Source organism: Hyphomicrobium sp. 2TAF46, assembly GCF_052114865.1.
Taxonomy (GTDB): Bacteria; Pseudomonadota; Alphaproteobacteria; order Rhizobiales; family Hyphomicrobiaceae; genus Hyphomicrobium_B.
The window spans coordinates 665,687-722,220 of sequence record NZ_JBFRFO010000001.1; the positions used below are offsets into that span (position 1 = coordinate 665,687).

General features: G+C 61.0%; 58 protein-coding genes and 1 tRNA gene (2 of these 59 running past the window's edge). 22 read left to right on the plus strand and 37 right to left on the minus strand.

Annotation, left to right across the window (positions count from 1 at the left end; translation table 11 throughout):
- From AB4Z24_RS03055 to pnp, 13 genes are all read left to right on the plus strand, one after another.
- Nucleotides 1–325, plus strand: the final stretch of a protein-coding gene (locus AB4Z24_RS03055; protein ID WP_441705886.1) for a hemolysin family protein. 674 nt of this gene lie to the left of the window's left edge; the window shows 325 of its 999 coding nt (coding positions 675–999); its start codon lies beyond the left edge, outside the window; the stop codon is at nt 323–325.
- On the plus strand, nt 325–1,950 hold the full coding sequence (lnt, locus tag AB4Z24_RS03060) for an apolipoprotein N-acyltransferase (RefSeq protein ID WP_441705888.1): 1,626 nt from the start codon (nt 325–327) through the stop codon (nt 1,948–1,950). Before AB4Z24_RS03055 ends, lnt begins: the two co-directional genes overlap by 1 nt.
- A gap of 112 nt (nt 1,951–2,062) precedes the next feature.
- The gene (locus AB4Z24_RS03065) at nt 2,063–2,530 is read left to right on the plus strand and encodes a helix-turn-helix domain-containing protein (protein ID WP_441706060.1); all 468 of its coding nucleotides are present in this window, start codon (nt 2,063–2,065) and stop codon (nt 2,528–2,530) included.
- Between the two features lie 211 nt (nt 2,531–2,741).
- A complete protein-coding gene (metK, locus tag AB4Z24_RS03070; RefSeq protein ID WP_441706061.1) occupies nt 2,742–3,947 on the plus strand; it encodes a methionine adenosyltransferase in 1,206 nt (401 codons plus the stop codon).
- Between the two features lie 88 nt (nt 3,948–4,035).
- Nucleotides 4,036–4,698 (plus strand): tRNA (guanosine(46)-N7)-methyltransferase TrmB, encoded by a 663-nt coding sequence (gene trmB, locus AB4Z24_RS03075; RefSeq protein WP_441705890.1) that lies wholly within the window; start codon nt 4,036–4,038, stop codon nt 4,696–4,698.
- A gap of 125 nt (nt 4,699–4,823) precedes the next feature.
- On the plus strand, nt 4,824–5,462 hold the full coding sequence (gene rimP, locus AB4Z24_RS03080; RefSeq protein WP_441705892.1) for a ribosome maturation factor RimP: 639 nt from the start codon (nt 4,824–4,826) through the stop codon (nt 5,460–5,462).
- A gap of 4 nt (nt 5,463–5,466) precedes the next feature.
- Nucleotides 5,467–7,107 (plus strand): transcription termination factor NusA, encoded by a 1,641-nt coding sequence (gene nusA / locus AB4Z24_RS03085; RefSeq protein ID WP_441705894.1) that lies wholly within the window; start codon nt 5,467–5,469, stop codon nt 7,105–7,107.
- Between the two features lie 33 nt (nt 7,108–7,140).
- On the plus strand, nt 7,141–7,833 hold the full coding sequence (locus tag AB4Z24_RS03090) for an RNA-binding protein (RefSeq protein WP_441705896.1): 693 nt from the start codon (nt 7,141–7,143) through the stop codon (nt 7,831–7,833).
- Nucleotides 7,834–7,851: 18 nt separating this feature from the next.
- Nucleotides 7,852–10,641, plus strand: coding sequence for a translation initiation factor IF-2 (gene infB, locus AB4Z24_RS03095; protein ID WP_441705898.1), 2,790 nt, complete (start codon nt 7,852–7,854; stop codon nt 10,639–10,641).
- A 145-nt stretch (nt 10,642–10,786) separates the two neighbouring features.
- Nucleotides 10,787–11,188 carry a 30S ribosome-binding factor RbfA gene (gene rbfA / locus AB4Z24_RS03100; protein ID WP_441705900.1) on the plus strand — a complete coding sequence of 134 codons (402 nt, stop codon included), beginning with the start codon at nt 10,787–10,789 and terminating at the stop codon, nt 11,186–11,188.
- Nucleotide 11,189: 1 nt separating this feature from the next.
- A complete protein-coding gene (gene truB, locus AB4Z24_RS03105; RefSeq protein ID WP_441705902.1) occupies nt 11,190–12,110 on the plus strand; it encodes a tRNA pseudouridine(55) synthase TruB in 921 nt (306 codons plus the stop codon).
- A gap of 198 nt (nt 12,111–12,308) precedes the next feature.
- Nucleotides 12,309–12,590: a 30S ribosomal protein S15 gene (gene rpsO, locus AB4Z24_RS03110; protein WP_290993213.1), complete on the plus strand. Its 282-nt coding sequence runs from the start codon at nt 12,309–12,311 to the stop codon at nt 12,588–12,590.
- A gap of 171 nt (nt 12,591–12,761) precedes the next feature.
- Nucleotides 12,762–14,969, plus strand: coding sequence for a polyribonucleotide nucleotidyltransferase (gene pnp / locus AB4Z24_RS03115; RefSeq protein ID WP_441705904.1), 2,208 nt, complete (start codon nt 12,762–12,764; stop codon nt 14,967–14,969).
- A gap of 97 nt (nt 14,970–15,066) precedes the next feature.
- Here the strand turns inward: pnp and AB4Z24_RS03120 are convergent, their stop codons facing one another.
- From AB4Z24_RS03120 to fabA, 5 genes are all read right to left on the minus strand, one after another.
- Nucleotides 15,067–15,342: a hypothetical protein gene (locus AB4Z24_RS03120; RefSeq protein ID WP_441705906.1), complete on the minus strand. Its 276-nt coding sequence runs from the start codon at nt 15,340–15,342 to the stop codon at nt 15,067–15,069.
- 138 nt (nt 15,343–15,480) lie between these two features.
- Nucleotides 15,481–16,326 (minus strand): glutamate racemase, encoded by an 846-nt coding sequence (locus AB4Z24_RS03125; protein WP_441705907.1) that lies wholly within the window; start codon nt 16,324–16,326, stop codon nt 15,481–15,483.
- A 50-nt stretch (nt 16,327–16,376) separates the two neighbouring features.
- Nucleotides 16,377–17,246 (minus strand): enoyl-ACP reductase FabI, encoded by an 870-nt coding sequence (gene fabI / locus AB4Z24_RS03130; RefSeq protein WP_441705909.1) that lies wholly within the window; start codon nt 17,244–17,246, stop codon nt 16,377–16,379.
- 133 nt (nt 17,247–17,379) lie between these two features.
- Nucleotides 17,380–18,612 carry a beta-ketoacyl-ACP synthase I gene (gene fabB / locus AB4Z24_RS03135; protein WP_441705911.1) on the minus strand — a complete coding sequence of 411 codons (1,233 nt, stop codon included), beginning with the start codon at nt 18,610–18,612 and terminating at the stop codon, nt 17,380–17,382.
- A 67-nt stretch (nt 18,613–18,679) separates the two neighbouring features.
- The gene (fabA, locus tag AB4Z24_RS03140; RefSeq protein WP_441706063.1) at nt 18,680–19,204 is read right to left on the minus strand and encodes a 3-hydroxyacyl-[acyl-carrier-protein] dehydratase FabA; all 525 of its coding nucleotides are present in this window, start codon (nt 19,202–19,204) and stop codon (nt 18,680–18,682) included.
- Between the two features lie 296 nt (nt 19,205–19,500).
- On the opposite strand from fabA, the gene irrA reads away from it, so the two are divergent.
- Nucleotides 19,501–19,917: an iron response transcriptional regulator IrrA gene (irrA, locus tag AB4Z24_RS03145; protein ID WP_441706065.1), complete on the plus strand. Its 417-nt coding sequence runs from the start codon at nt 19,501–19,503 to the stop codon at nt 19,915–19,917.
- A gap of 48 nt (nt 19,918–19,965) precedes the next feature.
- Here irrA and AB4Z24_RS03150 read toward each other — a convergent pair whose 3' ends face one another.
- Complete coding sequence (locus AB4Z24_RS03150) at nt 19,966–20,490, minus strand: SH3 domain-containing protein (RefSeq protein WP_441705913.1); 525 nt, start codon at nt 20,488–20,490, stop codon at nt 19,966–19,968.
- A gap of 263 nt (nt 20,491–20,753) precedes the next feature.
- Between AB4Z24_RS03150 and AB4Z24_RS03155 the strand changes: the two genes are divergently transcribed.
- The gene (locus AB4Z24_RS03155; protein ID WP_441705914.1) at nt 20,754–21,752 is read left to right on the plus strand and encodes a 2-hydroxyacid dehydrogenase; all 999 of its coding nucleotides are present in this window, start codon (nt 20,754–20,756) and stop codon (nt 21,750–21,752) included.
- A 15-nt stretch (nt 21,753–21,767) separates the two neighbouring features.
- Here AB4Z24_RS03155 and AB4Z24_RS03160 read toward each other — a convergent pair whose 3' ends face one another.
- From AB4Z24_RS03160 to coaBC, 4 genes are all read right to left on the minus strand, one after another.
- A complete protein-coding gene (locus AB4Z24_RS03160) occupies nt 21,768–22,604 on the minus strand; it encodes a HesA/MoeB/ThiF family protein (protein WP_441705916.1) in 837 nt (278 codons plus the stop codon).
- Nucleotides 22,605–22,635: 31 nt separating this feature from the next.
- Nucleotides 22,636–23,637, minus strand: coding sequence for a cysteine synthase A (gene cysK / locus AB4Z24_RS03165; protein WP_441705918.1), 1,002 nt, complete (start codon nt 23,635–23,637; stop codon nt 22,636–22,638).
- A 153-nt stretch (nt 23,638–23,790) separates the two neighbouring features.
- Nucleotides 23,791–24,321, minus strand: a complete 531-nt coding sequence (gene dut, locus AB4Z24_RS03170; protein ID WP_441705919.1) for a dUTP diphosphatase — start codon at nt 24,319–24,321, stop codon at nt 23,791–23,793.
- Nucleotides 24,322–24,331: 10 nt separating this feature from the next.
- Nucleotides 24,332–25,570: a bifunctional phosphopantothenoylcysteine decarboxylase/phosphopantothenate--cysteine ligase CoaBC gene (coaBC, locus tag AB4Z24_RS03175; RefSeq protein WP_441705921.1), complete on the minus strand. Its 1,239-nt coding sequence runs from the start codon at nt 25,568–25,570 to the stop codon at nt 24,332–24,334.
- A gap of 170 nt (nt 25,571–25,740) precedes the next feature.
- On the opposite strand from coaBC, the gene AB4Z24_RS03180 reads away from it, so the two are divergent.
- The 3 genes from AB4Z24_RS03180 to glpD all read left to right on the plus strand — a co-directional run bounded on the left by AB4Z24_RS03180 (nt 25,741) and on the right by glpD (nt 30,324).
- Entirely contained in the window at nt 25,741–26,262 is a 522-nt protein-coding gene (locus tag AB4Z24_RS03180) for a copper chaperone PCu(A)C (protein WP_441705923.1), read from the plus strand.
- A 443-nt stretch (nt 26,263–26,705) separates the two neighbouring features.
- Nucleotides 26,706–28,637, plus strand: a complete 1,932-nt coding sequence (locus AB4Z24_RS03185) for a sodium:solute symporter family transporter (RefSeq protein ID WP_441705925.1) — start codon at nt 26,706–26,708, stop codon at nt 28,635–28,637.
- A 187-nt stretch (nt 28,638–28,824) separates the two neighbouring features.
- Complete coding sequence (glpD, locus tag AB4Z24_RS03190) at nt 28,825–30,324, plus strand: glycerol-3-phosphate dehydrogenase (protein ID WP_441705927.1); 1,500 nt, start codon at nt 28,825–28,827, stop codon at nt 30,322–30,324.
- 18 nt (nt 30,325–30,342) lie between these two features.
- On the opposite strand, the gene AB4Z24_RS03195 is transcribed toward glpD, so the two are convergent.
- The 3 genes from AB4Z24_RS03195 to AB4Z24_RS03205 form a co-directional block, all read right to left on the minus strand.
- Complete coding sequence (locus AB4Z24_RS03195) at nt 30,343–30,864, minus strand: hypothetical protein (protein WP_441705928.1); 522 nt, start codon at nt 30,862–30,864, stop codon at nt 30,343–30,345.
- Between the two features lie 302 nt (nt 30,865–31,166).
- Complete coding sequence (locus AB4Z24_RS03200; protein WP_441705930.1) at nt 31,167–32,375, minus strand: sensor histidine kinase; 1,209 nt, start codon at nt 32,373–32,375, stop codon at nt 31,167–31,169.
- Nucleotides 32,376–32,564: 189 nt separating this feature from the next.
- The gene (locus AB4Z24_RS03205; RefSeq protein WP_290993251.1) at nt 32,565–32,759 is read right to left on the minus strand and encodes a hypothetical protein; all 195 of its coding nucleotides are present in this window, start codon (nt 32,757–32,759) and stop codon (nt 32,565–32,567) included.
- 305 nt (nt 32,760–33,064) lie between these two features.
- On the opposite strand from AB4Z24_RS03205, the gene AB4Z24_RS03210 reads away from it, so the two are divergent.
- Nucleotides 33,065–33,141 (plus strand) — tRNA-His (locus AB4Z24_RS03210).
- A 510-nt stretch (nt 33,142–33,651) separates the two neighbouring features.
- Nucleotides 33,652–35,010, plus strand: coding sequence for a GTP pyrophosphokinase (locus tag AB4Z24_RS03215; RefSeq protein WP_441705933.1), 1,359 nt, complete (start codon nt 33,652–33,654; stop codon nt 35,008–35,010).
- A gap of 95 nt (nt 35,011–35,105) precedes the next feature.
- Here AB4Z24_RS03215 and AB4Z24_RS03220 read toward each other — a convergent pair whose 3' ends face one another.
- From AB4Z24_RS03220 to AB4Z24_RS03320, 21 genes are all read right to left on the minus strand, one after another.
- Nucleotides 35,106–35,288, minus strand: a complete 183-nt coding sequence (locus tag AB4Z24_RS03220; protein WP_441705934.1) for a hypothetical protein — start codon at nt 35,286–35,288, stop codon at nt 35,106–35,108.
- Between the two features lie 113 nt (nt 35,289–35,401).
- Entirely contained in the window at nt 35,402–35,935 is a 534-nt protein-coding gene (locus tag AB4Z24_RS03225; RefSeq protein WP_441705936.1) for a response regulator transcription factor, read from the minus strand.
- Nucleotides 35,925–37,271, minus strand: coding sequence for an ATP-binding protein (locus tag AB4Z24_RS03230; protein ID WP_441705937.1), 1,347 nt, complete (start codon nt 37,269–37,271; stop codon nt 35,925–35,927). The genes AB4Z24_RS03225 and AB4Z24_RS03230 overlap by 11 nt, the downstream gene beginning before the upstream one ends.
- Nucleotides 37,272–37,318: 47 nt before the next feature.
- Nucleotides 37,319–38,047 carry an SURF1 family protein gene (locus AB4Z24_RS03235; protein WP_441706067.1) on the minus strand — a complete coding sequence of 243 codons (729 nt, stop codon included), beginning with the start codon at nt 38,045–38,047 and terminating at the stop codon, nt 37,319–37,321.
- Between the two features lie 89 nt (nt 38,048–38,136).
- On the minus strand, nt 38,137–38,526 hold the full coding sequence (cyoD, locus tag AB4Z24_RS03240; protein ID WP_441705939.1) for a cytochrome o ubiquinol oxidase subunit IV: 390 nt from the start codon (nt 38,524–38,526) through the stop codon (nt 38,137–38,139).
- Nucleotides 38,523–39,167: a cytochrome o ubiquinol oxidase subunit III gene (cyoC, locus tag AB4Z24_RS03245; protein ID WP_441705941.1), complete on the minus strand. Its 645-nt coding sequence runs from the start codon at nt 39,165–39,167 to the stop codon at nt 38,523–38,525. Before cyoC ends, cyoD begins: the two co-directional genes overlap by 4 nt.
- Nucleotides 39,168–39,170: 3 nt before the next feature.
- Entirely contained in the window at nt 39,171–41,177 is a 2,007-nt protein-coding gene (gene cyoB, locus AB4Z24_RS03250) for a cytochrome o ubiquinol oxidase subunit I (RefSeq protein WP_441705943.1), read from the minus strand.
- 18 nt (nt 41,178–41,195) lie between these two features.
- Entirely contained in the window at nt 41,196–42,344 is a 1,149-nt protein-coding gene (gene cyoA, locus AB4Z24_RS03255) for a ubiquinol oxidase subunit II (RefSeq protein WP_441705944.1), read from the minus strand.
- A 311-nt stretch (nt 42,345–42,655) separates the two neighbouring features.
- Complete coding sequence (locus tag AB4Z24_RS03260) at nt 42,656–42,904, minus strand: hypothetical protein (RefSeq protein WP_441705946.1); 249 nt, start codon at nt 42,902–42,904, stop codon at nt 42,656–42,658.
- A 241-nt stretch (nt 42,905–43,145) separates the two neighbouring features.
- A complete protein-coding gene (locus AB4Z24_RS03265) occupies nt 43,146–43,544 on the minus strand; it encodes a F0F1 ATP synthase subunit epsilon (protein ID WP_441705948.1) in 399 nt (132 codons plus the stop codon).
- Nucleotides 43,545–43,579: 35 nt separating this feature from the next.
- Entirely contained in the window at nt 43,580–43,852 is a 273-nt protein-coding gene (locus AB4Z24_RS03270) for a hypothetical protein (protein ID WP_290993275.1), read from the minus strand.
- A 62-nt stretch (nt 43,853–43,914) separates the two neighbouring features.
- Nucleotides 43,915–45,348 carry a F0F1 ATP synthase subunit beta gene (atpD, locus tag AB4Z24_RS03275; RefSeq protein ID WP_441705950.1) on the minus strand — a complete coding sequence of 478 codons (1,434 nt, stop codon included), beginning with the start codon at nt 45,346–45,348 and terminating at the stop codon, nt 43,915–43,917.
- Nucleotides 45,349–45,370: 22 nt separating this feature from the next.
- Complete coding sequence (locus tag AB4Z24_RS03280; protein WP_290993279.1) at nt 45,371–45,775, minus strand: organic hydroperoxide resistance protein; 405 nt, start codon at nt 45,773–45,775, stop codon at nt 45,371–45,373.
- Nucleotides 45,776–45,790: 15 nt separating this feature from the next.
- Nucleotides 45,791–46,672, minus strand: a complete 882-nt coding sequence (locus AB4Z24_RS03285; RefSeq protein ID WP_441705952.1) for a F0F1 ATP synthase subunit gamma — start codon at nt 46,670–46,672, stop codon at nt 45,791–45,793.
- 25 nt (nt 46,673–46,697) lie between these two features.
- On the minus strand, nt 46,698–48,227 hold the full coding sequence (atpA, locus tag AB4Z24_RS03290) for a F0F1 ATP synthase subunit alpha (protein ID WP_441705953.1): 1,530 nt from the start codon (nt 48,225–48,227) through the stop codon (nt 46,698–46,700).
- 108 nt (nt 48,228–48,335) lie between these two features.
- Nucleotides 48,336–48,893: a F0F1 ATP synthase subunit delta gene (locus tag AB4Z24_RS03295; RefSeq protein ID WP_441705955.1), complete on the minus strand. Its 558-nt coding sequence runs from the start codon at nt 48,891–48,893 to the stop codon at nt 48,336–48,338.
- A gap of 419 nt (nt 48,894–49,312) precedes the next feature.
- Nucleotides 49,313–49,696 (minus strand): YraN family protein, encoded by a 384-nt coding sequence (locus tag AB4Z24_RS03300; protein WP_441705957.1) that lies wholly within the window; start codon nt 49,694–49,696, stop codon nt 49,313–49,315.
- Complete coding sequence (gene rsmI, locus AB4Z24_RS03305) at nt 49,693–50,631, minus strand: 16S rRNA (cytidine(1402)-2'-O)-methyltransferase (protein ID WP_441706068.1); 939 nt, start codon at nt 50,629–50,631, stop codon at nt 49,693–49,695. The genes AB4Z24_RS03300 and rsmI overlap by 4 nt, the downstream gene beginning before the upstream one ends.
- 169 nt (nt 50,632–50,800) lie before the next feature.
- The gene (locus AB4Z24_RS03310; protein ID WP_441705959.1) at nt 50,801–51,202 is read right to left on the minus strand and encodes a hypothetical protein; all 402 of its coding nucleotides are present in this window, start codon (nt 51,200–51,202) and stop codon (nt 50,801–50,803) included.
- A 243-nt stretch (nt 51,203–51,445) separates the two neighbouring features.
- Nucleotides 51,446–52,306 carry a tRNA glutamyl-Q(34) synthetase GluQRS gene (gene gluQRS, locus AB4Z24_RS03315; RefSeq protein WP_441705961.1) on the minus strand — a complete coding sequence of 287 codons (861 nt, stop codon included), beginning with the start codon at nt 52,304–52,306 and terminating at the stop codon, nt 51,446–51,448.
- Nucleotides 52,306–52,830, minus strand: coding sequence for a hypothetical protein (locus AB4Z24_RS03320; protein ID WP_441705963.1), 525 nt, complete (start codon nt 52,828–52,830; stop codon nt 52,306–52,308). Before AB4Z24_RS03320 ends, gluQRS begins: the two co-directional genes overlap by 1 nt.
- A 75-nt stretch (nt 52,831–52,905) precedes the next feature.
- Between AB4Z24_RS03320 and AB4Z24_RS03325 the strand changes: the two genes are divergently transcribed.
- A complete protein-coding gene (locus AB4Z24_RS03325; protein ID WP_441705965.1) occupies nt 52,906–53,613 on the plus strand; it encodes a DNA-3-methyladenine glycosylase family protein in 708 nt (235 codons plus the stop codon).
- A gap of 132 nt (nt 53,614–53,745) precedes the next feature.
- On the plus strand, nt 53,746–54,306 hold the full coding sequence (locus AB4Z24_RS03330; RefSeq protein WP_441705966.1) for an HNH endonuclease: 561 nt from the start codon (nt 53,746–53,748) through the stop codon (nt 54,304–54,306).
- 105 nt (nt 54,307–54,411) lie between these two features.
- Here the strand turns inward: AB4Z24_RS03330 and AB4Z24_RS03335 are convergent, their stop codons facing one another.
- The 3 genes from AB4Z24_RS03335 to AB4Z24_RS03345 form a co-directional block, all read right to left on the minus strand.
- A complete protein-coding gene (locus AB4Z24_RS03335) occupies nt 54,412–54,630 on the minus strand; it encodes a hypothetical protein (RefSeq protein ID WP_441705968.1) in 219 nt (72 codons plus the stop codon).
- 847 nt (nt 54,631–55,477) lie between these two features.
- The gene (locus AB4Z24_RS03340) at nt 55,478–56,020 is read right to left on the minus strand and encodes a disulfide bond formation protein B (protein WP_441705970.1); all 543 of its coding nucleotides are present in this window, start codon (nt 56,018–56,020) and stop codon (nt 55,478–55,480) included.
- A 14-nt stretch (nt 56,021–56,034) separates the two neighbouring features.
- A protein-coding gene (locus AB4Z24_RS03345; RefSeq protein WP_441705972.1) for a YqaA family protein crosses the window boundary here: on the minus strand, nt 56,035–56,534 show its 3' portion. Its footprint extends 82 nt past the window's final position; only the last 500 of its 582 coding nucleotides appear in the window; its start codon lies off the right edge, out of view — the gene reads right to left on this strand; the stop codon is at nt 56,035–56,037.

Genomic DNA, 56,534 nt, shown 5'->3' on the forward strand with positions numbered 1-56,534 from the left:
CGACGATGACGAGGAAACCAATATCGTCGTCGATCCGAAGCTCGGCATCGTCGCCGTCGCCCGCACTCCGATTGAAGAACTCGAGAAGCATCTGGGCATGAAGCTCGTACCCGAGGACGAAGAAACCGAAGTCGATACCATCGGCGGTTTGATCTTCTCGATGCTCGGTCGCGTACCGGCGCGCGGCGAACTCATCCGGCATCCCTCTGGCGTCGAGTTCGAGGTTCTCGATGCCGATCCGCGGCGCGTGAAGAAACTCAAAATTCACCCCCCACGCCCGCCCGTCACCAACGCGAAATCACTGCCTGATACGCCGAAGGCGTGATGGACGCGAGAACCGAACATCCGCCGCTGATTTCGAGCGCGCGCGCTTGGATCATGGGCCTTCGTGGCTGGAAGCGAGCGCTGATCGCCATGGCCGCGGGTGGGCTTTCGGCACTGGCATTCGCTCCGTTCTTCGCCTTTCCGATCTTCTTTCTGACGCTCCCCGTTTTCGTCTGGCTGATCGACGGCAGCGCCGACTGGCGCCGTGCCTTCAGCGCCGGCTGGTTCTTCGGCTTCGGCTATTTCTTCTCCAACCTTTTCTGGATCGGCGAAGCCTTTCTCGTCGAAGCCGACAAGTTCGCCTGGCTTCTCCCCTTTGCCGTGACGCTGCTGCCCGCGGGATTGGCGCTGTTCTGGGGAATAGCCGCCGCCGTCGCGCGTCTTTTCTGGAGCGAAAACTTCGCCCGACTTTTCGTCTTTGCCATCGCGCTCAGTCTCACCGAATGGCTGCGCGGCCATATCCTGACAGGCTTTCCTTGGAATCTCGTCGGTTATGCTCTCACCTATCCTCTGCCGTTGATGCAGAGCGCGGCGCTGTTCGGCGCCTATGGCCTGACCGCGATCGCGCTTTTTGTCTTTCCCGCGCCGCTCATAGTGCTCGGCGACCGTCGCGAACCGCTCTCGATCAGAAAGATCATTGATGCAATCGCCCTCGGTGCCGTTCCAATCGCTCTGCTGTTGGCCTACGGCGCATGGCGATTGAGCACGCCCGAAACCTTCGTCCCGAACGTAAAGCTCAGGATCGTTCAGCCGAGCGTTCCCCAGCGCGAGAAATGGATGGCGGAATACCAGCGCCGCATCTTCGACGATCACGTCGCGCTCTCGCTCGCGAACCCGGCGGGCGAAAAGGACTCGCTTGCTGGCATCACGCACCTCGTCTGGCCCGAAGCGGCAATGCCCTTCTTCCCCCTCGAGTCCCCCGTGGCCCTCGACATCCTCGCCAATATCCTGCCGCCGGGAACGACACTGATCACCGGCGCCTTGCGCCACGACTCGTCCCCCGCTGCAGGCGCGGTTGCCTCGGCCGATGCGCGCGCGCTCAACAGCATCCTGGTCTTGAACGAGCGGGCTGAGCCGATTGCGACCTATGACAAGATCAATCTCGTCCCGTTCGGCGAATTTGTGCCCTGGGAAGCGACGCTCGCCACAATCGGCATCCAGAAGCTGACGCATGGACGGGGCTCGTTCGGGGTCGGCCAGCAGCCACGACCACTGATGGCGATCCCAGGCCTTCCCCCTGCCCTCGGCCTCGTCTGCTACGAGGCCCTGTTCCCCGGAAATATCGTGCAGGGAACCGCGCGGCCCGGGGTCCTGATAAACGTCACGAACGACGGCTGGTTTGGTGAATCGACCGGGCCTTACCAGCATTTCCATCAAGCGCGAATCCGCGCCGTTGAAGAAGGCGCGCCGCTGCTAAGGGCCGCAAATAACGGCATTTCTGCCGTCGTGGATCCCTACGGTCGCGCGCTGCAGGTGCTGGGACTGAATGTGCGCGGCGTGATCGACAGCGCCCTGCCCGAGGCGGTCACCCCGCCGCTCTACGCGCGCCTCGGCGACTGGATCTTGGCGATCATTCTCTCGGTCTACGTGGGGTTTGCCGTCAGCCTCCGGAAAAATGGTCGTTAATCAAAGTGTTGAAGTCAACTTGTCGCGGCGGCGGTCAAACATTGACGCCCGTCGCCTACGCACCTAGGAAGTGCATACCCTTTCTCGATGAGAACTAGTGGCTGTACGCGTGATGGTGAACGAAATATCGATCGAAGACGACACAAGCGACGGATCGCCGAAAGGTTCTCGCCGCGCCAATCCCATGGATGTCCATGTCGGCTCGCGCGTGCGGCTCCGGCGCATGCTTCTGGGAATGAGCCAGGAAAAGCTCGGCGAGCATCTCGGTCTTACTTTCCAGCAAGTGCAAAAATACGAGAAAGGCGTTAACCGCATCGGCGCGAGCCGGCTGTTCGATCTTGCTCGTGTTCTTGGCGTGCCTGTGCAGTTCTTCTACGACGAAGCCCCGTCCGGAGCGCAGGCGGCAAGCGTGGCGATGCCGGGCTTTGCCGAGACGCAGCCCGACGAAAGCTACGTCGTCGATTTCCTTGGCACGCGCGAAGGGCTGGAGTTGAATAAGGCCTTCGCTCGCATAACCGAGCCCAAGGTGCGCCGCTCGATCGTCGACCTTGTTCGCGCACTCGCGGGCGAAGACGGCTGAAGCCGGGCGCTTCGCAATATTCGCAATTGCCTCTGGTTTGGCAGAAGGGTCGCTAGGTCGCGGCCCGTTTCGCGAAGATCGGCACGCTCCGGCTTGACCGAATCCACCAACATTGCGACAAACCGGCGCTTTTCATCGGGCCGGGATCGCCGACATCAACAGTCCGTTGGTGACGATCCCGGAGATCCAATCTCTCAACACGGGGGCCACAGTGGCGCGCAAGTCCTTCCTTTTCACGAGTGAGTCCGTCTCTGAAGGTCACCCGGACAAAGTCTGCGATCGCATCTCCGACGAAGTCGTCGACGCGTTCTATCGCGAAGGCGCCAAGGAAGGCCTCGATCCGTGGGGTATTCGCGCCGCATGCGAAACGATGGCGACGACAAATCGCGTCATCATCGCCGGTGAATCGCGCGGACCCAAGGACGTTACAGTCGCCACCATCCAGGATCTGACTCGCGCCGCCATCAAGGACATCGGCTACGAGCAGGAAGGCTTCCACTGGGCGAACTGCAACATCGAAGTCCTGTTGCACTCGCAGTCTGCCGACATTGCGCAAGGCGTCGACGCCAAGCAGCCGACGAACCAGGAAGAGGGCGCCGGCGACCAGGGCATCATGTTCGGTTATGCCTGCAACGAGACGCCGGAACTGATGCCGGCACCGATCTACTACGCTCATAAAATTCTGCGCGACCTCGCCGTCGCTCGCAAAGCCAAGCAGGGCGAAGCCGCCAAGCTCGGACCCGATGCCAAGAGCCAGGTGACCGTCCGCTACGAGAACGGCAAGCCCGTCGGCGTTACGCAGATCGTCGTCTCGCATCAGCACATCGTCGAAGATCTGAGTTCGCGCCAGGTTCGCGAGATCGTCGAACCTTACGTCCGCGCCGCGCTGCCCGAAGGCTGGATCGGCAAGGACACCGCCTGGCACATCAACCCGACCGGAAAGTTCTTCATCGGTGGTCCCGATGGCGACACCGGGCTGACCGGCCGCAAGATCATCGTCGACACCTACGGCGGCGCGGCTCCCCACGGCGGCGGCGCATTCTCGGGCAAGGACCCGACGAAGGTCGACCGCTCCGCAGCCTACGCCGCCCGCTACCTCGCGAAGAACGTCGTTGCGGCAAATCTCGCTGACCGCTGCACGATCCAGCTTTCGTACGCGATCGGCGTCGCCAAGCCGTTGTCGATCTACGTCGATACCTATGGCACCAGCAAAGTCGACGAGGCCGCAATCGAAAAGGCCTTGGGCGAAGTCATGGATCTGACGCCGCGCGGCATCCGCAGCCATCTCGATCTCAACAAGCCGATCTATTCCCGGACGTCCGCTTATGGACATTTCGGCCGCCCGGCCGAAAAGGACGGCGGCTTCTCCTGGGAGAAAACCGATCTCGCCGCCAAGATCGCCAAGGCTGTTGCCTAGCGATAACCGGCCGAACCTGTGAGATACAAAGGCGGCTGCTCAAACGGCCGCCTTTCCCTTTTTTGCGATTGAGTGATTTAGCGCGCGAATGCCGGACGACGACCACGAACTCAGATCATTCGGGCGGAGACGCGGGCGAAAGCCGAGCACGCGCCAGTCCGCACTGCTGCGCGAAGATCTGCCCCGCCTCGCCTTCGATCCGGCAAATCCTCCTAAAGGGTTCAGGGAAACCTGGCTCGAAATCGGCTTTGGCGGCGGCGAGCATCTTCTGTGGCAGGCACGACAGAATCCTGACGTTGCCCTGATCGGCTGCGAACCGTTCGAGGACGGCGTCATCAAGGTGCTGACCGCCGCGACCGGCGAGAAACTGCAGAACATCCGCGTTCACATGGATGACGTGCGCGGCATTCTAAAAGCGATGGCGCCAAACTCCGTCGATCGCGCCTTCATCCTCTTTCCCGACCCCTGGCCGAAGCGAAAGCATCGAAAGCGCCGCCTGGTTAATTCTTCCTTGCTGAAGCTCCTGGCGCGCGTCATGCGGCCGGGCGCGGAACTTCGCATCGGCACGGACATCGGCGATTATGCTCGCACGATGCTTGAAGCTTTTGCCGGAGAACCGGCCTTTTCCTGGCAGGCATCGAGCCCAGCCGACTGGCGCGAGCGCCCGAACGACTGGCCGGAAACGCGCTACGAGGCGAAGGCCGTCCGCGAGGGCCGCCAGCGCTATTATTTCCGGTTTCTGCGGCAATAGCCGCGACCGAGCCTTGCGCGGAAGGCAAATCTCGCCTATTTAGCGTCTATTCCAATAAAACGACGATCCGATAGAGAGTGGACCGCAAGGCCCGCTCCGAACGAACTTTAAGCACAGGAACGCCCTTGCAGGACACCATCGCCAACGACACGGCTTCGCCGTCGGAACAGGGTTCCGGCACGAGCCGCTTTTTGCGCGAGACCGGTCTTGCTGCCGACGTCGCAGCCGTCGTCGAGCCGACGCTTGAAGATCTGGGTTTCCGGCTGGTACGCGTGAAGATCCAGGGCGACGGCCGCGACCGCATCGTCCAGCTGATGGCGGAACGTCCTGACGGTTCGATCACGGTCGATGATTGCGAAGCGATTTCGAAAGCCGTCTCGCCCGTGCTCGATGTCGCCGATCCGGTCTCGGGCGCCTATCGCCTCGAAGTTTCGTCCCCCGGCATCGACCGTCCGCTCGTTCGCCCGAGCGATTTCGAGGATTGGTCGGGACACGAAGCGAAGATCGAATTGAATGAGCCGATCGACGGCCGCAAGCGTTTCAAAGGCGTGCTCGAAGGTTTCGAGGACGGCGAAGTGCGCATCAAGGCCGATACCGGCGAGCATGGCGTTCAGCACCTCGGCCTGCCCGTGCACCTGATCGCGGACGCCAAGCTCGTGCTGACCGACGAACTCATTCGCGAAGCACTACAACGCGCCAAAGAGCGCCATTCCACGCGGCCCGGTGACGGTGCCGAACTCGACGAAGACGACCTGGAGGATTGACCCTATGGCCATGGCAGGCATCAGTGCCAACCGGCTCGAGCTTCTGCAAATTGCAGACGCCGTCGCGCGCGAAAAGACGATCGACAAGAAGATTGTCATCGAGGCGATGGAAGACGCCATCCAGAAGGCTGCGAAGTCGCGCTATGGAGCGGAGAACGACATCCGCTGCGAGATCGATCCGAAGACGGGCGAAGCAAAGCTGACGCGCGTCCTCGCCGTCGTCGAGGAAGTCGAGAACGACGCGACGCAAATCACGGTCGAAGACGCCAAGAAGCGCAATCCGGACGCCAAGGCCGGCGACATGATCGCCGAAACGCTGCCCCCCTTGGAATTCGGCCGCGTCGCCGCACAGAACGCCAAGCAGGTCATCGTCCAGAAGGTTCGCGAAGCCGAACGCGACCGCCAGTTCTCCGAATTCAAGGATCGCACCGGCGACGTCATTAACGGCACCGTGAAGCGCGTCGAATACGGCAACGTCATCGTCGATCTTGGCCGCGCCGAAGGCATCATCCGCCGTGATGAGATGATCCCGCGCGAGAACGTCCGCCTCGGCGACCGCATCCGCGCCTACATCTACGAGGTTCGCCGCGAGCAGCGCGGCCCGCAAATCTTCCTGACGCGCGCCCGGCCCGAGTTCATGTCGATGCTGTTCCGCGCCGAAGTTCCCGAAATCTACGACGGTGTCGTCGAGATCAAGTCGGTGGCGCGCGATCCGGGCAGCCGCGCAAAAATCGCTGTGATTTCGAAGGATTCTTCCATCGATCCGGTCGGCGCCTGCGTCGGCATGCGCGGCGCGCGCGTGCAAGCTGTCGTCAACGAGTTGCAGGGCGAAAAGGTCGACATCATCCAGTGGAACCCGGATGCTGCAAGCTTCATCGTCAACGCCTTAGCGCCCGCTGAAGTCACCAAGGTCGTGCTCGACGAAGATTCAAACCGCATCGAGGTCGTCGTTCCCGAGGCGCAGCTGTCGCTCGCTATCGGCCGTCGCGGCCAGAACGTGCGCCTTGCCTCGCAGCTAACCGGCTGGGACATCGACATTCTGACCGAGCAGGAAGAAAGCGAACGCCGCCAGAAGGAATTCTCCGAGCGCACGCAGCTCCTCATGGATTCGCTCGATGTCGACGAGGTTATCGCTCAGCTTCTCGTCACCGAAGGCTTCGCGACGATCGAGGAAGTCGCATACGTGGATATTGCAGAAATCGCGCATATCGAAGGCTTCGACGAGAACACGGCCGAGCAGATCCAGAGCCGCGCCCGCGAATATCTCGAGCAGCAGGAAGCCGAACGCGATGCCAAGCGGCGCGAGCTTGGCGTTGCCGACGAGCTGGCCGAGATCCCCGGCATCACGACCGCAATGATGGTCGCACTTGGCGAAAACGGCGTCAAAACCGTTGAAGATTTCGCTGACTGCGCAACCGACGAACTCATCGGTTGGACCGAGCGCAAGAAAGACAAGGAAAAAGACAGCGACGCCCAGCGTCACAAGGGTTTCCTCGACGGCTTCGAGCTGTCGCGGACGGACGTCGAAAACATGATCATGGCCGCGCGCGTTCACGCCGGTTGGATCAAAGCTGAAGATATCGAAAAGCCCGCCGCCGACGAAACCGAAGCTGCCGAGACCGGCAGCGCCGGCGCCGAAGGCTGACGGGAATGACCGGGAAGGCAACAAAAGCGCGTGATGGTGAAACGGCAAAATCGGCCTACGCGGGATCGGACGGAGCTAGGCTCCGTTCCGGGATCCGAGCGGCTGTGCGCCGTCACGCGGCGGACGCTTGACCCGGAAAATCTGATCCGCTTCGCTTTGTCGCCGGACGGCATTATCGTCCCCGATCTCGACCGGCGCTTGCCGGGCCGCGGCGTCTGGGTCGGCTGCGACCGGCGTCTCGTCGAAAAGGCGGTTGCGACACACGCCTTTGCAAAAAGCCTTAAAGTTAAGGCCGAAGCCCCCGCGGACCTTGCAGAACGCGTGGATGACCTTATCGTTAAGCGCGTAGCCGGAACATTGTCGCTCGCCAATAAGGCGGGCCTCGTAATTGCAGGATTTGAGAAAATTTTCGCGGCCCTTGAGAAGGGGCCGGTAAGAGCAGTACTCCATGGGTCGGATGCGGCCCTGGACGGACGCTCGAAAATTGATCGGAAATACAAGGCCATTCAGGCCAGCCGGGGCGCTCCTGCAGCAATCGTCGATGTTCTGACCATTGCGCAAATGAGCTTGGCCATTGGGCGCGGAAGTGTGGTACATGCTGCCCTCACACCCGGAGGACTGTCGGATCGGTTTCTGGAGGAAGCGGAGCGGCTTCTGCGCTACCGGTCTTCTGTGATTGAGGCCACGCAGGTGGCCGGCGACGAATTTTCTGAACTATCTAGCTGAAGGCTGAACGGATAACGCATGACGGATTCGAACGACCAGACCGATAAGACCATCCGGGTCGGAGCGCGCAAGCCGCTGTCGCTGCAGCGAACGGTCGAGTCTGGCCATGTGCGGCAGAACTTCAGCCACGGTCGCTCCAAATCCGTCGTGGTCGAAAAGAAAAAAACGAGAAAGCTCGGCAGCGAAGGCGAGCCGGCCACCGCGCCGGCCCCAACGGTCACGATCGAAAAGCCCGCTCCGGCGCGCGTCGCACCGCAGCCGAGCCATCCTCAGCCAGCTCCGAGCGAGCGATCGCCCGGCCGCGTCCTCTCGAACGAGGAACGCGCCGCACGCGAACGAGCGCTTGCCGCAGCACGCGCCGACGATGCGCAGCGCCCCGCCGAAATTGAGCCTGTCCGTTTCGAACCGGTTGCCCGCCCGCCTGAGCCGCAGCCGCGCGCCGAAGCCCAACCGCAGCCGGCCCCCAGCGAGCCCGTCGCCGCCGCCGCGCCTCCTGTTGCACCGGCACCGGCACCGGCGCCGCAGGCTTCGCCAGCACCGTCCGCACCTGTCGCACGTGAGCACCGCGATAACCGCGACCATAACGCTCCGCAGCGTGAGCATCATCGTCGCGATTCCGGCCCCGCACCGTCGCACCGTGGCGAAGGCGGCCGTCCGCCATTCCAACGGACCCCCAACCGTCCGACGAACACCCAATTCATGCCCCGTGGCGAAGCTGGCCGTCCGCGCGAAATCGAGCTGCCCGGGCCCGCACGCCGCGGCGCCCCCGCCGCAGATTCAACGACGATCGAAAAGCCGACGCGTCCTGCGAGGCCCCCGGTGGTGGCCCGAGAGCAAACTGAGGAGGACGATCGCGTCAAGCGCGGCCCCGGCGGCGTCAAGATTCCGCGCCCCGCCGTCAAGGTTCAGGACGACGGCCGCCAACGCCAGAAGCTGACGATCACGAACTTCGACCGCGAAGCTCAGGTTCGCTCGCTCGCCTCTCTGAAGCGCAAGCGCGAGAAGGAAAAGCTGAAGGCCATGGGCATTCAGCAGCCCCGCGAGAAGATCGCGCGCGAGGTCATCATTCCTGAGGCCATCACGATCCAGGAACTGTCGAACCGTATGGCGGAGCGCGCCGTCGATCTCATCAAGTATCTGATGCAGCAAGGCGCGATGCATAAGATCACCGACGTCTTGGACGCGGATACGGCTGAGCTCATCGTGCAGGAGTTTGGACATACGCCGAAGCGCGTCTCCGAAGCCGACGTTGAAATCGGTTTCGTTGGCGACAAAGACATCGACGATACGGCGCTTGAGCATCGCGCGCCCGTCGTCACGATCATGGGTCACGTCGACCACGGCAAGACATCGTTGCTCGATGCGATCCGCTCGACGAACGTCGTGTCGGGTGAGGCCGGTGGCATCACCCAGCACATCGGCGCCTATCAGGTGACGGCGCCGAATGGCGACAAGATCACGTTCATCGACACGCCAGGCCACGAAGCCTTTACGGCCATGCGTGCCCGCGGCGCCAAGGTGACGGATATCGTCGTGCTCGTCGTCGCCGCCGATGATGGCGTCATGCCGCAAACGGTCGAAGCGATCAATCACGCCAAGGCCGCGAAGGTGCCGATCATCGTCGCGATCAACAAGATCGACAAACCGCAGGCCGATCCGAACCGCGTCCGCACCGAACTGCTTTCGCACGAGATCGTCGTCGAAAGCATGGGCGGTGAAACGCTCGAAATTCCGGTCTCGGCCCTGAAGCGCACCAACCTCGACAAGCTGTTGGAAGCGATCCATCTGCAGGCTGAAATTCTCGATCTCCGCGCCAACCCCGCGCGCACGGCTGAAGGCGTCGTCATCGAAGCCAAGCTCGAGCGCGGCCGCGGCCCCGTCGGCACCGTGCTCGTTCAGCGCGGCACGCTCCACGTCGGCGATATCATCGTGGCCGGCATGGCATGGGGACGCGTGCGCGCCCTCTTGAATGACCACGGCGCGAACATCCAATCGGCCGGTCCTTCGGTTCCTGTCGAAGTGCTGGGCTTCGATTCCGCACCTGAAGCCGGCGATCAGTTCGCCGTCGTCGAGAACGAGGCGCGCGCGCGTGAGCTGACCGATTATCGCGTCAGAAAGCGCCGCGAGACCCTGGGCTCGGCCGGTACGAAGAGCTCGCTCGAGCAGATGATGCAGCAGCTCAAGGACGCTGGCCGGAAGGAATTCCCGCTTGTCGTCAAGGGCGACGTGCAGGGCTCGCTCGAGGCCATCGTTGGTGCACTGAAGAAAGTCGGCAACGACGAAGTCGAAGCTCGCCTCGTGCATTCAGGCGTCGGTGGCATCACCGAATCCGATATCGCGCTCGCAGCCGCAGCGAAGGCCGTCGTCATCGGCTTCAACGTCCGCGCCAACGCGCAGGCGAAGCAAGCTGCCGACGCACAGGGCATCGAGATCCGCTATTACAATATCATCTACGATCTCGTGGATGAGGTGAAAGCGGCGATGTCGGGCCTTCTCGCTCCGACCAAGCGCGAAATCTTCCTCGGCTACGCCACGATCAAGCAGGTCTTCAACATCTCGAAGTCCGGCAAGGTCGCCGGCTGCCTCGTCACCGAAGGCAAGGTCGAGCGCGGCGCCAAGGTTCGCCTGCTGCGCGACAACGTCGTCATCCACGAAGGTACGCTCTCGATCCTGAAGCGCTTCAAGGACGACGTCAAAGAAGTCGTCGCCGGCCAGGAATGCGGCATGTCCTTCGCGAACTACCAGGACATTCGCGAAGGCGACCAGATCGAGTGCTTCCAGGTCGAGACGATCGCGAGATCGCTCTAATTGCCCATGTAAGCCGCCCGCGCGGGAAATCCCCGCGCGGCGATGCTTCGTTTGCCACCATGCACGCTTCGCTTTTTAAGGCGATGCGTTTGTTCAATTCCATTGAAAGAGGCCGCGCGCGGTCCCATCCCGCGGCGGAATGGCGATGACACGAAAGTCTTCATCTACCGGCGCAAAAGCGCCTTCCCAGCGCATGTTGCGCATCGGCGAACTTGTCCGGCATAAACTGTCGGAGCTGTTGGCGCGTGGCGAGATCCACGATGACGTGCTGGCATCTCACGTCATCACCATTCCGGAAGTTCGTCTCACGCCGGATCTGAAACTCGCGACCGTTTACGTCATGCCGCTCGGCGGCAGTGACGTCAAACCGGTCATCGAAGCGTTGACGCGGAACAAAAAATACATCCGCGCCGAGGTGGCGCACACGCTCAATCTCCGTTACGCGCCCGATCTTCGCTTCCGCGAAGACGAGACATTCGAGGAAGCGACGCGGATCGATCGTCTTCTCGATAGCGACAGAGTTCGTCAGGATACCCAAAAAAAATAGCATGGCACGACGCAAAAAAGGCAACGCCGTTCACGGCTGGCTCGTCCTCGACAAGCCGATCAACATGACATCGACTCAAGCTGTCGCCGCGGTGCGCCGCGCATTCAACGCGCAGAAGGCCGGGCACTCGGGAACGCTCGATCCGCTCGCGACCGGCATTCTTCCGATTGCGCTCGGCGAAGGAACGAAAACGGTTTCCTTCGCGGTTGACGGCGAAAAGGCCTACCGCTTTACGGTCCGTTGGGGCGCCGAGACCGAGACGGACGACACCGAAGGCGGCATCACGAAAACCAGCGACAACCGTCCGGCGCGCGCCGACATCGAAGCGCTGCTGCCGCGCTTCCACGGCGAGATCATGCAGACGCCGCCTGCGTATTCGGCGATCAAGATCGCCGGCGAGCGCGCCTACGATCTCGCGCGCAACGGCGAAACAGTCGTCATCGAGCCGCGCCCCGTTTTCATCGATAGCCTCACGCTCGTCGATATGCCCGACGAAGCGACAAGCGTATTCGAAGCCCGCTGCGGCAAGGGCACGTACGTGCGCGCGCTCGCGCGCGACATGGGCCGCATCCTGGGTTGCTACGGCCACGTGATCGCGCTTCGGCGCACGCAAGTCGGCCCCTTCGACGAAAGCCGCGCGGTTCCGCTGGAGGCGCTGCTTGCGGCAGCCGAGTCGGGCGATCCCGATCAGGTGGCGAAGTATCTTCTGCCAGTCGAATCGGCGCTCGCCGATTTGCCGGAGCTGCTCGTCTCGCAAAGCGATGCCGCGACCCTTGCACGGGGTCAGACCGTGTTGATCCGCGGCCGCGATGCCCCGGTTTTGTCGGGGCCCGCCTATGCCACGTCCAAAGGCCGGCTTGTCGCCCTTGGCGAGCTCGCAAAGGGCGCGCTTCACCCGACACGCGTCTTCAATCTCGGCTAGGAAACGGCAATTCGGCTTAACGCTTTGAAAGTAATGACGTATTTCTCATCGAATCTGAACTCGCCTTTGCCGGGCATTCGTGTATAAGTAGCCCATCCGCGCGGGCTCTTTTCCGCGCGGCTTTCGTTTGCGACCCCGCTGGACGACATCCCGGCCGTGGCCGCTTCATTCAAACTCCAAATTCGAAAGGAGCATTCGATGTCGCAGGTAGCACCGCACAGACGTGTGGCGAAGACGGCCGTCATCAAGGACAGCGCGACCAAGGCCAACGACACCGGTTCGCCGGAAGTTCAGATCGCCGTGCTCACGCACCGCATCAACGAGCTGACCGAGCACTTCAAGACGCACAAGAAGGACAACCACTCGCGCCGCGGCCTTCTCAAGATGGTCAGCCAGCGCCGGCAGTTGCTCGACTACGTGAAGGCCAAGGACAACGCTCGCTATCAGAAGATTATCGAGAAGAACGGCATCCGCCGTTAATCGCGCTCATTTCAGCGCCTCAGTCAGGACGGCCCAATGGCCTGTCACTCGAATCGATAAACAAGAAAAACCGCCGGCGCTTACGTTGCGCCGGCGTTGACCAGCGCTCGTCCGGCATGAGGCCGGCGGGCTGACCGACCGAACAGAAAAGCGAAAAACGAAAGATTGAACATGTTTGACATCCATCGCGTCGAAATTGACTGGGGTGGCCGAAAGCTGAAGCTCGAGACCGGCCACTATGCCCGCCAGGCGGATGCTGCCGTCATGGCGCAGTACGGCGACACCACAGTGCTCGCGACCGTTGTCGGCGCCCGCTCTGCCAAGCCCGGCATCGATTTCTTCCCGCTGACCGTGAATTATCAGGAGCGCACTTACGCCGCCGGCAAGATCCCTGGCGGCTATTTCAAGCGCGAAGGCCGCCCGAGCGAGAAAGAGACGCTGACGTCTCGTCTGATCGACCGCCCGATCCGCCCATTGTTCGTCGAAGGCTTCAAGAACGAGACGCAGGTCGTCGTGACCGTCCTCTCGCACGACCTCGAGAACGATCCCGACATCCTTGGCATGGTCGCGGCTTCCGCGGCGTTGACGCTTTCGGGCCTGCCGTTCCTCGGCCCCATCGGCGCTGCACGCGTCGGCCTCATCAACAACGAGTTCGTGCTGAACCCGATGATCGATGAGATGAAGGACAGCGCTCTCGATCTCGTCGTCGCCGGCACCAACGACGCCGTGATGATGGTCGAATCGGAAGCCAAGGAACTGCCCGAGTCGCAGATGCTCGAAGCCGTTGTATTCGGCCACAAGCACATGCAGCCCGTCATCCAGGCGATCATCAAGCTCGCCGAGAAGGCCGCCAAGGAACCGTGGGACATCAAGATCCCCGACAAGGCGAAGTACGCTTCTGAAGTCAAGAAAATCGCCGAGAAGACCCTCAAGGAAGCTTTCTCGACGAAGGAAAAGGGCAAGCGTCAGGATCTCGTCGCTGAAGCCAAGAAGGCCATCGGCGAAGGCATTGCGATCCCGGCCGACAGCCCCGACGAGAAGGTTCTTCTCAGCGACGCATTCAAGTCGCTCGAGATGGACATCATGCGCGGCGACGTCCTGAAGACGAAGCGGCGTATCGACGGACGCGACCTGACAACGGTCCGCCCGATCCTCTCGGAAGTTCACGTCCTGCCGCGCACGCACGGCTCGGCGCTCTTCACGCGCGGCGAAACGCAGGCACTCGTCGTTGCGACGCTTGGCACCGGCGAAGACGAACAGTTCGTCGACAGCCTCGAAGGCACGAAGAAGGAGCGCTTCCTGCTCCATTATAACTTCCCGCCATACTCAGTCGGTGAAGTCGGCCGCATGGGCTCGCCCGGCCGCCGCGAAATCGGTCACGGTAAGCTCGCCTGGCGCGCGATCCGCCCGATGCTGCCGTCGCAGGAAGAGTTCCCCTATACGCTCCGCCTCGTCTCGGAGATCACCGAGTCGAACGGCTCGTCGTCGATGGCGACGGTCTGCGGTTCGTCTCTCGCACTCATGGACGCTGGCGTGCCGCTGAAGTCGCCGGTCGCGGGTATTGCGATGGGTCTGATCAAGGAAGGCGACGATTACGTCGTGCTTTCCGATATCCTCGGCGATGAAGATCACCTTGGCGACATGGACTTCAAGGTGGCGGGCACCGACAAGGGTGTCACGTCGCTACAGATGGACATCAAGATCACGGGCATCACCGAAGAGATCATGCGGATCGCCCTCGGTCAGGCGCACGAGGGTCGTCTCCACATCCTCGGCGAAATGGCGAAGGCGCTGACGGGTGCCCGCACGGAGCTCGGCGAGTACGCGCCGCGCATCGAAACGATCAAGATCCCGGTCGACAAGATCCGCGAAGTCATCGGCTCCGGCGGTTCGGTCATCCGCGAGATCGTTGCCGAATCCGGCGCCAAGATCGACATCGAGGACGACGGCACGGTGAAGATCGCGTCGGCAAATCGCGAGTCGATCGAGAAGGCGCTCGGCCGCATCCGCGGTATCACGTCAGAGCCCGAGGTCGGCCAGATCTACAAGGGCAAGGTCGTGAAGATCATGGAGTTCGGCGCGTTCGTGAACTTCTTCGGTTCGAAGGACGGCCTCGTTCACATTTCGCAGCTGTCACAGGGACGTCCCGAGACGGTCGGCGAAGTCGTGAAGGAAGGTCAGGAAGTTTACGTCAAGCTTCTGGGCTTCGATGATCGCGGCAAGACGCGCCTGTCGATGAAGATCGTCGATCAGGCGACGGGCCAGGAAATTCCGCGCGCTGAAGGCGAGCCGGAAGAAGTCTTCGAAAGCCGCCCGCCACGCCGTGAAGGCGGACGCGGCGGCGACCGCAACCGCGGCCCGCGCCGCGAGCGCGGCTGAGACTTCCGCCCTCCGATATTGAGAAAGCCGCCGGATCATCGATCCGGCGGCTTTTTTTTTCACGCAGTGAATGATCCGGGCTGACGAGACACCGAGTTTAGTACCACCGGCAGCGCCGTACACCCCAGCTGTTGCGCCAGCACTTGCGCGCAGTGCACTGCACGCGGCCGACTCCCGGAACCCATTTGTGATAGCCGCCAATTCCCCAGCGGCAACGGCTACCCCACGCCGTCTTTTCAACGACTGACGATTGCGAGGCGCCTACGTCCTTCAGGGTCCCGAGCGAAGCACCCGTCGTCGCCATTCCCGGCGCACTCGTAAACAGAAGACCTGCAGCGAGAGCTGCGGCGACAAGCGAAAGCTTTCGAGTCATTTGGCTACTCCTCTCCCTTGGAGGCAAAAGCCTCCAGCCAACTTCTTTTGAGGAGTGAACGCTAGCAGCTGGGAATATGGGCCGCCATCGGATCAATCCCGGCGGTGACCTAAAGTACGCATGCGTTGCAGCTAGGCGTCAGGCTTTGGCGAAGTGCGGAACGTCAGGCCAGAAAACGCGAGCTTTTTCGCTCACCTCGTCCGGATTGCCGGTCGTCAGCAAGGTGAGCGTGCCGCCCTCTCCGCCCACGGCATAATTGGCGCGCCGCGCGAGATAGTCTTCGAAGCTGTCGGCGACCACCTCGGGCTGCGAAAGAATTCGCGTGAACGGCGGGAGATATTTCCTGAACAGCGGCTCGACGAGCGGAAAATGCGTGCAGCCGAGGATCGCACGATGCGGTGGTAGGTTGCCGGTCTGCGCGAGCAGGCCCTCGACGCCCTGCCGGACGAGAGCATCGAGCTCGGACTCCGGCCGCTTGTTCTCGATGGCGCCCGCGAGCTCCGAGCAGATCTGCTGAACGACCGTCACCTTCGGACACCGCTTACGGATCTCCTCCGCATAGACACCGGATGAGATCGTACGCGTCGTTCCGAACACGCCGATGGTATCGGTGTTGTACTTCTGTGGATATTGCGGCGATGTCACCGCCCACGGCGTCTGCGTCGCCGCCTCGACCGTCGGCGCGACAATGCCGAGAACGTTGTGCGCACCCGCCCACTTGCTCTCCGGCAGCCACTGCTGCTGCAGTCGCCTGAGTGCCACCGCCGTCGCCGTATTGCAGCCGAGAAGAGCGAGCTTCGCCCCGCGCGCGAACAGTTGCTCGACGCAATCTCGGGTAAAATCGACGATGTCTTCCGAAGGCCTGTCGCCGTACGGGACGTGCGCGTGATCGGCGAGATAAACGAAATCGACGGCCTTGAACCGAGCGACGAGCTCACGCAGGACGGTCAGCCCGCCGAGACCTGAATCAAATACCCCGATCATGAGCGGAGTGTTTGCGACGCCCAATTGTGAACGTCAACGGCCGCCAAATGTCACTCCGCCGCGGCCGACGGCGAACGGCTCGCCGTCTTGCCCTCGGTGTCGTGCTCTTTGAGGCCTTCGAGCGACGGCATCGATACGGTGTTATAACCGCAATCGACGAAATGAACTTCGCCGGTAACGGCGCCGGACATCGGCGACAACAGATAAAGCGCCGAGCCCGCCACCTCGTCGAGGGTCGGCGTGCGCTGCAGCGGCGAGTTATCACGCTGGAAATTGAAGATCACGCGCGCGTCCGAAACGCCGGCGCCGGAAAGCGTGCGCATCGGACCGGCCGAGAGCGCGTTAACGCGGACGCCCTGCGGCCCGAGGTCGGCCGCGAGATAGCGAACCGAAGCTTCGAGCGCGGCCTTAGCAACACCCATGACGTTATAGGAGGGAACCCAGCGCGTCGCGCCGCCATAGGAAAGCGTAATCAGCGAGCCGCCGTTCGGCATCAGCGCTGAAGCCCGCTTCGCAATTTCAGTGAACGAGAAGCACGAGATGACCATCGAGTTGATGAAGTTCTCGCGGGTCGTATCGGCATAGCGCCCGGCAAGCTCTTTCGGATCGGAATAGGCGAGCGCGTGCACCACGAAATCGAGGCTGCCCCAGTCTTCCTTGATGCGCGCGAAGACGTTATCGACGCTCGCCAGATCGAGCACGTTGCATTCTTCGATGATCTTCGAGCCGAGCGATTGCGCCAGAGGCAGCGCCCGGCGGCCGAATGCGCCACCCTGATACGTGAAGGCGAGTTCGGCGCCCTGGCCTGCAAGGGCGCGCGCAATGCCCCAGGCGATCGATCGGTCGTTGGCGACCCCCATTACAAGACCGCGCTTGCCCGCCATCAGAGGACCTGGCTTTGCGATATCGAAGTCGGTCATTGGAAGCCTCGTTTTGTCACCAAAGGTACGCCCGCGAACGTCAAACCAGCCGGCACCGCGCTTATATACTCTCATCGCTCTCAACCGTCCGCCGCTTGCAGTTCCTAGCGGCGGCCAGGAAAGCTTTGGTTACTCAGGCATCATGCCGGCAGAAAATGAGAGTGGCATTTGTCCCGCCAAAACCGAAGCTGTTCGACATCACACAGTTAAGGTTTGCGTTGTCGATACGCTTCAGAGCGATTGGCATATCCGCGAATGCAGGGTCAAGTTCGTCAATGTTCGCACTCTCGCAGATGAAACCGTTGTTCAGCATCAGCAGCGAGAAAATCGCCTCTTGAACGCCGATGGCGCCGAGCGAATGTCCCGTTAACGATTTCGTTGCCGAGATGACAGGCGATTTGTCGCCGAACACCGCGCGAACGGCTTCGATCTCTTTGGCATCGCCGACGGGCGTGCCCGTTCCATGCGGGTTGAGATAATCGATTTTCGGCAAACCCTTGCCGTCGAAACCCTTGAGCGCCAGACGCATGCAGCGCTCGGCGCCTTCGCCCGAAGGAGCGACCATGTCGTATCCATCGGATGTCGCGGCATAGCCCTTGAGTTCGCCGTAAATCTTGGCGCCGCGGGCTTTCGCATGCTCCAGTTCCTCAAGCACGACGACGCCAGCGCCGCCCGCGATAACGAAGCCATCGCGGTTCTTGTCGTAGGCGCGGCTCGCGCGTGCGGGCGTATCATTGAAGTGGGTGGACATCGCGCCCATGGCATCGAAGAGGTTCGACAGGGTCCAGTCGAGTTCTTCGCAACCGCCCGCGAACATCACGTCCTGCTTGCCCCACTGGATCATCTCGGCCGCATTGCCGATGCAGTGAGAGCTCGTCGCGCAGGCCGACGAAATCGAATAGTTGATGCCTTTGATCTGGAACGCGGTGGCGAGCGCCGCCGACGGGCCCGAGCACATGCCCTTCGGCACCTCGAACGGCCCGATTTTCTTAGGCCCGCCGGATTCGAGCGTAACTTCCGCCGCTTCAACGATGGCGCGCGTCGAAGGCCCACCCGAACCGACGATGATGCCGGTACGCTCGTTGACGACATCGGTCGCCTCGAGGCCCGCATCGCGGATGGCCTGATCCATCGCGATCCAGTTCCAGCCGACGCCGGCGCCCATGAAGCGCTTTGGCTTCCGGGGCACCATCGCCTCCCACTCGATCTGTGGGGCTCCATGGACTTGGCATTTGAAACCGAGCTCGGCGTACTTCTCCGCGCGAGAAATGCCGGACTTCGCCTCTCTCAACGAAGCGAGAACCTCTTGGGTGTTGTTCCCTATCGAGGACACCACACCCATTCCAGTCACAACTACGCGCCGCATGCGCTCCTTCACTCCTGCGGTTCCTGCTGCCGCCCGCTTTGACAGCCGGGCCCTCTGCGCAAAACGCTTAAGGACCTTCGCTCGACTTGAGTAGGACCCTTAGGTCCTTGGCTGTGTATATCACCTCGCCGTCAGCTTTCAGGACCCCGTCGGCCTCTGCGAGTTTCAACTTCCGGGCGATGACCCGCTTAATGTCTATGACATATTCGAGCAGTTTTACGTCCGGCGTCACTTCGCGCGTGAATTTGACCTCGCCGACGCCGGAAGCCCGGCCCTGCCCCGTAAGGCCGAGCCAGCCCAGATAAAATCCCGTCAATTGCCAGAGCGCATCGAGGCCAAGGCAGCCGGGCATGACCGGATCGCCCTTGAAATGGCAGGCGAAAAGCCAATCTAGGCGCTCGTTGCCTGCCACTTTTAGCTCGGCAACGATCAAGCCCTTGCCGTGGGCCCCGCCGGCCTCAGAGATCTCGCTGATGCGATCAACCATTAACATAGGTGGCAGCGGCAATTGCGCATTGCCGGGACCGAACAGCTCGCCGCGCCCGCAGGCCAGCAAATCCTCAAACTCGAAGCTCGAACGTCGTTCCGCCACTGGTCCCCTCGCTTCATGGCTGACTATGCGGTGTTCGTTCACGTTATGCTCCGGAAGGCCAAGATAACGGGGTCGTAACACACGCCTGCCGCTGCGCCTAGCAGTGCTGGCCGCTGCGTGTAACAGGGCGTTGACCTGTCTTAAAGACCGATTCTCGCCGTAAGTTGCGGCTTTTAAGGCAAGTGGCTATACTCCAGTGATTGGCGCGTTTCGCATGGGCCGGCATCTCGTCGGTTCAACGTGGGGACGCAATGACGGTTCTGCAAACGGAAATGTCTGATAAATCTCTGCCAGATATGGCGACAGAAGCGCGGCTGACGACGTCCGAGATCCTGAGAAAGTCGGGTCTACGGCCAACTCGTCAGCGCATGACACTCGGCCGTCTCCTATTCGAAGGCGGCGATCGCCACGTTACCGCTGAGCAGCTCCACGCCGAAGTCGCGGGCCTCGGCGAGCATGTTTCTCTCGCGACCGTTTACAATACGCTGCATCAGTTCAAGCGCGCCGGGCTTCTGCGCGAACTTGCCATCGAAGGCTCGAAAGCCTACTTCGACACAAATACGTCGAATCACAATCACTTCTTGCTCGAGCCGAATGGCGAGCTGATGGACATTCCGAGCGACGTCATCACCGTCGCCGGCCTCCCCGAGCCGCCCGAAGGCCTGAAGATCACGCACGTCGACGTGGTCGTGCGCCTGGCAAAAAAAGTCTGAAAAAAGTCTGAGACAAGAGCCCAAGTTCGCCAGGGCTGAAGCATAAGCCTACTTGAACGTCTCGCCTTCGTAGACGCCCCAGAGCTTTTTCTGCTCGATATAGCCGCTGTACTGGTCGACCGTTACGCGGCACCAGCGGCCGTCGCACACGTGTAAATCGGCGATCACGCCCGCCTCGACATTCGCCACCACGTTCGTATGCTGGCTGTCGCTCGCCATGATCGGCACCAGCGGCGGCGCCATTCCGGTCTTTCGCTCCCAGGGGAGAACAAGGCCCGTCCTCCGGCCCGAAAGAAGCGATTGCAGAACCCAGCCGGTCGCGCCTTCTGCGTCGCGAACCTGCCGCCAAGCCTCGAATTCCTTGATAACCTCGACCGGCAGTCCGGCACGCCGATAGACCCAGGAGGTCGGATAATCGGTCCCAGGCCCGTTCCGGAGGTTCACCCGGTCCGACTTGAGGCTGACGAATCGCGGCACCGGCAGGCCGCTGCCCGTGAGCGCAGCAGGCGCATCGTCGGCGAATGCCGGTACACCCGCCGCCTGAACCAATGCGACGGCCGCCGCTCCGAGCATGGCTCTGACGCTTGAAAACGCCGGCCGCACCCCCGCCCGCAGCCGGCCGCGTCTATACTCTAGGCTCGATAGTGTCATTTGAAGCGGCCTCAAACCCAGCGGTCGGCAACGAAAAAGGTTAGCGTGCCCTCGTCTTAGGCGTCCGCAACTGATTTCAGGACTTTGTCTTCGCGAAGACCATCTGATAGACACGGGGCCGCACTTTCTCAAGCGGCCCCGCGAGGGACATGCGAAGGCCGCGATTTTCTTGCAACGGGAAGCGAATGCCCACCCCTCATAAGAAACCTGTTGTCGTTGTCACCCGCAAACTCCCCGACGTCGTCGAGACTCGGATGTGCGAGCTTTTCGACACGCGCCTCAATATTGAAGACAAACCTCTCAATCAGGCCCAGCTGATCGAGGCCGTCAAAACCGCCGACGTCCTCGTGCCGACGGTGACCGATCGCATCGATCGGGCCGTACTGACCCAAGCCAGCCCCAAGCTTCGCCTCATCGCGAACTTCGGAACGGGCGTCGACAACGTCGATCTCGATACCGCCCGCAACCGCGGCATTCTGGTGACCAACACCCCCGGCGTACTGACCGAAGATACCGCCGACATGACGATGGCGCTGATCCTCGCAGTGCCGCGCCGCCTCGCCGAGGGCGCCGCTTACATGCGCGATCCGGCGACCAAGTGGTCTGGCTGGTCGCCGACATGGATGCTCGGCCACCGCATCTACGGCAAACGCCTCGGCATCATCGGCATGGGCCGCATCGGCCAAGCGGTCGCACAACGCGCCAAGGCGTTCGGCTTGCAGATCCACTACCACAACCGCCGTCGCGTCGCCGAAGAGGTGGAGGAGGAGCTCGAGGCAACCTTCTGGGAAAGCCTCGATCAGATGCTGACGCGCGTCGACATCGTCTCGATCAACTGCCCGCACACGCCCGGAACCTATCACCTGTTGTCGGCGCGCCGGCTGAAGTTGCTGAAGCCGTCGGCTTACATCGTCAACACCGCGCGCGGCGAGGTCGTGGACGAGAACGAGCTGGTTCGCCTCCTCGAAGCTGGCGCGATCGCAGGTGCAGGTCTCGACGTGTTCGAGCACGAGCCGGCCGTCAACCCGCGGCTTCTCGCGTCCGAACGCGTCGTCGCCCTGCCTCACATGAGTTCGGCGACAATCGAGGGCCGCGTCGACATGGGCGAGAAGGTGATCATCAACATCAAGGCATTCGCCGACGGGCACGCTCCGCCCGACCGCGTACATCCTGCGATGCTCTGAAAAAAGCCCTACGAACTATTCGGCGGCGCAAGCGGGATTGGCAGCCCCTTGCTCCTCCGAGAGACCGGTAATCGTCGGATTGCGGCCCGAAAGCGGATTGTCCGGATCCCAGGAAATCGTGACGACCTCGAAGCGCGTCGCGAGCGCGTCATAGATCAGCAGGCGCCCCGCGAGGCTTTCGCCGAGACCGAGAATTTCCTTCACGACTTCGGTCGCCTGCAATGTCCCGACGACGCCGGCGACAGGCCCTAACACGCCGACCTCCTCGCAATTCGCAACGAGCCCAGCCGGAGGCGCTTCCGGGAACACGCAGCGCAGTGTCGGATAGGGATTTCCCTGCCCGTCCTTCTCGTGCGGCTTGAAGAGCGAAATATAGCCGTCGAACGAACCGAGCGCCGCATAGGCCAGCGGCCGCTTCGCGAAATAGCAGGCATCCGAGACGAGATAGCGCGTCGCGAAATTGTCCGAGCCGTCGGCAACGATGTCGTAGCGCGAAATAATTTCGAGCGCGTTCACAGCATTGATGCGCTCAGCGTACGTCTCGACGGTAACGTGCGGATTGATGCGCAGGATCGCATCCCGCGCGCTCTCGACCTTCAGCCTGCCCGCATCCTCGGTCCGATGCACAATCTGGCGCTGCAGGTTGTCGATCGCCACGTGATCGTCGTCGATGATGCCGATCGTACCGACGCCTGCCGCCGCCAGATACGTGACGACCGGCGAACCAAGTCCGCCGGCGCCGATGACGAGCACGCGTGCCGCCTTGAGCTCTTGCTGTCCCGGCGCCCCGACGTCACGCAGCACGAGGTGGCGCTTGTAGCGCTGAACCTCGTCCGTCGTGAGCGTTGCCATGAGACCTCGAAAAGCACTGAGTGCCGAAACCTCAGCCCTTCGGCTGCGGATCGACGAAGAGTTCGCTCGAAAAATAACGTTCTGCCGAGGACGGCGCGAACGTAACGATCGTTTTACCCGCATAATCCGGCCTCTCCGCGACGGCAATCGCCGCAGCGACGTTGCCGCCCGTCGAAATACCGCCGGGAATGCCTTCGATCTTCGCAACCTTGCGCGAAACTTCGAATGCGGTCTCGCTCGAAACGGTCACGACCTCGTCGATCAGACCGGTGTCGAGAATGCTCGGAATGAATCCGGCGCCGATGCCCTGAATCTTGTGGGGACCGCGCGGCTGGCCCGACAGGATCGCGCTGGTCGTCGGCTCCACTGCAATCACCTTGAGACCCGGGATGCGCTTCTTGAGAACCCGGCCAACGCCCGTCAACGTGCCGCCCGTGCCGACGCCGATCACGAGCGCATCCACCTTGCCCTTCGTGTCGTTGTAGATTTCTTCCGCCGTCGTCTTTTCGTGGACGAGCGGATTCGCCGGATTGTCGAACTGGCCCGGGATCACGGCATCGGGAAGCGTTTTCGCAAGCTCTTCGGCTCGTGCGACGGCTGCCGGCATTCCGCCCGGTCCAGGCGTTAATTCGAGTTCGGCACCGAGATGCGACAGAATCTTGCGCCGTTCGATCGACATCGTCTCCGGCATGACAAGAATAAGCCGATAGCCGCGCGCCGCCGCGACGAAGGCGAGACCGATGCCGGTATTGCCGGACGTCGGCTCGATCAGCACGGTTTTACCTGGCTTGATGCGGCCTTCGGCTTCCAGCGCGTCGATCATCGCGACGCCGATACGGTCTTTGACCGACGACAGCGGATTGAAGAATTCGAGCTTCAGCAGAATGTCGGCTTTGAGGTGCGCATCCGCCTTGATGTTCGCGAGGCGCACGAGAGGCGTATGGCCGATCGTTTCGGTAATGCTTTCGTAGACGCGGCCGCGCCCCCAGCTCTTTGTGGCTTCCAGCGTTTTGATCTCAAGAGTTTCTGCCATGACCTGTCTCGATCTACCTCGTTATGGGAGCGCTCCACGAGCGCGCATGCGCGTAGTTTGTCGCAGTTTCGAGGGAGACGCTCAAGAGGCGAGGAAAGCGCATAGAGCCCCATAAGCATTACATTTTTTGTGCTAAACGCGTCTCAAAAAAATTCAGGTTCTGGATTTTGTTTGCGCTCTTGCTGGCCCTTTCGCAACCGGTTTCCGCTTAAGAGCCCGGCCATGGGATTTAGCCGCGCCAATGCCGGTAGAGCCGAAACCGCCCGCCCCCCTTTTTGTTGCGTTGAGCTTTTTGCTTTCCCGGAGTTTTACGCGCGCAACCGGCGCCACAATCATCTGAGCGATACGCTCACCGCGAGCGACCGTAAATGGATCCGTCCCGAGATTAATCAAAATCACGGAAACCTCACCGCGATAGTCGGCATCGATCGTGCCTGGGCTATTGAGAACCGTAACACCGTGCTTCACGGCGAGACCGGATCGCGGACGCACCTGGGCTTCCATTCCGCGCGGCAGCTCGAAAATCAATCCTGTCGGGATGAGCGCGCGCGCTCCCGGCGCGATGGTGACCGGGATCGCTTCCAGCACAGCCGCCACGAGATCGAAGCCCGCGGCGTCTGCCGTCTGATAGTCTGGAAGCGGAAGTCCCTCAGAATGCGCAAGGCGCCTGACTTTGACCTTCATCCGGCAACCTTCATTCCGCGGCAGTCCTCTTTGCGTGGAGCTGCTCTGCGGCACGCTCCATGATTTTCCTGGCGACCTTCACCTTGCTCATCTCAGGCCAGCTTTCCACGCCGCTCGCGGTGATGAGGTGGACGGTGTTGTTCTCGCCGCCCATCACACCCGTCGAGGGCGAGACGTCGTTGGCAACGATCCAGTCGGCGTTCTTGGATTTCAGTTTCGACTTGGCATAGTCGATAACATTCTGCGTTTCAGCCGCGAAACCAATAACGAGACGAGGCCGCTCGGGCCCTGGCCGCGCCACGACTTTCAGAATGTCCGGATTTTCCGTGAGCTTTAGCGTCGGGGCCCGCGCCTTCTCGGACTTCTTGATCTTCTCGGTCTGAATAGTCTCGACGCGCCAGTCGGCGACAGCCGCAGCGAAGACGGCAATATCGGCCGGAAGAGCCGCCTTCACCGCCTCCAGCATTTCCTCTGCCGTCTTAACGCGGATGATGTCGACGCCGCGGGGTTCGGCAAGCGAAACCGGGCCGGTGACGAGCGTCACGCGTGCGCCGAGATCGGCCGCTGCAGCTGCGAGTTCAAAACCCTGCTTGCCCGAAGAGCGATTCGCGAGATAGCGGATCGGATCGATAGGTTCGTGCGTCGGCCCGCTCGTTATGAGGACATGCCGGCCCTCGAGAACACCGCCGTCCCGCTGGGTCTTTCGCTCAAATACGTCCTCAACGGCCGCGACCAGATCTGGGACTTCGACGAGGCGCCCGAGCCCAGCTTCACCGCGCTCCGCCATCTCACCCGCCGCAGGCCCAATGATCCGGACGCCGTCGGCTTCGAGCTGCGCAACGTTTCGCCGCGTCGCCGGATGCCGCCACATCGCGGGATTCATGGCCGGTGCGAGAAGGACGGGCTTGTCGGTCGCGAGCAGAACGGCGGTCGCGAGATCGTCGGCGTGCCCTCCTGCCATTTTCGCGATGAAATCGGCCGTCGCCGGCGCGACCACGATCAGATCGTTCTCGCGCGCCAGCCTGATGTGTCCGATCTCGCGCTCGTCATCGAGATCGAAGAGGTTCGTCAGCACCCGTTCGTTGGTTAGCGCGCCGACGGAAAGCGGTGTCACGAAATGGTGGGCCGCCTTGGTCATGACCGCCCGGACGCCGTGCCCGCGCTCCTTGAGCCGCCGGATCAGCTCCAGGCACTTATAGGCCGCAATGCCGCCGCCGATGATGAGAAGGATACGCTTGGGCGATGACAAATCGTTAAGTCCCGTTTTGGCTCGGATTGACGCCCGCGCTTTTTAGCACATTCCCGGAAGCCTGAGGTTAAGCCGAGGCGGAGACGGCAAATTTCGGCCCTTCGCCCCATGCCATTTCCCGGGATTTGGCCTATATGCGCCCTTGCAATCTCTCTCTGAAGGAATTTGCCATGCGTCTTATAATTCCGGCACTTGCCGTGCTGGCCACGCTTGCGCCTGTCCTGGCGGACGCCCACGAGGTGACCGTCAAAGGCGTTACGGTTGCACATCCCTGGGCGCGCGCGACGCCGGAAGGCGCGAAAGTCGGGTCGGCCTTCGCCGAGATCAAAACGGACAAAGACACCTCCGACCGGCTGGTCGGCATCTCGTCCCCTGTCGCCGGGCGCGCGGAAATTCACGCGATGACGATGGAGGGCGATGTCATGAAGATGCGCCGCCTCGACGGCATCGACCTGAAGCCCGGGGAATCCGTCGTTCTGAAGCCGATGGCCAATCACGTGATGCTGTTCGACTTGAAGCAGCCGCTGAAGGAAGGCGACCTAGTGAAGCTCACGCTGACCTTCGCCAAGGCCGGACCCATCGAGGTTGAAGGAACGGTCGAGCCGCCTGGCGCCAAGGGCCCCCATGGGTTCGACAAGCAGCCGGTTGATGATTCGATGGGCGAAATGCACCACCACATGTCACACGACTGAAAATGACGTCACGATGCAGCTCCGCTGACGCCCGCGAATGATCATCTTTCAGGCATCCTGAAAATGAAAATTATTTATGTCGCGCGGTGACTTGACGCAGAAGATTGTTTGGTACATGGTGCCGCCACTTGCGATGGCCGGGACCGGTCGCGAGATAAAAAAAACGAATAAGGTCCAAGTCTAGGGACGATACTACTGGGGTGGTTCGGTAATGCGAGCCACCCCATTGCAGTTTTGGACGTCACCGCAAGGCCCCAGACCGCAACGCCCAGACCGGACCGCGCCCGCCCCTAAGATTTCACCCACATGACGATCGGCGAGCCCCATTCGACGGCCGTGAAACCGCGCCTCGGCGGTATTCGCGCGCTTGCCTTGATCGGAACGCCTTTCTGACGCCAATAGCGCGCTTTGGGTCCTGTGTCGGGGACGCAGAGAGGGTGAAGATGGGTTTGGGGGATATTGCTGGCGCCAGCCGGCCTTCAGGTCGCCTGCTGCTGGCGAGCTTGCTGATTTGGCTGATCCTGTCGATCGCGCTGCCGCTGTCGGCTCTGACTCTCAATGTCTTCCGCTTCGGCGGTTTTCCCCTCGGTTTCTGGATCGCCGCGCAGGGCGCAATCATCGGCCTCGTTGCGTTGGTCGCCGTCTATGCTTGGAGAGCCGGCGGCGCGCCGGTGCGCGAAGGTATTCGCCCTGCCCTCATATTCGCTGGCGAGATCGTCGGCGCCGTCGCGCTTCTCGGCTTCACAGGTTATATCGCGGCGATGGGCTATGACGGACTGGCGCTGCCGCTCGGCCTCGTTGCCGGCGTCGCCCTGCTCGCCATCCTCGTAGCGCCGCGCTTCGTTCTCTATCCCGTGCAATCGATCAGCGGATTTTTCGCGATCCGCTACGGCGGAAGCCTGACGCGTCGCTTCGCGTTCCTCATCGCTTTGTCGGCGACAATTCTGCTCCTCGCCGCCGATTTGAGAGCCGGTTCACTCGCGTTGCAGAGCCTCGTCGGAGTTCCCCTGCACCAGGCGATTCTCGGTCTCGCGCTCGCCATCGCTGCAACGTGGCTCGCAGGAACATTTCTCGCCCCCGCAAAAATGAGCGGCGGCGTCGGCTTTATCATTGTCTTCACCGGATTGCTCGCGACATTGATCGCGCTCGCCCTGTTTTCGAACGGCTCGCCGATACCGCACCTCTCGCTGGGCTCCGCACTCGAAAGTCACGCCAACCTCAATCAGGCGCTCGTCGTCAATCGATTATCGGACGTGAAATCGTTGACGCCGATGACGTCGCCCTTCCTGCAGCTGTCGATGCGGAATTTTGCCGGTCTCTTGCTCGCCGTAGCACTCGGCGTGGTCGCGGCTCCGCATCTTCTCGGACGGCACGTATCGCAATCGGCGGTCGCACCGGGCGGCGCAGTGAAGCGCACGGCGTTGGCGCTCGTCGGCGTTGCGATCCTCATCGCCAGCCTGCCGCCGCTCGCCCTCTACAGTCGCATCGGCTTCGAAGAAACGATGTCGAAAGGCATAGAAATCGCAGCCATTCCGCAATCCTTCGCCGAGGCGAGCGCGCTCGGCTGGGTGAAGGTTTGCGATCAAACGTCCCCCGCGACGGCCGATCTCGCCGCCGCCTGCACCAAAGCCTCCGGGCAACGCGGCTTCCTGCGTCTCCAGGATCTCGCCTTCACGACCGACGGCTTCGTCGTCGCAGCGCCGATGATCTCGGGCCTCAATCCGAAGCTCGAATATCCACTCTTGCTCGGCGTCATCCTGGCATCGGTGCTCGTCGGCAATGCGCTCATGTCCAGCATCGTCGTCGCCGACAGCGAGATCCGAACGAAACGCGACGAACGCGCCCCGGGACTTGATTTCCGTTCCGTCGCGATCGCCGGCCTTCTGCTCGCCGCGGCGGCCGTGCTGGCGCTCTCTTCGGCGATAGGAACCGGACTTCTCGCGGCGGAAGGCTTCGCATTGCTGGCCGCAGGCATTTTCCCCTCGCTCGTGCTTGGCCTGCACTGGCGCCACATGAACGCTGCGGGCGCCATCGCCGCGATGCTCGTCGGAACGTTGATCACCGCTCTTTATCTGCTCGGCGTGCACCTCTGGCCGGTCGAACTGTTCAGCATCACGGGCGGTCTCTCGGATGCCCCGCCGATGGCCGCAAAGCGCTTCGCTGAGCTCCAAGCCGCGCTCGCCGCCGCAACGACACCCGAAAGCGCAGCGCTCGCCCGCGCCGCGCTCGTCAAGCACGTCACGGCCATCGCGAACTGGGGCGGCCTGAAGCCTGCAGCCATCACGCTCGTGGCGGTGCCCGCGAGCTTCGTAGCCGGGCTCTTGATCAGCCTGCTGATCCGGCCCGGAAAAAAGAAAGAAAAGGCGCCCGCCTAGAGCAATTCCAGCAAAAGTGCGCAGCGGTTTTGCGTCCGGAATTGCGTCAAAACAAAAGGCTAGAGCGTTTTCGCGATTCAAAGAAAAGCGGAAACGCTCTAGATCCTTCGCGCGCGGAAGCGAGTCGCCTAGAGTTGCACGCAGGCTGACGTTCTGCGGCCGCAACAACGCATGGCGGTACCAACCCATGGCGGACGTGATTTACGATCTCCTCGTGATCGGCGGCGGCATCAACGGCGCCGGCATCGCAGCGGATGCGGCGATGCGTGGACTGACCGTCTTCCTCGCCGAGGCGGATGACCTCGCCGGCGCGACGTCATCGGCAAGCTCGAAGCTGATCCACGGCGGTCTGAGATACCTCGAACACTTTGAATTCCGCCTCGTTCGCGAAGCCCTCGCCGAACGCGAAGTCCTTCTTGCGAAGGCACCGCACATCATCCGTCCGCTGCGCTTCGTCCTACCGGAGGCTCCAGGAATGCGCAGCGAGCTGATGATGCGTGCGGGATTATTTCTCTACGACCATCTCGCGTACCGGAAATCGCTCGGCGCCTCGCGCACGATCGATTTGCAGCGCGATCCGGCCGGAGCACCTCTGATCTCTGACTTAGCACGCGGTTTCACCTATTGGGACTGCGCCGTCGACGATTCCCGGCTCGTCGTTCTGAATGCGATCGCCGCGCGCGAAGCCGGTGCCCGCATCGAAACCCGAACTCCCGTCACCGCATTGAAGATCGAAGACGGCGTTTGGACAGCAACACTTGGAAACGCGGGTCGCCGCATCACCGCTCGTGCCGTCGTCAACGCTGCGGGACCGTGGGTCGCAAACGTGGCAAGGCTCGCGACCCGCTCAGGGCCGGCGCGGCTCCCGGCGGTGCGGCTCGTCAAAGGCAGTCACGTTGTGGTGCCGCGCATTGCGGGCGCTGATGACGCGTACACGTTTCAAAATCGCGACGGCCGCATCGTCTTTGCATTGCCGTTCGAAGAAACGTTCACGATGATCGGAACGACGGAGGAAGCGTTCGCTGGCGATCCTCGAAGCGCCGTTCCCTCGCACGACGAAGAGGCGTACCTGCTCGAAGTCGCCAATCGCTTTTTTCGAAGTCCTCTGACACATCGGGACATCGTCTGGAGTTTCGCCGGTGTCCGTCCGCTCGATGAGGACGGCAGCGAAACAGCGTCTGCCGTGAGCCGCGATTACCGCCTCGAGCTCGATACGACTGCCACGCCGCCGATCCTTCACGTCATCGGCGGAAAGATCACGACCTACCGCAAGCTCGCCGAAGCCGCGTTGAAAATGTTGAAACCGCATTTTCCGCAAATGCAGGAGGGACGCACGCGGACGACGCCGCTGCCGGGCGGCGATCTCGACGGCCGGACGTTCGACACGTGGCTCGACGACTTCACACGCGATAACGAGCAGTTCGAACCCGATTTTCTTCGCCAACTCGCCAGCCGCCACGGCACGCGATCATCGAAGATCATCGACGGCGCACGATCAGAAGAGGATCTGGGCGAAAACTTCGCCGGTGGACTGACCGCGCGCGAAGTCGCCTATCTCAAAACGGAAGAATGGGCAGAAACGGCAGCCGACGTACTCTGGCGGCGGACCAAGACAGGCCTGCATCTCTCTTCGAACGACAGCGAACGCGCCGCCGATCGAATCCAAGCCTGTCTCGACAAATCCTGACGAAAGCCAAAGAGGCTCTTACATCATGCGCCGGCGCGAAGCGCGAAGCGCACACGTCGCGGGGCAAACCGAATCCGCGCACAGCATCTGATTGGTGCTGCGAAGAGCTGCCGCGAGCGCCAGCGCACCGTTCAGCGTGTCGCCGATATCTTCCGAGCCAATCAACGCCGAGACCGAGGCCTTCAACGCTTGCCGCTCGCCATGCTGGCACGCGGCGATGATCGAGATCGCCAGACACTCGTCGCGGCAGAAGCTGCGGCAGCCGGCCGGCGAGATTTCGATATCGCGCTGCGCGTTCGCTTTAACCGCGCGAACGAACTTCGAAAGATCGAGCAGCAGCGTCTTGGCCTTCTCAGGACCGAGCATGCCTGAGAACGTGTTCCAGGCATCTTCCCAGCACTTGATATCGCCGGTCGATAAGCCCGCAAGCCAGCACCGGAAGCCGACGCCGACCAGTCGCTCCGGCGCGCGCGCCGGGAGCGGCACGACCTTGGCCGAGCGGGCAACTTGTCCAACGGTGTTCGATGCCGAATTAGCCATGGCTGCAAACCTCCGCCGGGACGCACGCGCTTGCGGCGTATGAGCTGAACAGCCTATGGGCGAAGGAGATATTGGCGCTGACAAGCGCGCTCAGAGAAAGAATCATTTCGACTCCAATAATCAGGGTTCAAGGCCCCGGTATCGGTTGGCGCCAAGCGAATGGCGCGGACGTCGCGATGACGGCCTGACTTGAGCTAGCGCGAGGACGGTCGCCCGGTCAACCGTTTGTAAGCAGCGGCGCTCACATTAGAATTTTTATAATTTTCAACTAGCTATCCGCGGCAACAGGAGGGCCCGGCCGGTCACTCGAACCGGCGTGTGAAGTCGCCGAAAATGATCAGGCAAGCGGTCCCGCCTTCAGCCCCGCTTTCGATCTCGAACTCCGCGCCCATATCGCGAACGAGCCGTTCGACGAGAGGCAGGCCGATGCCGGTGCTGTGAGCCCAAGGAGGCTGCAACTCTGCGGCGGAAGCCTTGTAGGAAGGCGAACGCGTGCCGCTCATGCCGCGGCCCGTGTCACTGACGACGAGAAAGACGCGGCCATCGCCGACATGCCCCGTCGCGACGCGGACATCGCCGCCCCGCGGCGTGAATTTGATCGCATTCGTAAGGAGGTTCAGCAGGATTTGCCGCAGCGCCGTCGGATTGGCGACGACATGCGGACGCGGCCCGTTGCTCTCGAACGTGAGGTTCAATCCGCACGATTGCGCCAGCGCCTGCACACTCGACACCGTGCGTTCGACGATCGCATTGAGATCGAGTGCGATGAGCCGCGCGACCGGAACGCTCGTCGTCCGTGCGCCGTCCGAAAGCAACGCCGTGATGACGTCGAGCGCGTGCGTCGCGCTTTCGTGAATGTCGGCCGCGTAGTTCCGATACCGTTCGTTTTTCATCTCGCCCAATCGCTCGTCACGCATGATCTCGGCGGCAGCGGCAATGGCCGTCAGCGGCGTCTTGAGTTCATGCGCGAGCTTCGCGAGATGATCGGCATCCAGAACCAGGATCGGCTTGGGTGCGGCGGCGTTCGCTTCCGAGACGTTCGCCGCTTCCAGCGCCTCGATCTCGGCGCCTATGGCGGCATAGACCGGATTGAGACCACCAGCGTCGGATGGCGGCGTCGCGGATGGCCCATCGCCCTCGTCGATGTACAGCAGCAGAACCTTCGAGCCCTTCTTGCCCTGCTTCGCGACGCGGCATTGCAAACGCTTCAACAGGCCATTGCTCCAGAAAGCCAGCGTCTCGAGGCCGCCTTTCCGGAAATCGCTCTCGGCCGCGATCTGACGCAGCCGCGCCAGCGCCGGTGTTTTGGGATCGATGGCGATCGGAAATGACGCGTAGGGAAACAGCCCGAGCGCAGCAGCGCCGGACGCGGTCGCAGCGACAATTTCAGCCGCTTCCGGATCGATGGTGACGACGGCCTGCGCTTTGCCGGCTTGCGAGGCTGGCGCGACATCCCGCGCCGCCAGATCATCGCGCCGGCTCGGCATTGCGGGTTTAGCGGGGACCGCCATGGTCAAGAGCGCCCGTTCCAAAGGCTCATTCGCAACGCATCACGATGATCTACGTGATTTGCGAGCCCTCAGAACGGGAAACGCGTGATTTTCCACTGTCTTCGGCGACGGCGCAGAGCCCAGTTCGAGCACTACGCCGGGGCGATATCCCGCACTACAATCTCGGGTAGTGCCGGAGTTAGGCCACGCCTAGGCGGCCTTGCTGAGAACGGCCGCGCGCAGCTTTTCCGGATCGCGCTCGCCGTGATCGGCCAAATCGAACAACTTCTCGATAATATCGTCGTCGGCAATATTGAGCGCCCGCGCATGGGCTTCGTCGATGATGCTCTTGAGCAGCCGATGCAGGTCTTTAAGCTCGTCCGAGCTATATGGACATAGCGTCATGGATGTCTGTATCCCCCCGGAAACAGGTTGGTGGGCCTCCCGCTAGGCCAGTGAACTCCACCGCACCGCAAGGGTTCCCTGCGTTGCGTGTACGATGTGAAGGACGCCCAAAAACGGGTAAACTCAAGGCGGGAACCATACGTCGCTCTTGACCCCTGGCTCCCGCTGTGTTGGAACCACGCGTCGCGTGCGCTCCCCGAGGAGCGCCCGGCAATCGGGATTAATTCAAAGCGCGACGACGCGGTGATTTGCACGTGCAACACCCCGCCTGATCGCACTAAAATCATCCCAGGCCTTTTTGGCGTGCCGCCTTAGCTCAGTTGGTTAGAGCGCTAGATTGTGGATCTAGAGGTCCCCGGTTCAACTCTGGGAGGCGGTACCAATCAATTCAATGATTTGTGCGGTTCTTTCTGGGTTCACTCACCCCAGTGATTCCGATTTGATACCAGATTGATACCAACCGGGAACGTCTCCGAGACACACAATGGTGCTTGCTCGCCTGCATTCGCCTGCAAGAGGGCTGGCTCACGCTTCACCAACTAATCATGTCAGGCGAAATGCGATATCGCTAGCCATGCAGACACGGCGTGTGAATCAGACTGGATAGCCCAACAACAAACGTCGTTCGTTGGCCATCCCTGAGGGGTACCTGGGGTGTACGGGCAAAGGGGCGGGACGGGGCCTCAATGGCCTCAGGAATTACCCCGTCAAGTTTTCTCACAGAAATTCCGAGATTCCCGAATGCAACCTACGCTGACGAATCGGCTATTTTTGGACGTCTCTACAGACCACAAGATCCCCGAGGGGTACCAGCAATGGTACCCCTTTTTTGTTCTGCATCCTCGAATCTTGCTAATAGAAATTCTAGCAAACACGCTTAGCGGTGCGATCGATGCCGAAAGATAAGGAAACGGTCCTTCTCAACGGTGTACCCGTGATGAAAGGCTGGCCGGAAAAGCTGGCCGATGCCCAACTGACAAAAGTATATAAGATAAAAGGGTTGAATTATTCTCGGATTCGGTACGGGGATGAGGACGATGATTGGGGTGCCGATCGCCAACCTTGTCACGACTGCGCAGCTGCCAAGGGTCAGTTTCATGCCTTTGGTTGCGACGTTGAGAGATGCCCGTGTTGCAAGAATCAATTCATTTCATGTGATTGCCCATGCCAGGAAGGGTCGATGGACGAAGACGAAGGACAGTTTGATTTCAATACGCATAAGCAGGCCGCCGTCGCGGCATACTTGGAAAAGCGATTCTTCTTCAAAGAACATGCCTCGGTCATCAAGCGAATTGTTGAGGAGGCATTACTACGGCGTGGGATCAAAGTGAGCTCAGTCGAAGCGCGGGAGAAAGACCCGGAGAGCTTTGGCCGAAAAGCAGCGCAGCCGTCCGACTCAAATCCGACCAAGCCGAAGTACGATTCGCCAATGCAGCAAATCACGGATTTGACTGGAGTACGGATTATCACTTTTTTTCCTAACACTCTTGAACTGGTCGGCGAACTCCTCGCGGAAGAATTTGATGTAATCGAAAAGACTGACAAAACAGCAATGCTCCATGCAGAGGAAAGGTTTGGCTATAGTAGCGTGCACTATCTTGTGCGCCTCAACAAATCTCGACTCGCGCTGCCGGAATATCAAAAATTCAAGGGAACAACTGCTGAAGTTCAGGTTCGTACTGTTCTTCAGCATGCATGGGCTGAGATTGAACACGACATTCAGTACAAGTCTGCATCGGTAATTCCAGCGTCTATTCGTAGAAGGTTCACTGCACTTGCTGGTATGCTGGAGCTTGCCGACCGAGAGTTTCAAGCTGTTCAAGACGAGGATGACAGAATTCGCCAAACGGCTCGCGCGCAGATCGACGAGGGCGAGTTGAGCGATGTGGAAATCACACCGGATGCACTCAAGCAATTTTTGGATAAAACGATTGGACGAGACGATCGGATCTCAAGCGTTTCCTACGATTTCGCGGCGAGAGAGCTACGCGCCCTTGGCTTTTCGACTCTAGATCAAGTTCGAGAATGCATAGCAGGTTATGACGACGATAAAATCAGTCGCATCGTTTATGGAAATAGGCAGGGGCAACTCTACAGATTTTTTCTAGTTGTGGCGGCTGGTATAGGTCAGCTGTACGCTGTGCGTCATCCGTGGTCAAAGCATGGGTGGTTCCAAGTACGGACCGCCAAAACATTTGAAGAACTTGAGAGCGCAGGAATAAAAATAGGTAGCTACGATCCCCTTCTTTGATCAGACCGAATTGCTTTGATCGCTCTTTCGAGAAGGCCCGTAGGAGGCGCAATCGATATCCTTTTTGGAACCGTCCTGAGAACTGTAAACGGGGCCTACCGTCCATCCGAGCTGGCCATACGGAGCAGCAGGATCTGCAGCACGACCAGTACCAGGGCTCCGAGCGCGAAGGCCCAATACCAGTCGACACCATATCGGTAGATGAGAATGAGGTAGACGAGAGCCCCGGCGACTATAGCGGCAACCCGGGCAATCAAACCCTTTGATTGAACATTCATGGAAACACCTGAAGACCCAAATTATCTGGGAAGTCAGCATTTCCGAATGCGCAAGAAATACAACAACCGCGCCGGATTTCCGTAAGGTGCTGGTTAATTGACTCTTCCCATTTCTACTTCACCTGCCGCTTCTCCAACTTCCTTGCAAGCGTCCGCCGGTGCATCCCGAGCCGCCGCGCGGCCTTCGAGATGTTGAAATCGGTGTCCACCAGCGTCTGGTGAATGTGCTCCCATTCGAGCGTCTTGATCGACGTCGGCCGCTCGGTGAGCGCGATGCCGCTGTCGCCCTCGGCCTTGCCGAACGCCTCTTCGATATCGTCAGAACTCGACGGCTTTACGAGGTAATGCCGCGCGCCGAGCTTGATCGCTTCCACCGCCGTCGCGATGCTCGCAAAGCCCGTCAGCACGACGATCACCGTGGACGGATCGTGCGCGTGCAAAGCCTCAACACACGTGAGACCAGATTCGCCGTTGAGCTTCAGATCGACGACCGCGTAGCCGGGCGTCCGCGCCCTCAGGATAGCACTCAAGGCGTCGCGCCCCGGCGCAACGTCGACAACGTAATCGCGCCGCTCGAATGAGCGCTTCAGCGTGGTCGCGAAGGCGGCATCGTCTTCGACGATCACGAGCGTGCGTTTAGTGTCCATGCGAACGTGCTCCCAATGCCAAGGCAGCAAGCGGCAGCTTCAGCGTCACGGATGCGCCGCCCAGAGATTGATTGGCGGCCGAAACGCTGCCCCCAAGCTTTCGTACGACATTCACGACGAGAAAAAGCCCAAGCCCGCCGCCCGGCTTCCCCTTGCTCGATTGATACGGCTTGCCGAACTGCTCCAGCATCTGCGGGCGGAAGCCCGGTCCTCGATCCGAAACGCGGATGATGATCGTATCGCCCTCGCGCGCGACGTAGACGCCGACCCACGCGGGCGAGGAATCGTAGGCGTTGTCGAGCACGTTGAAGACGACCTGCTTCAACGTCGAATCCGAGACGATCGGAAGATCCGTACCGAACGCATTGGTGAATTCGAGCGACGAGGGCGAGCGCGCCGCGCGCCATTCCTCGACCAGCTCGTCGACGAACGTATTGACTGTCGTCACCCGCGGCTCTTCTCCGCGCGGGTCGCCCGCCGACAACAGGACACCGGTGAGGATCGATTTACAGCGCTTCACCGCGGCCTGCATCTCTTCGACCTCTTCCAGCAGTCCGGGATCGGAAGCGATCGCCGGCACGCGCTTCCAGTCGCCGAGAATGACGGAGAGCGATGCGAGCGGTGTCCCAAGCTCATGCGCCGCGCCCGACGCGAGAAGACCCATGCGGACGATGTGATCTTCCTCGGCCGCGCGCTGCTTCAACGCTGCGAGACGCGCATCGCGTTCGCGAAGATTGCGCGTGATGCGCGTCACGAACACGAACAGCAAGATCGCCACGAGCGCAAAGCAGACGAGCATACCGATGATGTGCAGCTTGAAGAGATCGCCGAAGGCTTCGGGCAATTCGAGCGGCCGGTAATCGAAGGTGAGGACCGCGAAGCAGAGGCACGTCGCCGCGACGATGGTCCCCGTCGCGCGCCTGTCGAGCAGCACGGCGGCGAGCGTCACCTGCAGGAGATAGAGAAACGTGAAGGGGTTCGTCGCGCCGCCGCTGAAATAGAGCTGCGCCGTCAGTGCCGCGACATCGAACAGCAAAGCGCCGAGGAGAACCACGTCGCGCACTTCGCGTCCGGCCTTCAGCCATGCGAGGCTGCCGAGATTGAGCGCCACCAGGGCCGCGATGACGATAGCCATCGGCAAAAGCGGCAGGCCAACGCCGAGAACGAATTCGACGATAACGATGGTCGCGATCTGTCCGGCGACGGCGATCCAGCGGAGCTGGATCAGGAGCAGCAAGTTCTTGGTGCCGGCGGGATCGCCGGAGAGCTGAACGCCGGGAACGTCCAGACTGTCCGCCTTTTGGAGGTCTGCGACTGTCTCAGTGCGGCTCAGCATGACGGACAAGGTCCTATGTCGTTCCGGCGGCAGCCAAGACCCATCGGTCAGTGAAGGGCGGTTTTGCCGGACGCCTTCGATGCCCCGCGAAGCCCAACTTCCTCGCGCCCAACCCGGATCGCGGCCACGGCGAGCATCAACGCCAGCGTGAACCAAGTCAACGCGTAGACGAGATGGTTGTTATGAAAGGCGACCACCGTCAGTCCGCCGATCGGCAATCCACCCGGGTTCGGTGTTGCATCGGCATCGATGAAATAGGGCGCGACGTTCGTAAGGTTGCGCGCCTCCGCAATCGCCTGCACGTCGCGGGAAAACCAGCGGCCGGCAACGGGATCGTTGCTCCTGAGAAACGCCCCCTTCGGCTCCGTAAGGCGGAGAAGCCCCGTCACGGACACCTCACCGTCGGTCTGCCCCGCGGCGCGCGACACCGGATCCCGCTTGTTCGGTGGTACGAAGCCACGATTGACGAGAACCGTGAAGCCGTCCGTCGTCTCGAGCGGCGTCACCACCCAGTAGCCGCTGCCGTCATTCGTCACGGCGGTGACGAGCGTTTCGCGATCGTTGCGGAAATGTCCGGTCGCCGTGACGCGCCGGTATTCGTCGCTCTTCGCGGCGATGGACGGCCAGCCGGCTGGACCAGGCGCCGCTTGAGGAGCCGCATGAACGCGCTGCTCGACGCGCTCGATGAGATCGAGTTTCCACGCGCGCCGCTCGATCTGCCAGACGCCGAGCGAAAGAAGACCTATGAAGCCTGCGAGTCCTAAACAGGCCAGCACGACGAGAGAAAAGGCGGAACGCGGACGCTTCGTGCGCCCATCGTCCGCCTTTCGATCGTTCAACCCCCCGAGCCCCTGGGCGTCGGATGTCACGGCAGCTTGCTCGGATCCATGCCCGGCATCATGTTCGTATTCATGTGGTACATGACCCACAGCGAGCCTGCGAGCGTGATCACCACCATGACGACGGTGAAGATCAGCGCCAGCATCGTCCAGCCGCCTTCCGAGCTCGGCGACATGTGCAGGAAGTAGATCATGTGCACGACGATCTGCACCGCGGCCAGCGTTAGGATCGCGACCGTCGTCGCTTCGTTGCTGCCGAGCTTGCCCGTCATGACGAGCCAGAAGGGAATGGCCGTCAGCACGACCGATAGGCCGAAGCCGATCAGATAGCCGCGAAGGGTCGACTCGGGATGCCCGCTCTCATGATGCCCATGCGCATCGTGAGATCCGTGTTCGTGTGCGCCGTGCGTGCTCATCGGAGCACTCCCATCAAATAGACGAAGGTGAAGACGCCGATCCAGACGACGTCGAGAAAGTGCCAGAACATGCTGAGGCACAGAAGCCGCCGCTTGTTGGCTTCGATCAGGCCGAACCTCCAAACCTGGGTGATGAGCGTAATCATCCAGATGATGCCGAAGGTGACGTGCAGGCCGTGCGTACCGACAAGCGTGAAGAACGACGACAGGAACGCGCTACGCTGAGGTGTCGCTCCCTCGTGAATCATATGCGCGAACTCGTAGAGCTCGATGCCGAGGAACGCGGCGCCGAAAAGGCCCGTCACCACGAGCCACAACAGCATCGCATTGACGTTCTTCTTCTGCATCTCGAGCACCGCGAAACCATAGGTGATCGACGAAAGCAGCAGCATCGACGTGTTCACCGCGACGAGCGGCAGATCGAAAAGTTCCTTCGGCGAAGGCCCGGCGGCAAAGCTGCCGCCGAGAACGCCGTAAGTCGCGAAGAGGACCGCGAAGATGAGACAGTCGCTCATCAGGTAGAGCCAAAAGCCGAGCATGGTGCTCGAGCCTTCGGGGTGGTCGTGCTCGTCGGCGACGTAGAAGACCGGAGTCTCTTTCGCCTGAGTGAGACTGGCGCTCGCTGCTGTTGTCGTCGTCATCGATTATGCCCGTACGGTCTGAAGGAGCTGCGTGCGTTCACGCTCGGTTTCAACGACTTGCTCACGCGGAATATGGAAGCTGCGATGGTAGTTGAACGTGTGACCGATCGCAGTTCCGATAAGCGCGACGAACCCAACGATAACCAGCCACCAGATGTGCCAGATCAAGGCGAATGCTACGATGGCACTGAGGCCAGCGAGAATGATGCCCGCACCCGTGTTGCTCGGCATGTGGATGGGCTTAAAGCCTTCGAGCGGACGCTGATACCCGCGCTTCTTCATATCCCACCACGCATCGTTGTCGTGGATCACCGGAGTGAAAGCGAAGTTGTAGGCAGGCGGCGGCGACGACGTCGACCACTCGAGCGTGCGGCCATTCCACGGATCGCCCGTCACGTCGCGAAGCTTGTCGCGGTTCTTGATGCTGACGGCAATCTGGACCAGGAAGCAGCCGATACCGATCGCGATCAAGACGGCGCCAAAGGCCGCGATGATGAACCAGATTTGCAGCGACGGATCGTCGAACACGCGCAGCCTGCGGGTGACGCCCATCAAGCCAAGAACGTAAAGCGGCACGAAGGCGAACCAGAAGCCGATGGCCCAGAACCAGAACGACATCTTGCCCCAGAACGGATCGAGCTTGAAGCCGAACGCCTTCGGGAACCAGTAGGTGATACCGGCGAACATGCCGAACACCACGCCGCCGATGATGACGTTATGGAAGTGCGCAATCAGGAACAGGCTGTTGTGAAGAACGAAGTCGGCCGGTGGCACCGCGAGGAGTACGCCCGTCATGCCGCCGACGACGAACGTCAGCATGAACGCGACCGTCCACAACATCGGAACTTCAAAGCGGATCCGCCCGCGGTACATCGTGAACAGCCAGTTGAAGATCTTCGCGCCCGTCGGGATCGAGATGATCATCGTCGTGATGCCGAAGAACGAGTTGACGCTCGCGCCGGAACCCATCGTGAAGAAGTGGTGCAGCCAGACGAGATACGACAGGATGGTGATGACAACCGTGGCGTAGACCATCGACGTATAGCCGAAGAGCCGCTTGCCGCTGAACGTCGAAACAACCTCAGAGAACACGCCGAACGCCGGTAGGATGAGGATGTAAACTTCCGGGTGGCCCCAGATCCAGATGAGGTTCACGTACATCATGGCGTTGCCGCCGAAGTCGTTCGTGAAGAAGTTCGTGCCCGCATAACGGTCGAGCGAGAGAAGCGCGAGGACGCCCGTCAGAACCGGGAACGCGGCGACGATGAGGATGTTGGTGCAGAGCGCCGTCCAGGTGAAGACAGGCATCTTCATCAGCGTCATGCCCGGCGCGCGCATCTTCACGATCGTCGCGATGAGGTTCACGCCGGATAAGAGTGTCCCGACGCCGGCCACCTGTAACGACCATATGTAATAGTCGACACCGACATCCGGACTATAGGCTAGGTTCGAGAGCGGCGGATAGGCAAGCCAGCCGGTGCGCGCGAACTCGCCGACGAACAGCGACGCCATCACGAGCACTGCGCCCATGACGGTCATCCAGAAGCTGAAGTTATTGAGGAACGGGAATGCGACGTCGCGCGCGCCGATCTGCAGCGGCACGACGAAGTTCATCAATCCCGTGACGAGCGGCATCGCCACGAAGAAGATCATGATCACGCCGTGCGCGGTGAAGATCTGATCGAAATGGTGGGCCGGCAGATAGCCTTCCGAGCCGTTGAAGGCCATGGCCTGCTGCGCGCGCATCATGACCGCATCAGCAAAGCCGCGAAGCAACATCACGAGCGCGAGAATGATGTACATGACGCCGATACGCTTGTGATCGACGCTCGTGAACCACTCGTGCCAGAGATAGCCCCACAGCTTGAAATAGGTGATGGCGCCGACAACGGCCACGCCGCCGATCACGACAGCGGCGAATGTTGCGACGAGGATTGGCTCATGAAACGGCAGCGCATCAAGCGTCAGCCGCCCGAAGATGGCCTTCATGAGTTCAGGGTTATCAAACATCTTTTGAATTCGTCCCGGTCAGGAGTTGGACGGCCGCGGTGCAAAGGATTGGAACGTCGTGCCGGGACGCGGCAGGCCCGCACCCTGGAGGGGCGTTGAACTTACCGGCGTCGGCTGCTGGACCTCTGTCATCTCCATGCCCATCGGCGCGTTTGTGGTGCAAACGCTCGCGACATAGGCCTTGGCGAGGACCGGCGCCGAACCGCGTCGGGCCGATTTGTCATATTCAATGCGCTGAACGAGATCCGCGCCGGCAAGGCCGAGGCCGCCCTTGGCGTCGATAGCCGCCATCTCATGCATGCACATCTTGCCGGGCTGAACGCAGAGGTTCACGATCAGGTGGAAAAGGCTCGGATCGACGTTCGCAAACTTTTTGACGGGGACGCCTTCGCTCGGCCGTTCGAGTTCGAGGTATTCTGTGCGTCCGAGATTGCCGCCGGCCGCCTTGATGTCCGACACCCACTTTCCGAAATCGGCGTCGTTCTTGGCAAGGAAGTCGAAGCGCATCTTCGAGAAGCCGTCGCCGCTGTAGTTCGCGGAGAATCCCTTGAAGTCACCCGGCTTGTTGATCACGGCGTGAAGCTGCGTCTGCATTCCAGGCATCGCGTAGATCATGCCCGCAAGCGCCGGAACGTAGAAAGCGTTCATCACCGACGATGCGGAGATGCGGAAATGGATCGGCTGGCCGACTGGCGCTGCCATCTGGTTCACGGTCGCGATACCGTAATCGGGATAGATGAAGAGCCACTTCCAATCGAGCGCGACGACATCAACCTTTAGCGGCTTCGTTTCGCGCGCCACGGTCTGGCCCGGAGCGGTGCGCTCGATCGGGCGGAAGGGATCAAGCAGATGCGTCGCCATCCATGTGATGGCGCCAAGGCAAATGATGATGAGGAGCGGAGCTGCCCAAATAACGAGCTCAAGGTGAGTCGAGTGATCCCAATCGGGATCGTAATGCGCCGACGTGTTCGACGAGCGATATCGCCAAGCAAAAAAGACCGTCAGTGCCATGACCGGGATGATGATCAGCAGCATCAGCACGGTCGAAATGATGACCAGATCGCGCTGCTGCATGGCAACGTCGCCGGCGGGGTTCAACACAATAGCGTTGCAGCCGCCCAGCAAAGCGAGGAGCGGTAACAAGGCGAAAATTCGATATGGCTTCAAGGCGATCCGCGTCCCATCGACAGAGCTTCCTCGGTCACTCCGTAAAACGCGTGGCGCATCGAGCGACATTGGACAATTTGCCCAACGCCAACTGGCCGCAGCGATAAGCGCGGTCTAAAACCCGAATTCGAGGAGAAAATTATACCCGCTTCATTGAGATTTTTGTCGCGTCGAACACTTGGTTCAAAACCGCGGCTAGCCCGCACGTGCCAACTGTCTCATTCAGCTGTCTCGTTCCTGGGCTAACTGAAATTTGCCCTAAAAAAGTATGACTCGAAAACATCTCGTCAGAGTGCTGACATAGACCAGATCTAATAGCCCGTGCGGCCGGTGCCTTTTCGCAAAGCGGCTTCACGGGCCCGCTCGCTAAAATCAGGGTGCTTCGCGACCGACGAACGCAACGTCTTCCAGGCCGCAAGCAAGCGTTCAGCGAGTTCGACGTCTTCGTCGCTTACAGCCGACGGACGAAATTTCGCCGTATCCCTCAAAGCATTCGCCTGGCGCTCCATCTCGGCGATGTGCTTTTCGGAAGCGGCCAGCTTGTTGTCGATTTCTGACATGGAAGCATACTCCTCTAACCTCAATGAACCGGTGAAGACCGGTCACGGTTGCATGTCGGAAACGCATCTCAGGGTGCCGCGGAGAACAGCGCACGTACGGCCCCGCCGCCCCGGCGCGCCTGCCGCCTCATAGAAAACCCGGCGTTCAGAACGACCCAAAATGCAAAAGCGCGCCCGGTGTTGATGCCGGGCGCGCCAAAACGGAAAAGTCGACTGTCGCGAGCGGAGGATCAAACCCCCGTTAGGCCGCCTTCGCCGACAACCGCCGGAGTTCGCCGACGAGTGTGTCGGCCATCCGCCGTGCCGCATCGTCTTTCGCAGCGGCAAGTTCCGCTTCCGCCGTCTTGAGCTCCTCAGCAAGCGATGCCGCCGTAAGCTCCTCGACGTCGTAAGCCCGCTCGGCGAGGATCGTCAGCCGGGACGGATCGACTTCCGCGAAGCCCGACTTGACGAACAAACGCTTGCGCACGCTTCCCGCCGTCACGTCGAGCACCCCCGGACGGAGGGTCGAGATGACCGGCGCGTGTCCCGCGAGAACCGCGAAATCGCCCTCTGCACCCGGAACGACAACCTGATCGGCATCGACCGAAAGCAACACCCGCTCGGGCGAGACGAGTTCAAATCTGAATGTGCCTGCCATTTTACTTCGTCACCCTTCGAACGCTTTCGCGCTTCTCAGACCTGAGGCGGTTGATCTTCACCGTCGCCATCGGCGCCGGCCTTGGCCCTGACTTCTTCCGGCGTCTGCAGCTTGGTGCCGCAAAACGGGCAGAAGAACAACGGATGGTCAACGAGACCCGGCTCGTCTTCCTCGAGGTCGACGAGACCGACGGTCATGTAGATGACCTCGTCCGGACCGACCGTGATCAGTGGATCAAAGTCGCCGCCTTCGAGAGCCTCTTTCAGCTCCTCGCAGCAACTTCCGAATGCTTTTCCGGCTTCCGCCATGAACTTATCTCTCCTGGCGGCGCGTTCGCGCGGGTGTCCCGCGCGAAACCGCTTGGCCTATGTTACGCCGCTTCCGCGAGCTTCTCGGCCTTTGCGATCGCTTCGTCGATCGATCCGACCATGTAGAATGCCGGCTCCGGCAGGTGATCGTACTCGCCGTCACAGAGACCCTTGAACGCCTTGATCGTATCCGCGAGCGGAACCTGCTTGCCGGGCGAGCCGGTGAACACTTCCGCGACCGAGAACGGCTGCGACATGAAACGCTCGATCTTACGGGCGCGGGCAACCGTCAGCTTGTCTTCTTCGCTCAGTTCGTCCATGCCGAGGATGGCGATGATGTCCTGTAGCGACTTGTACTTCTGCAGGATCGACTGAACGCGGCGAGCGACCTGATAGTGCTCCTCACCGACAATGCGCGGGTCGAGCATGCGCGAGGTCGAGTCGAGCGGGTCGACGGCCGGATAGATGCCCTTTTCAGCGATCGAACGCGAAAGAACGGTCGTCGCATCAAGGTGAGCGAACGAGGCCGCAGGCGCCGGGTCGGTCAAGTCGTCGGCCGGAACGTAAATGGCCTGAACCGAGGTGATCGAACCCTTCTGCGTCGTGGTGATGCGCTCCTGGAGAGCGCCCATATCGGTCGCGAGCGTCGGCTGGTATCCGACGGCCGAAGGAATACGCCCCAGGAGCGCCGACACTTCCGAACCCGCCTGCGTGAAGCGGAAGATGTTGTCGACGAAGAACAGCACGTCCTGGCCCTGGTCGCGGAAGTGCTCCGCAACCGTCAGACCGGAGAGAGCGACGCGAGCGCGGGCACCCGGCGGCTCGTTCATCTGCCCATAAACGAGTGCGCACTTCGAACCTTCGGCAGAGCCGTTGTTCTTCTTCGGGTCCTTGTTGACGTTCGACTCGATCATTTCGTGATAGAGGTCGTTGCCTTCGCGCGTACGCTCACCAACGCCTGCGAACACCGAGTAGCCGCCGTGAACCTTGGCGATGTTGTTGATCAATTCCATGATCAAAACCGTCTTGCCGACGCCGGCGCCGCCGAAGAGACCGATCTTGCCGCCCTTCGCATAAGGCGCGAGAAGATCGACGACCTTGATGCCGGTGACAAGGATCTGCGCTTCCGTTGCCTGATCGTCGAACGTCGGAGCCGGCTGGTGAATGGCGCGGACCGAATTGGACTTGATAGGGCCTGCTTCGTCAACCGGCTCGCCGATGACGTTCATAATGCGCCCGAGCGTCTCGTCGCCAACCGGGACCGAGATCGGCGCGCCGGTGTCGATAACTTCCTGTCCGCGGACGAGGCCTTCGGTCGAGTCCATGGCGATCGTGCGCACCGTGTTCTCGCCCAAGTGCTGCGCGACTTCGAGAACGAGGCGGTTGCCGTTGTTCGTCGTCTCGAGCGCGCTCAGAATTTCCGGCAGCTGGTCTGCGAAGTGCACGTCAACGACGGCACCCGTCACCTGGTGAATCTTCCCTACGTTTTTAGCCATTTTTCTTCTCCAACGGAATTGATCAGGCGACCGACAGCGTCACCGGGATGTTGTTGCGCGTCGCCTTGGAATAGGGACAGATTTGATGGGCTTCTTCGATCAGCGCCTTGAGTTTGTCCTTGTCGGCGCCAGGTATTGAAAGCGTGAGATGCGCTTTGAGAGCGAAGCTCGTCGCATCCTTGTCGAGTTCCACTTCGCACGTGACCTTCGCGGCCTGCCCGTCGAGACCATGCTTCTTGGCGAGAAGTAGCACGGCCTGACCGAAGCACGACGACCAGCCGAGCGCGAACAGCTGCTCGGGGTTATGTCCCTCGCCGGAACCGCCGAGGTCCTTGGGCAGCGCCATCGCGAGGGCAAGCTTGCCCTCTTCGAGAACGGCGCGGCCATCCCGGCCGCCCTTCGTCGTTGCACGCGTTACATAAGCCATGCGCCAACCTCCGGATCAGAGCGCTTCCGCGCCCGAAATGATCTCGATCAGTTCCTTCGTGATGTTCGCCTGACGCTGACGGTTGTACTTGATCGTCAGCTTGTTGATCATGTCACCAGCGTTGCGCGTGGCGTTGTCCATCGCCGTCATCTGCGAGCCGTAGAACGAAGCCGAGTTCTCGAGAAGGCCGCGGAAAATCTGCGTTGAGATATTGCGCGAAAGCAGGAAGCCCAAAACCTCTTCCTCGCTCGGCTCGTATTCGTGAACCGCTCCCGCGCCCTTGCTCTCGCCAGCCGTTTCGGAAACGGTTGCCGGAATGAGCTGCAAGCCTGTCGGCTTCTGCGCGATGACCGATTTGAATTCGGAGAAATAGAGCGTCGCGATGTCGAATTCGCCCGCCTCGAACATCTCGAGGACGCGATTGGCAAGACCTTCCGCATGCGCGAACGTCAGCTGCCTGACGCCCTGGAAGTCTTTCCGCTCGACGATGTTCCGGCCAAGATCGCGCTTGAGGTTATCGGCGCCTTTGCGGCCGACCGTCAGGATCTTCACCGTCTTACCGGCGGCGATAAGGCGGTTGGCATCCGCACGCGCGAGCTTCGCGATGTTCGAGTTGAAGCCGCCGCAGAGACCGCGTTCCGCCGTCATGACGATCAGCAGGTGAACCTGGTCTTTGCCGGTGCCGACGAGTAACGGCGAAGCCCCGTTCTTGTCAGCAACCTTCGAAGCGAGGCTGCCAAGCACCGATGCCATTCGCTCGGCATACGGACGAGCAGCCGTCGCGGCTTCCTGCGCGCGGCGCAGCTTCGCCGCGGCGACCATCTGCATCGCCTTCGTGATCTTCCGCGTCGCCTTCACCGAGGCGATGCGGTTGCGCATGTCTTTTAAGCTCGCCATCGGGCGTTCTCCTCAAGGAACCCGATTAAGCTGCAAAACCCTTGGCAAACTTGTCGAGGAACTCGACCAGCTTCTTTTCGGTGTCGGCCGACAGCGCCTTCTCCTTGGCGACCGTCTCGAGGATCGTCTTCTCCGATCGGAGGCCGGCGAGAACGCCCTGCTCGAACTTGCCGACGGCCGAGACCGGAATGCTGTCGAGGTAGCCGCGCGTACCGGCGAAGATCACCGCAACCTGCTCTTCCATCTTGAGCGGCGAGAACTGCGGCTGCTTCAGAAGCTCGGTCAGGCGGGCGCCGCGTGCGAGCAGGCGCTGCGTGGCAGCATCGAGATCCGAACCGAACTGCGCGAAGGCCGCCATTTCGCGATACTGCGCGAGCTCGCCCTTGATCTTACCGGCGACCTGCTTCATCGCCTTCGTCTGCGCCGACGATCCGACGCGCGAAACCGAAAGGCCGACGTTCACGGCCGGACGGATGCCCTGATAGAAGAGATCCGACTCAAGGAAGATCTGTCCGTCGGTGATCGAGATGACGTTCGTCGGAATGTAGGCCGACACGTCGTTCGCCTGCGTTTCGATGACCGGCAGAGCCGTCAGCGAGCCGTTGCCGGCCTTATCGCCGAGCTTGGCGGCGCGCTCGAGAAGACGAGAGTGGAGATAGAAAACGTCGCCCGGATAGGCTTCGCGGCCCGGCGGACGGCGAAGCAGCAGCGACATCTGGCGATAAGCGACGGCCTGCTTCGAAAGATCGTCATAAGCGATAACGGCATGCATGCCGTTGTCGCGGAAGTATTCGCCCATCGTGCAGCCGGTGAACGGCGCGAGGTACTGCATCGGCGCCGGATCGGACGCGGTCGCAGCGACGACGATCGAATATTCGAGAGCGCCGCGCTCTTCGAGAACCTTGACGAACTGGGCGACGGTCGAGCGCTTCTGGCCGACGGCGACGTAAACGCAATAAAGCTTGGCGCTTTCGTCGTTGCCCTGGTTGAGCGGCTTCTGGTTGAGGAAGGTGTCGAGAATGACGGCGGTCTTGCCGGTCTGACGGTCGCCGATGACGAGTTCGCGCTGGCCGCGGCCGATCGGGATCAGCGAGTCGATGGCCTTGAGGCCCGTCGCCATCGGTTCGTGAACCGATTTGCGGGGCAGAATGCCGGGCGCCTTGACGTCGACGCGCATGAACTTGTCAGATTTGATCGGGCCCTTGCCGTCGATAGGGTTGCCGAGACCGTCGACCACGCGGCCGAGAAGACCCTTGCCGACCGGAACTTCAACGATAGCGCCGGTACGCTTGACCGTGTCGCCTTCCTTGATCGTGCGGTCGTCGCCGAAAATAACGACGCCGACGTTGTCGGCTTCGAGGTTCAGCGCCATGCCGCGAATGCCGCCGGGGAATTCGACCATTTCACCGGCCTGGACATTGTCGAGGCCGTAGACGCGCGCAATGCCGTCACCGACCGACAGCACGGTGCCGATCTCGGAGACCTCGGCGTCCTTGCCGAAGTTTTTGATCTGATCCTTGAGGATCGAAGAAATTTCTGCGGCCCGGATTTCCATTGAGACCTCTTCCCTGGTCGTTTCCATTGACGGAGCCTGGACCGGCCCCTTGTTCCAAATTTCTTAGTTCGCGGTCGCCCGCTCGCACCGTTCAGCGCTCGCTTGGGCTCAGGCTCCGCTCAACGCCAGCTTCAGGTTCTGAAGCTTGGTTTTGAGCGACGAATCGATCATGCGGCTGCCGACCTTGACGATCAGGCCGCCGAGAATGCTCGGATCGACGCGCGTATGCAGCGTCACGTCCTTGCCGACCGAAGCCTTCAGCGTCTCCTTCAACGAGGCGACCTGGCTATCGTCGAGAGCGAACGCACTCGTCACTTCGGCGCTGATCTCGCCACGAGACTTCGCAGCGAGTGCGCGGTAGGCCTTGATGATGTCTTGAATGACGAACAGACGGCGGTTGGCCGTCACGAGCTTGATGAAGTTGGCGATGAGGCCGCCGATGCCGGCCTTGTCGAGAATGGCGCCGATGGCCCGGCTCTGGTCGTCAGCAGCGACGACCGGGCTGCGCACGAGGCGCACGAGATCGGGGCTTTCGTCCAACAGCCCCTGGAACTTTATGAGGTCGCTCTCAATTTCAGCAGTCTTGGAGCCTTCGTTCGCAAGATCGAACAGGGCCGACGCGTAGCGCCCAGCCACTCCTTCAACGATTGTGTCGTTCGTCGCCACGTCGCTCTCACCGTCGCGCCTTAAGCGCATAGAGGGCAGGGCACGAAAAGCCCGGAATTCCGCCCGCTCCAAGGAAAGGCTTTTGACAAAAAAGAGCGCACGGGGCCGGGACCCACCAGCCGCCCCCCTTCAAAGCCGGGCTGTCCTTAACATGCACTCCCAAACGCTTCAACCGTGCGCCAAGAGGGCGCGTTGCCGCATAACAGGGCTGTGGAGGGCCAAAATCCGGGCGTTTGGGCCGCTTGTCGCCCGCCGCTCTCGCCGGGTCCAAAGCGGAATTTTTGGGGTCGTTCAAACTGCGTTCAGCCTGGACCGGATAGGAAGGGTGTCATGACGCCTGCGAAAGCGGCTCGCTTTGCAAGTTTCTATCCCTAGCCTTACGTCCCGACACCTTTGAGCCCGCTTCGGCGGGCTCTTTTTTATAGCGCGTCTCTCATGATGATCGGGAAGCGCCAGGGCACGACGAAAACCAGATCGAAACCAATGTCGTACGTCTGATACTGCGGATTGCGTGCCAGCCAGAGATCGGCCGCCCGCCTGACCCTCCGGCGCATCGTCAGCGTAATCGCATCCTCCGCGTCTTCCGTGGTTGGGCGCCGCTTGACCTCGATGAACGCCACCCTGTTTTTCCGGATCGCAATAAGGTCGATTTCCCCCACGGGCGTCTTGAAGCGACGGCCGAGGATGCGATGCCCCGTCGCCAGATAGACGGCCGCAACGAACGTCTCCGCCCTGAGCCCGCTGTGATGCCGCCGGCGCCGCTCCCACCTCTGCCGGAATTCGTCGTTGACATTCGAACTCATCCCTGTTCGCCCTTCGACTTGATGCCGAGCCCATAAACCCGTGCCTTGGGAACTCCGAACTCGTCCGCGAGAGCGCGCGCCGCGTCCTTGAGGCTCATGACTTCGAGCGCAGCGGCGAGACGAGTGCCGAGCGTCTCGTCGCTGATGGTCTGCGCCTGAAGAGCGCCGACGACGATCACGACCTCACCCTTCATATCCTCCGCTGCCGTCTCGGCAAGCTCCGCGAGGCTTCCCCGCGCAATCTCCTCGTGCAATTTCGTCAACTCACGCGCAACCACCGCCTGCCGCTCGCCGAGCAGCCCGGCCATATCGTTGAGCGTTTCCGCCACCCGGTGAGGCGCTTCATAAAACACGAGGCTGCCGGGGATTGGCGACAGCTCTGCCAACCGCGCCCGCCGCGACGCCCGCTTCGGCGGCAAAAACCCCGCGAAGAAGAAGGCATCCGTCGGCAAACCACTTGCCGTCAAAGCCGCCAAAAGCGCCGAAGCGCCGGGAACGGGAACAACTGGAACGCCAGCCGCCGCCGCCGCGCGAACGAGCTTGAATCCGGGGTCCGATAGCAGAGGTGTCCCGGCATCCGAAATGATGGCAATGCGCTTGCCCGCCTCGAGATCCTCAATCGCCCGTTCGATTTCGCGATCTTCGTTATGCTCGTGAAACGGCCGCGTACGGGCCGTTATCGAATAATGCTGCAGAAGCTTCGCGGAATGCCGCGTATCCTCGCAATAAATGATGTCGGCGCGCGCCAACACCCCGAGCGCCCTGAGCGTGATATCGCCGAGATTGCCAATCGGCGTCGAGACGAGATAGAGCCCCGCTTCCAACGGTTCGGACAAAAGCCGGGCTATAGCCTCCTGCGCCCGGGCGCCAGGACGCGACGCGGGAACGGTGGCAATTTCAGACGGTGAGGACTGCGGATCGTCGGGCACAAAGATCGTCCTATTTCCCGGCCAATTTCAGGGCCTGACCGGAGATCTATCAATACCAATATGCAGCGACCGTCAAAAGCTCGGCCGTAAGCGAATGAAATTATAACGCGCGCTTCGGCTAGCGAGCCTTAAGAAGCAGCCGGAGCATTTGTGCCGGACGAATGAAGCTGAAGCCTTAAGCGGCGATCGCGTCGCCCATCGTCGGCCGGCGCGGCGCGACGCCGAGAACGTGGACGGTCGCTCTGCGGCGACGGCCGCCGACGTCCATAACCGCCGACAGCTCATCGACCAGCGACGTCAACGCGTATTGCGCCAAGTCGAGCTGCAAAGTTGCCGAAGCATGGCAACGCGTGGCTTCCTCGGCCCGCGAGGCCGCGCCCATGACGATGCCGGAAATCTGGCTCCATTGCTCCGCAAGCGAAAGCCGCCGGGGCTCGCTCTGTCGAGGCATCTCTTTTGCGGAAGAACTGGTCATCTGCGAGCGAAGAAAATCGAAAACCGAGGCCGAAGCACGAGAAATAGCAGCGTAAATGCCATCAAAGGCGCTGGCGACCGGAATTTTCGATGTATCTGCCATAGACACAGAATCCAGACAATTGATTAGAGAATAATTAAAGTTGGTCTGATTTGGGGAAAGTTACAAGAATTAGTCTCATTAAATATGTATTTATTTTTATGCCTGGGAGAATAAATGGCGAAATGCCAGTTCAATTGGGCGCCTCGAGATTGGGTGAAAGTTGAATAGGCCGCCTTGAGCGCCCTATTCCCTATCCGCCAATTCCGCCGGGCAAAAACCCTAGACCCGGCGTCATCAGAATATTTAACTGAATATCACGCGGCGAATATCGTCCGCCGTCGCCCCTTCGGCGCGCAACGCCCTGAGCCCCATGTCCTGGTTTGACTTCGAGAGCTTCAGGCCGTTCGACCACTTGATGAGCCGGTGATGCGAATAGACGGGCTCGGGCAAATCCAGGAGCTCCTGCAGGAGACGCTGCAGATCGGTCGCCGGCAAAAGATCCTGACCGCGCGTCACGTGCGTCACGCCTTGGCGTGCATCATCGACGACGACGGAAAGATGATAACTCGCAGGCACTTCTTTTCGCACGATGATGGCATCGCCCCAACGGTGCGGCTCCGCCGTTCGCGTTTCTTGACGGCCGTCTTCGGCAACCTCGACGAACGTCAGCGGCTTGTCTCCGCGCTTCGCCTTGAGCGCCTGCAGCGCGCCGTCCATGTTGAGACGCAGCGCCGGCGATTCCCCGGCGGCCATGCGCTGACCGACATTCTCCGCTGATGCGCCACGCCAAAGTCCGGGATAGATCGGCGTCCCATCCGGATCTGTTTTTTCCGGATCGGCTGCCGCCGCAATTTCGCTGCGCGACGCAAAGCAGGGATAGAGAAGTCCCATTTGAATGAGCCGGTCGGCCGCCGCCAGATACTCCGAAAAATGCTCGGATTGGACAAGCACCGGCTCTTCCCATGAAAGCCCGAGCCAATTCAGATCTTCGAAAATCGCCGACACGTATTCCGGACGCCGCCGCGCGACATCGATATCCTCGATGCGCAACAGAAAGCGGCCGCCATTCTTGCGGGCAACATCATGAGCGATGATGGCTGAGAGCGCGTGGCCAACGTGCAAGAGCCCGTTGGGGGATGGCGCAAAACGCGTGACAGAGGTCATCAGTCGCAAGCACCCGTTCGGCCCGCGCCTGGCGTATACGTCCGCGCGATCGCCTCGACGACGCGGTCATAGGTCTTTCGTTCACTGGTCGGATAAAGCATGGCCCAACTATTTATGAGTTTACCGCCGCACGTAAAGCTGACGCGTTGATAGAATGTCTCTCCGTCGCGATCGCCCGATAGCACGAACCAGCGCGCCTTTATCGGCGCGTAGTCGATCTTCGCGGTCGCATACTGGTCGGAGATCAAAAATTTGCGATAGTCCTCTAAAGACTGATGATCGGCATTTTCGAACGCGCCGACGAGCAATTTTGCCTTGCCGTCCTTAGACAGATAGACACCGCCTTCGTCCGTCTTCGGCTGCGCACTCTTCTGCGTGAAAATGTTGTCGGGGTACGCAATGGCAAAACCGTGGCGCTCATTGATGACAGTCGCCCAGCTATCCTGCCACGAGCGCGCATCAGCTTGTGAAAGCGTGCATGCACAAAAAATTGCAGCGATTGGAATTCCGGCTATCCTTGTCATTTTCCACGCTCTCCCACCACGCGCGAGACAACAGAATAATATTCGCTCTTTGTACCTTCGCCCCGGAGCAAAAGTTTGAGCAAGAGTTTGCCCGAGCAACGATATCCGACCGTGACGACCGAGCGCCAGCTCAAAGCTGCAGCCGCAAAGCTCAGCGAACAGTGCAAAGTCATGTCGCTGATATTCAAACGCACGGGCGCACCCCCGATGCGGAACTTCCCTCCCGACTTTTCAGGACTTGCGAAAATCGTCGTCGGCCAGCAGCTCTCGGCTCAAAGTGCGGCGGCAATCTGGTCGCGCGTCGAAGCGGCATTGCTGCCGGTGACGCCCGAATCGATGCTGGCGAAAAGTGACGTCGCGCTGAAAGACCTCGGTCTTTCGAACGGCAAAATCCGAACGCTCAAAGCGCTGTCGCACGCCGTGCTCAAGGAAGAACTGAACTTCCAAACGCTGAATATTTCAGCCGAGCCTATGATCGTCGAGCAGCTCACCGCCATTCACGGAATCGGCCCCTGGACGGCCGATATCTATATTCTCTTCGCGCTCGCACGCCGCGATGCCTTCGCCCCCGGCGATCTCGCCCTTCAGCTCGCGGTTCAGCATCACTTCAAGCTCGAGCGCCGGCCGACCGCGGACGAGCTGGAAGAAATCGCTGAACGCTGGCGACCTGCGCGCGCCGTCGCCGCCCGCCTCCTCTGGGCCGATTACGCCTTCCGGCGTCGTGCTCTCCAGGGGAAAGCCGCCAAGCCGATCGTCACAAAAACGTACAAGACGTTGAAATAGAGATGGAAACCCGCCTCCGCGACACATCGGTTCCAATGCTTCACAGAATTGATATGCGCGGCTAGTATCCCGGCGTTCAAGTGGGGGCCAAAACGCGATTCGGCGGATCAAAACCGCGAGGTTTGCGCGACTGTGAATGCTCACGTGACAATACCGGATAATTGTCCGGCTCTCGTGCTGAACGCCGACTTCCGTCCGCTCAGCTACTATCCTCTGTCGCTCTGGAGCTGGCAGGATACGGTGAAGGCGGTCTTTCTCGACCGCGTGAACATCGTCTCCGAATACGAGCGCTATGTCCGAAGCCCGTCATTCGAGCTGAAGCTGCCGAGCGTCGTATCGCTGAAGACATATGTGAAGCCCGCGCTCTACCCGGCATTCACGAGGTTCAACGTCTTCCTGCGCGACCGCTTCAGCTGCCAGTATTGCGGCGACAAGAACGATCTGACGTTCGATCACCTGATCCCGCGCTCGCGCGGCGGACAGACGCGATGGGACAACGTCGTCACCGCCTGCGCGCCTTGCAATTTGAGGAAGGGTGGCTTGATGCCGAGGGCCGCGGGCATGTTCCCTGCCCACGAACCCTATCGGCCGACCGTATTCGAGCTGCACCGCAACGGCCGGCTATTCCCGCCAAACTATCTGCACGAAAGCTGGCTCGACTATCTCTACTGGGATACCGAACTCGAACCGTAGAGCAATTCCAGCAAAAGTGTGCAACGGTTTTGCGTCCGGAATTGCGTCAAAACAAAAGGCGAGAGCGTTTTCGCGTTCAAAGAAAAGCGGAAACGCTCCAGTGCCTCAAGCGGCGCGCTTGATTGGATGCGCGCAAATCTCTGCGGCAACGATATCGACGACGCGCTCCCAATTCGCGCCCGCTTCGGCGTTGAGCCCGAACGCGAGCAGGGCATCGGCCGGCGTTCCTCCATCCCGGAAAATTCGCGCGCATTGCTCGCGGCTGACAGCCACGGCTTGATGCCACTGAATGGGGCTGAGATAATCTGGAACCGACTGGGTCATCTGGGCGAACTCCGCAAATTAAATGATTCTTCGTGGAACGATTCCCGAAGCTTGGCTGTTCCAGACGATGGCGGCAGACACACAGAGCGCCTTGACATCACTACGCGAGACCTTGTCACATGATGTCTCGATGGAGGGCTAACTCGATCACGCTCCGTGCGTCTGCCAGCTCGTTGGAAAGCCGGCTGCTTTCCGAAATCCTTTTGTCCAACGCCTTACAATTCGACACGCACGCGAACGCAACGGTCAACGCTACTGGGGCTATCGCAACTTCGCGACGGCGGCTGAAAGAGCGGCGCTCCGCACAACGGTCAGCGCAACATCTCCAATCGGACGCCAAGCCCAATCTTCTGACTTCACACCGCCCCACGAATCGGCTTCCCGATCGTCGTGGAGAGTGCGGGCGAACCGCCGGGACATACGCGTCGACAAATTTGTCGAGGCGGCTCGCCTGAGATTTGTGAACGCACCGGACAGAACCTCTTTCGGGGTCTGGCCGCACTCGGACTCAACGCTACGCAACGAACGCTTACGAAACGCAACAACGCCACTCTTACTCAAAGACGGGGCGGAAACGGCATCCGTCGAACCGGTGGTATCTGCTCCGAGCTCTGCACTCGAAGAACGCAACGCATACGCCACTGGGAAGGCTCCCTACGCTTGAACGATTTCCACACATTCCGATAACGCTCGTGTCCCGCGAACGAAGCAAGAATAGCCGTCACATTCGGGCAACGGGAAGGCGCTATTCTGTCTCTGAGATGAAATTCGAAGTCGGCAGCGCTTGACAGTATCGATCAAGCAACAAAATCAACGTTTTTTCGCGAAACGACAATTGTGGACAAGCTCAGAAATTTTGAGCTGCGGTCTCCGGCCTCTGCTCGCGTCCAGCCAAAGCAGCGGCGAAAGCGATCATCATCAGGAAAAACGACGCCACCGCATTCCACCCGGCAAATGAAATGCCGAGGAAGCGCATCGCCGCCTCATCGCACTTGATGACGTGGATGTTCTGAAGGTCATTCAAGAGATTGCCGGCCGTCGTCGTCAGCGCTTGACCGCCGCCGCACGTCGCCGGACCCGGCCAGAACTTCCACTCAGCCCCGGCGTGATAGATGCCGAGTACCGTGTTCGCCAGAAACGCCAGCCCGACGATGAAAAAGATTGCCGCAGCAGGGCCGCGCTGACCGCCGGACGTCAGCACCAGGGCGATGAACAGCAACGGGATCGCCGCATAGTAGGCATACCGTTCCCAAAGACAGAGCATGCACGGCACGTAGCCGCCGATGTATTGAAACCCGAGCGCAGTCGCGATCGTCAGGACCGACAGGAACAGCGCCAGTGCCCCGAGCTGGTAATCCGTCCCGCGCTGAACGCCCTCGCCAAATTTCATTATCGGGACCCGAGCTAGAAAATGTACCGTACCGCCACGAACCCGCCGACGAGCAAAACGACAAACGCCGTGGTGACGAGCGCGAGCCGGCCTTCGATGAAAGACCGAATAGGCTCGCCGAAGAAATATAAGAGACCGGCGACCAGATAGAAGCGCATCGCGCGCGCCACGATGCTGGCGCCGATGAACGCCAGAACATCCATCTTGCCGACGCCCGCCGCGATGGTCACGACCTTATAGGGGATTGGCGTCATGCCTTTGATGATGACGGCGGCGACCCCGTACTGCTGAACGAAGGTCTCGAAGCCATCGAGCGCATGTTCGCGTCCATAGAATTTCAGAATGGGCGCGCCGACGGCATCGTAGAGGTAATATCCGATTGCGTAGCCGAGCAATCCTCCGAGGACAGACGAGATCGTCGCGATGGTTGCATACCACCACGCCTTCCGCGGCTGGCTCAGCACCATCGGTATCAGCATGATGTCGGGAGGAATGGGGAAGAACGAGCTCTCCG

Bases quoted from the DNA above. Each gene is read 5' to 3' on its own strand.
- AB4Z24_RS03205 (WP_290993251.1), bottom strand. From the start codon at position 32,759: ATGACGCTATGTCCATATAGCTCGGACGAGCTTAAAGACCTGCATCGG.
- gluQRS (WP_441705961.1), bottom strand. From the start codon at position 52,306: ATGACCTCTGTCACGCGTTTTGCGCCATCCCCCAACGGGCTCTTGCAC.
- rbfA (WP_441705900.1), top strand. From the start codon at position 10,787: ATGACACGAAAGTCTTCATCTACCGGCGCAAAAGCGCCTTCCCAGCGC.
- AB4Z24_RS03265 (WP_441705948.1), bottom strand. From the start codon at position 43,544: ATGGCAGGCACATTCAGATTTGAACTCGTCTCGCCCGAGCGGGTGTTG.
- cyoB (WP_441705943.1), bottom strand. From the start codon at position 41,177: ATGTTTGATAACCCTGAACTCATGAAGGCCATCTTCGGGCGGCTGACG.
- nusA (WP_441705894.1), top strand. From the start codon at position 5,467: ATGGCCATGGCAGGCATCAGTGCCAACCGGCTCGAGCTTCTGCAAATT.
- AB4Z24_RS03200 (WP_441705930.1), bottom strand. From the start codon at position 32,375: ATGGCGGTCCCCGCTAAACCCGCAATGCCGAGCCGGCGCGATGATCTG.
- AB4Z24_RS03215 (WP_441705933.1), top strand. From the start codon at position 33,652: ATGCCGAAAGATAAGGAAACGGTCCTTCTCAACGGTGTACCCGTGATG.
- trmB (WP_441705890.1), top strand. From the start codon at position 4,036: ATGCCGGACGACGACCACGAACTCAGATCATTCGGGCGGAGACGCGGG.
- cysK (WP_441705918.1), bottom strand. From the start codon at position 23,637: ATGGCAGAAACTCTTGAGATCAAAACGCTGGAAGCCACAAAGAGCTGG.
- fabI (WP_441705909.1), bottom strand. From the start codon at position 17,246: ATGACCGACTTCGATATCGCAAAGCCAGGTCCTCTGATGGCGGGCAAG.
- AB4Z24_RS03120 (WP_441705906.1), bottom strand. From the start codon at position 15,342: ATGACTCGAAAGCTTTCGCTTGTCGCCGCAGCTCTCGCTGCAGGTCTT.
- AB4Z24_RS03310 (WP_441705959.1), bottom strand. From the start codon at position 51,202: ATGGCAGATACATCGAAAATTCCGGTCGCCAGCGCCTTTGATGGCATT.
- AB4Z24_RS03185 (WP_441705925.1), top strand. From the start codon at position 26,706: ATGGGTTTGGGGGATATTGCTGGCGCCAGCCGGCCTTCAGGTCGCCTG.
- AB4Z24_RS03155 (WP_441705914.1), top strand. From the start codon at position 20,754: ATGCCCACCCCTCATAAGAAACCTGTTGTCGTTGTCACCCGCAAACTC.
- atpD (WP_441705950.1), bottom strand. From the start codon at position 45,348: ATGGCTAAAAACGTAGGGAAGATTCACCAGGTGACGGGTGCCGTCGTT.
- AB4Z24_RS03065 (WP_441706060.1), top strand. From the start codon at position 2,063: ATGGTGAACGAAATATCGATCGAAGACGACACAAGCGACGGATCGCCG.
- fabB (WP_441705911.1), bottom strand. From the start codon at position 18,612: ATGCGGCGCGTAGTTGTGACTGGAATGGGTGTGGTGTCCTCGATAGGG.
- AB4Z24_RS03270 (WP_290993275.1), bottom strand. From the start codon at position 43,852: ATGGCGGAAGCCGGAAAAGCATTCGGAAGTTGCTGCGAGGAGCTGAAA.
- AB4Z24_RS03225 (WP_441705936.1), bottom strand. From the start codon at position 35,935: ATGGACACTAAACGCACGCTCGTGATCGTCGAAGACGATGCCGCCTTC.
- AB4Z24_RS03280 (WP_290993279.1), bottom strand. From the start codon at position 45,775: ATGGCTTATGTAACGCGTGCAACGACGAAGGGCGGCCGGGATGGCCGC.
- glpD (WP_441705927.1), top strand. From the start codon at position 28,825: ATGGCGGACGTGATTTACGATCTCCTCGTGATCGGCGGCGGCATCAAC.
- cyoC (WP_441705941.1), bottom strand. From the start codon at position 39,167: ATGACGACGACAACAGCAGCGAGCGCCAGTCTCACTCAGGCGAAAGAG.
- AB4Z24_RS03180 (WP_441705923.1), top strand. From the start codon at position 25,741: ATGCGTCTTATAATTCCGGCACTTGCCGTGCTGGCCACGCTTGCGCCT.
- AB4Z24_RS03320 (WP_441705963.1), bottom strand. From the start codon at position 52,830: ATGACAAGGATAGCCGGAATTCCAATCGCTGCAATTTTTTGTGCATGC.
- AB4Z24_RS03150 (WP_441705913.1), bottom strand. From the start codon at position 20,490: ATGCTCGGAGCGGCGGCCGTCGCATTGGTTCAGGCGGCGGGTGTACCG.
- truB (WP_441705902.1), top strand. From the start codon at position 11,190: ATGGCACGACGCAAAAAAGGCAACGCCGTTCACGGCTGGCTCGTCCTC.
- rpsO (WP_290993213.1), top strand. From the start codon at position 12,309: ATGTCGCAGGTAGCACCGCACAGACGTGTGGCGAAGACGGCCGTCATC.
- infB (WP_441705898.1), top strand. From the start codon at position 7,852: ATGACGGATTCGAACGACCAGACCGATAAGACCATCCGGGTCGGAGCG.
- dut (WP_441705919.1), bottom strand. From the start codon at position 24,321: ATGAAGGTCAAAGTCAGGCGCCTTGCGCATTCTGAGGGACTTCCGCTT.
- AB4Z24_RS03125 (WP_441705907.1), bottom strand. From the start codon at position 16,326: ATGATCGGGGTATTTGATTCAGGTCTCGGCGGGCTGACCGTCCTGCGT.
- AB4Z24_RS03195 (WP_441705928.1), bottom strand. From the start codon at position 30,864: ATGGCTAATTCGGCATCGAACACCGTTGGACAAGTTGCCCGCTCGGCC.
- AB4Z24_RS03285 (WP_441705952.1), bottom strand. From the start codon at position 46,672: ATGGCGAGCTTAAAAGACATGCGCAACCGCATCGCCTCGGTGAAGGCG.
- atpA (WP_441705953.1), bottom strand. From the start codon at position 48,227: ATGGAAATCCGGGCCGCAGAAATTTCTTCGATCCTCAAGGATCAGATC.
- pnp (WP_441705904.1), top strand. From the start codon at position 12,762: ATGTTTGACATCCATCGCGTCGAAATTGACTGGGGTGGCCGAAAGCTG.
- AB4Z24_RS03220 (WP_441705934.1), bottom strand. From the start codon at position 35,288: ATGAATGTTCAATCAAAGGGTTTGATTGCCCGGGTTGCCGCTATAGTC.
- AB4Z24_RS03090 (WP_441705896.1), top strand. From the start codon at position 7,141: ATGGTGAAACGGCAAAATCGGCCTACGCGGGATCGGACGGAGCTAGGC.
- lnt (WP_441705888.1), top strand. From the start codon at position 325: ATGGACGCGAGAACCGAACATCCGCCGCTGATTTCGAGCGCGCGCGCT.
- cyoD (WP_441705939.1), bottom strand. From the start codon at position 38,526: ATGAGCACGCACGGCGCACACGAACACGGATCTCACGATGCGCATGGG.
- irrA (WP_441706065.1), top strand. From the start codon at position 19,501: ATGGCGACAGAAGCGCGGCTGACGACGTCCGAGATCCTGAGAAAGTCG.
- AB4Z24_RS03230 (WP_441705937.1), bottom strand. From the start codon at position 37,271: ATGCTGAGCCGCACTGAGACAGTCGCAGACCTCCAAAAGGCGGACAGT.
- AB4Z24_RS03335 (WP_441705968.1), bottom strand. From the start codon at position 54,630: ATGACCCAGTCGGTTCCAGATTATCTCAGCCCCATTCAGTGGCATCAA.
- AB4Z24_RS03300 (WP_441705957.1), bottom strand. From the start codon at position 49,696: ATGAGTTCGAATGTCAACGACGAATTCCGGCAGAGGTGGGAGCGGCGC.
- AB4Z24_RS03260 (WP_441705946.1), bottom strand. From the start codon at position 42,904: ATGTCAGAAATCGACAACAAGCTGGCCGCTTCCGAAAAGCACATCGCC.
- AB4Z24_RS03340 (WP_441705970.1), bottom strand. From the start codon at position 56,020: ATGAAATTTGGCGAGGGCGTTCAGCGCGGGACGGATTACCAGCTCGGG.
- AB4Z24_RS03160 (WP_441705916.1), bottom strand. From the start codon at position 22,604: ATGGCAACGCTCACGACGGACGAGGTTCAGCGCTACAAGCGCCACCTC.